The sequence below is a fragment of the Weissella muntiaci genome (genome assembly GCF_008107635.1).
Classification (GTDB): domain Bacteria; phylum Bacillota; class Bacilli; order Lactobacillales; family Lactobacillaceae; genus Weissella; species Weissella muntiaci.
On the sequence record NZ_SDGZ01000016.1, the window covers coordinates 1 to 55,330 of the forward strand.

The window sequence follows — 55,330 nt, forward strand, 5'->3', positions numbered from 1 at the left end:
GAGGATTAAGAGTTCTTTCTAGATAAACATAAACGTGTCGTGATGATGGCACTGAGGATACACCTGTTCCCATACCGAACACAGAAGTTAAGCTCAGTAGCGCCGAAAGTAGTTGGAGGATCTCTTCCTGCGAGGATAGGACGTCGCGATGCATTTGGACGTTTAGCTCAGCTGGGAGAGCACCTGCCTTACAAGCAGGGGGTCACAGGTTCGATCCCTGTAACGTCCATTGGTCGCATGGTCTAGTTGGTTAGGACGCCTGCCTGTCACGCAGGAGATCACGGGTTCGAACCCCGTTGTGACCGCTCATATATTAATATTGTGTCGCCTGATAGGGGTATAGTTTAACGGTAGAACGACGGTCTCCAAAACCGTTGGTGGGGGTTCGATTCCCTCTACCCCTGCCATGGCGGTAGTGGTGAAGTGGTTAACACATCGGTTTGTGGTACCGACACGCGTGGGTTCGATTCCCATCTACCGCCCTTGACACAATATTATTATGCCGTTGTGGCGGAATAGGCAGACGCGCTGGACTCAAAATCCAGTTCCCGCAAGGGAGTGTGGGTTCGACCCCCACCGACGGCATTATCGGGACGTAGCTCAGCTTGGTAGAGCACCTGGTTTGGGACCAGGGGGTCGCAGGTTCGAATCCTGTCGTCCCGATTAAAAAAAGCGATTATCATTTCATTATGATAATCGCTTTTTCTTTACCAAGTAGCAATAAAACAGTTATGATTAAAGTACTTAAATATATTTCGGAAAGGGACAAGCAATGGCACATACAGCGATCCATGAGGAAGCCTATCAAGCATTAATGAATAAACTGGGTGAGGCTGGACCAATTTTACGAGAGCGATCATTTAACGTACTTGAGGGATTTCAGGTTAAGGACTCTGAGGGAACAGAAGCAACCTATTCGTATTTTGATGTTGTTTATCGCGCTGATGAAAGTTATTGGTCTCCTTTGGGTGATGAGGATCGGCTGACCTTATATGATGTGACTGATTATCAAGTCAAAGATCAAACGACGGGTCATTGGCTTGCAATGCCTGAATGGTTTAATAATACAAAGTGAAAAAGAGCGACTATGTTTTAAAATCATAGTCGCTCTTTTTATTTATGTTTAAACTTCTTAATGCATAGATAGCACATCGCCCCGAATGTAGCAATCCCAGAAATAAGGATTCCAAAGATTAAGTAAGGGGTGTGGTACGTGATTACAACGGTCCGTTGATGGGCCGGAATTTTTAGGCCAATGAAGGCGTTGTTAACTTTAATAATGGAAGCATCATCGCTGCGCCAGCCGGCACTGAACGGAATCGAGCTAGCAAGGACACGCTCATGATCAGCTGCATTCTTTAATGTTATCGTGATCCGATCCTTAGAAATCTTGAATTTGGGTTTAGAAGATTGCGCAGCAGTGGCGACAGTTCTAAACCGATGATCAGTTGGCGTCGCTACGATTTTGGCTGTAAATCGGTAATTACCAGGTTTGTCAAAACTAAGTGGAATAAACTGATCTTTTTGATAATTACGAGCAGCCCCTAAGTTCAAGACAATGGTCGTGCGTGGATTATAGAATGATAGATTATTTTTCCCTGTCTGAGTGAACTTAGCAGAAGTTCCAAGATAATCAGCAGTAAGTGTGTAGCCACTGATTTGTGTATCTAAATTAGTAAGATTATTTTTGATCCAGTTCCAAGTATACGCACTTTGATTATTTCGATAGCTAGTGGGTTGAGACGGATTAGCCTTTGTTAAGGCGGCGTTGAATTGATTGGTTGCCAACGCGGTCTTAAAGCGGCCGCTGAATCCAAATGGAGTGCCCTCTAGGTTTGAAATCACTAGTTGCAGATTAGTACCAGCCAATTTCGAATTCTTTTTTAAGAAGATTCCATTTGGTAAAAGAGTAGGTTCACTAGACCAGTTAATTTGGCTCGTACTTTGATAATGTACTTGATCGTTGTATGAGATCTTAGCGGTTGTTAACGTTTTAGCAAAACTAGATCGATCCGCCTTAATAGGCGAATTCAAGACAGTTGTATCAGCCAGTGTAGCTGCCTTGGTCGTGCTATCAAGAGCGTTAAACGCTTTGGTCGAGATTTGATGTTTTGTTTCATAGAAGAGCGGGTATGCCGTCTCTGAAACTTGGCGAGTTTGCCGATTAACTGGGGCGAGGTTATCTGCTGAGAAATTAGCTAACTTGTGGTCTGAGTTCAGATAGACTTGATTTACTCCTAGAATATTTAGTAGATTACTATCTAAATTAGCGTTACTGACAACGTCATTTGGATTGCTGTTAGCTACTCCTAATTGATTCATCAATAGGCCAAGTGACCCATTTTGTAGTGACCAATAACTCTCGATATTTTGGATTGCGCTTAGGCTTGCAAGATTGCTGGCTGGAGAAATTCCATTGACATCATTTAGAGGGTTAGCAACGTAGCTACGTTGATTAGTTTGATAATTAGTGTAGTTGGCTTGCTGTTTAGTTAATTGATTAACAGCTGCTTTGGTAATCATCTTGCTTTGACTTGGATCAGAATTATCCTGATGGTTTAGGTTCATTGTTAAAATGGCGTTGGCAACAACTAAGAATGTAATCAAATGATACCAGCGTTGCTGATTATGAAGCGTCATAATACTTATGATTAACAGTGCAATTACCAGACCAAAGGAGCTTTGTAGACTAAATTTGGAAATGTAGAATAAGCTAAGGCACGCGATCAGCGAAAAAATGATGCTATAACGAATGTCCCGACGATCGATTATCTGGCGATGATCGATTAGGTAACTTAATGCTAGCCCGAGGGGGAAATTGAGTAAAAATGACCAGCGATTTGATGGAGAAGAGCCACCGTTCATGATCGCCGCAAAGATTGGAAAGACGAACATGGCAACTAGAAGAAGAACTAATAATTGGCGCTTATGCCCATCAAATCTGTGATGGTTAAATACAACGATTAGGGCGAATATACTTAGAATACTGAAGCCACCTGTGAACCAAAAAGTTGGTGTAGCTAGGTTACCGATTAACGTACCAGGTAAAGCCAGATAATAACTGAAAGGGTACAATAGGAGTCCGTTTGCAATCGACTTACCAGAACGTGCAGAGTTTGCGAGGCTCACGATTCCAGGCAGAAAGAGCCAAGCGCTCAATGCAAGTCCCCAGAGAACGGCAACTGCTAATTTAAAGAACCGTTTTACTGAGCGGAACGCTGGATTTTGAATCCATAAGACGGCCCAGTAGACTAGCGCGGCAATTGTTAACATGAATGCAAAATAGAAGTTGTTAAATAGGGTCCAAGCGGTCATCAAAACCAATAAAGAATAGCGTTGCTTTGTTACTGCACGATTAACTGCCACAATTAAAATTGGTAAAATGATTAGCGGATTTAAAAAGAATGGATGCTCAAATGCAGCGAATGCAGTATAACCAAAGAAGGTATAACTCACTGCCCCCAGCGATTTTGCAAGTGGACTGAATGTACCCAGTTTTGTGCTGGCCCAAATAAAGCTAATTCCTGCAAGATAGAGTCGAACAATGATCATAAGGCTGTAGAAAATCGGCACTGCACTGACCGGAAGGAAAGCGACCGGATAGGTAAAGATATCGCCAATCGTATAGTATGAAAATGTTTGAAGGTAATCAGCGCCCAAACCGATTTGCCAACTCCACTGAGCAGGTAAAGTGTGATTAAAGATGAGTTGTCGAAGTGTTTCGCGCCAGCTGAGCAAAGCTGGGTAGTGTTGGGTAATTCCATCAGCATTCCAAATTAAAGTTGAACCTGTAAAAAAATATGCTGAGAAGACGAATAAGATGATTATTAGAAAAAGAATGGTGAACTGTAGATATGTATTTCGCGATAGCGTGCTATTTTTTTGCATTGTTAAAGCTCCTAATTTCCTAAGTAAAAGTATAACAGACTTGAATATTCGCAAGATTAAAAAAAGTCAGATTAATAATTCAGTGTGGTTGTTTCAAAACAAATTGAATAGTTTGTGAAAAGAATAAGAACGATGGGTACACATTTTATATAGGAAGAAATAAAAAATTTAATAAAATATTTAGATTAATCAATCTCACCTATACAAATTCAATGGTGAAACGAAATGAAAGTACTCTTTTTAGGATTTCAGAACAATCTAGTGAAATATACCAATGTTACAATTGAATTTCATGAAAACGTTTACTTATAGAAATATTTAAGGTATTATATTTATGGCTCATAAAATAAATGATATGTGAAGAGTGTTAGTATTTATGATCGAAATTGCTTGATGAAAGATAATTTTTGTTTCAGACAATTTATTTTGAGATATGGATATATTTTCATGAAAATTATTGGTATGAGCGGTGCATTTTTACTATTTTTTTCATAAAAGGAGGTAGAGAAGTTGAGTTTTGGAATTATTATTGCGAGCCACGGTGAGTTCGCTAAAGGCATCCATCAATCAGGTTCAATGATTTTTGGTGATCAGGAAAAAGTTGAAATTGTGACTTTCATGCCTAATGAAGGACCAGCTGAGCTACATGCCAAGTTTGAGGATGCAATTGCTAAGTTTGATGCTGAGGATGAAGTTTTGGTCCTTGCTGATTTGTGGAGTGGGTCACCATTCAATCAAGCCAGTGCAGTATTGAATGAGAATCCTGATCGCAAGATTGCGATTATCACGGGACTTAATTTGCCAATGTTGATTCAAGCTTATACTGAACGGATGATGGATGCAGCAGCTGGTGTAGAACAAGTTGCCGCTAATATCATCAAAGAAGCTAAGGGTGGAATTCGCGTTTTGCCTGAGACTTTGGAACCAGCTGACGAAGCTACTAGTGTAACAATCGATGATGGACCTAGTGAAGCGATCCCAGAGGGAACTGTTATTGGTGATGGTAAGATTAAGATCAATCTTGTCCGTGTTGACACACGTCTCTTACATGGGCAAGTTGCAACAGCATGGACACCTGATTCAAAGGCCGATCGAATCATTGTTGTTTCTGACAATGTGGCCAAGGATGAGATGCGTAAGACGTTGATCGAACAAGCTGCACCATCTGGTGTTAAGGCCAATGTTGTTCCAATCAAGAAGATGATTGAAGTAGCAAAGGATCCACGTTTTGGAAATACTCACGCTTTCTTGCTGTTTGAAACACCTGAGGATGCTTTGGCAGCCGTCGAAGGTGGTGTTCCAATTGAGACAATCAATGTTGGATCAATGGCCCACAGTAAGGGTAAGACAATGGTCAATAATGTTTTGTCGATGGACAAGACTGATGTTGAGACATTTGAAAAGCTACGTGATTTGGGCATTAAGTTTGACGTCCGTAAAGTGCCAAACGACTCAAAGGCTGATCTATTCGGTTTGATCAAAAAAGCTAACGTACAATAGTAAAGGAGAACTTCTAAAATGAGTGCTATCTCAGTGTTTTTCGTCCTCGTCTTCGCGTTCTTAGCCGGACTTGAAGGTATCTTGGACCAATGGCAACTTCACCAACCAATCATCGCCAGTTCTTTGATTGGACTTGCAACCGGGCATTTGGCCGCAGGAGTTATCCTTGGTGGAAGTCTACAAATGATTGCCCTTGGTTGGGCAAATGTCGGAGCCGCAGTTGCTCCCGATGCCGCGCTGGCTTCAGTTGCCTCAGCCATCTTGATGGTTCAGTCAGGTAACTTCTCGCTAAGCCATATTACAGGAATTATTATTCCAGCTGCCATTCTTTTGGCAACTGCCGGACTTGTTTTGACGACATTGGTTCGTTTCTTGTCCGTTGGTATTGTTCACTTGGCTGATGCGCAGGCCGAAAAGGGTTCATATAACGGTGTGGCTTTCTGGCATATTGTTGCCCTAGTTATGCAAGGGTTGCGTATTGCAATCCCAGCCGGATTATTGCTAATCGTGCCTCAACAAGTTGTTATGAACGCCTTGAACTCAATTCCAGCAGTTATCACTGGTGGTTTGGCAGTTGGTGGTGGAATGGTCGTTGTTGTTGGTTACGGAATGGTTATCAACTTGATGGCGACCCGCGAATTGTGGCCTTTCTTCTTCCTTGGTTTCGCAATTGCACCAATCTCTGAATTGACTTTGATTGCAATCGGAATTATCGGAGTTGTGATTGCTTTGGTTTACTTGGCATTGCAAAATAACAATTCAGGTTCATCAAATGGTGGCGGTGGTAAGTCAGCCGGCGATCCAATTGGTGATATCCTAAACGAATACTAGGAAGGAGTTTAACTAAAATGGAAAATACTACTAATAAAGTTACCCTTTCTAAGGGGACCCGTTTTAAGGTTATGATGAGCTCAATGTTCTTGCAAGGTTCATGGAACTATGAGCGTATGCAAAACGTTGGTTGGGCATTCTCATTGATGCCTGCTTTGAAGAAGTTGTACAAGCCTGGTTCTGAAGAGGCAAAACTAGCTTTGCAACGTCACATGGAGTTCTTTAACACACATCCATACTTGGCGTCACCAATCCTTGGAGTTACTTTGGCGCTTGAAGAAGAGCGTGCAAATGGTACTCAAATCGATAATGCTGCCATTCAAGGTGTGAAGGTCGGAATGATGGGACCACTTGCTGGTATCGGAGATCCCGTCTTCTGGTTCACAATTCGTCCGATTATTGGAGCCATTGCAGCTTCACTTGCAACTGGTGGATCAATTATCGCCCCATTAGTATTCTTTATTGCTTGGAATGCAATCCGTATCTCGTTCTTGTGGTATTCACAAGAATTTGGTTACAAGCAAGGAACTGCAATTACAAGCGACCTTGGTGGTGGAATGTTGCAACAAGTTACGAAGGGTGCCTCAATTCTAGGTATGTTCGTGCTAGGGGCCTTGATTCAACGTTGGGTTTCGATTAGCTGGACTGGTCCAAATGCAGTTGTTTCAAAGATTCCATTGTCTAAGGGAGCATATCTTGACTGGAACAGCCTACCATCAGGAACAAAGGGTGTTCAATCAGCAATTACAACTTTGTTCTCACAAGACTCTACTGGTGCCATTAAACAATCTGGTGTTTTCATGTCATCAACAAAGGTGACTTACCTACAAGATAACTTGAATACTTTGCTACCAGGTCTTTCAGCCTTGTTGCTAACATTCCTTGTTATCTGGTTGTTGCGTAAGTTCAAGAGCCGTAACACGCCATTGATTATCATCATTGGAATGTTCATTCTTGGAATTTTGCTTCACTGGGCAGGTTTGATGTAAGCTTAATTATTTTCAATAATTATCATAATGGCCACCAAATTGATATTAGATTTGGTGGCTTTTTGGTAAAATAAGATTAGACAAGAATGATATAGAGTAGAGGTACGCAAATGGTAGAGTCGATCAATACACGTGCAGATTTTACAACTGAAACAGTCGCTTATCTCGGCTTTCCAAAGTATGGGCAATTGATGATGGGCGATAAGGGGATGGAATTTTTCTCTGATCGGAATGTTGCTGATAATATGACCTTTCCGTGGAATTCGATTTTAAGAGTTGAGGGTGATATTTCGCGTTCGGGAAAGGTCCGACGTCAATTTTACATCGTTTTGCAAAATCAGGTTAAAATTCGTTTTTCATCAAAAAATGCAGGAAAGATATTAAGCCTATTCCGTAACCAACTGGGTGATGAACGGGTGGTACGCGCACCATCATTCCTTGGTACGTTTACAAGTGCTTTTAAGCGAAAGTAGAATAAAATAACTGTGTTAATTAAGCTGGGATTCTAAGAATCCCGGCTTTTTTGTAGTAATAACCTAATTAAGTTAGTAATAACTTAACACCAACTAAAAGATGTGGTATCGTATGAATTGACTAAAATAAATGGAGTATGGGAAATGGCAAAGCGACGTAAACAGCGTAAACGTGGAAAGCAGGCGTCTTATGCTAGTACAATCACGTTTTTGGTATTAGTGGCAGTGATTGCATGGTTCTTTCAGGACAATCAACCAGGCGATTCAAAAAAAGCTACTACACAACAGAGTGCAACTACTAGTGTTGGTAGCAGTAGTTCAACCGTGAGTACAGAGAGTAACAGTGTGGTAAACACTGGGGCCGTAGATTATGGGCATGTTGATGATGTTCATCCAAATGAGTCACTTGCGGGTTCCGTCTTAACGGATACAGTCAAGGCTAACCTAGCGGCTAACGCAGTCCATTTCAACGGAACGGGCGCCTTCATTTTGAATAATGATGATAGTGACTTGGATCCAAATGTCTCGTCAGCAATGTATGTAAATTTAAGCCCGGTTGATAATCTGCAACGGCCGGGTGTTGCAAATGCTTTGCTGACTAAATCAGCTCGGCAGTACAAAAATCGGGTGACAACCGGTAATGCCAGTAAAATTGAGCCAGTTGGCTGGCAACAATTAAAAATTGGCGGGCGTTATCAGTATTTATACAATCGAGGTCATTCAATCGGCTATGCAATTGCTGGAAGTGTATCTGGTTTTGATGCTTCAGAAGCTAATATCCAAAACATCACGACCCAGACAGCTTGGGCAAACCAAGCTTCGAATGGCGATGTGAACAATACGGGCCAAAATTACTATGAAGGACTGGTACGAAAGGCTTTAGACCAAAATAAACGATTACGTTATCAAGTTACACCAGTCTATGACGGTGATGATCTAGTGCCGGCTGGTAGTCATATCCAGGCGAAGTCAACGGATGGCACTTTGAATTTTAATGTTTTTGTGCCAAATGTCCAACCTGGAGTTGCCATTGACTACACAAATGGGAGCGCCAAAGTGGTAAATTAGCTTGCAGACGCGTCGCTATCGGTGCTATAATTATACAGTTGATGCGCCCGTAGTGTAATGGATATCACGTTAGATTCCGGTTCTGGAGATGAGGGTTCGATTCCCCCCGGGCGCATATCTGTAACCTCGTAATTACCTTTGAAATAGGTGTTACGAGGTTTTATTTTGAGTTTGTAATATTGAATCCGCGGCTTCTTTGTTATTTACGGAATAACTTAACAATCCGGAGAAAGTTAATTGTTAAGTTTAACGAAAAAAACAGTGATTATCAAAGCGATAATCACTGTTTTTTATTTAATAATACCCTTACGTTGATAGTAAGTAATTGTTTCCTCAGCGAAATCTTGAGGGTAACCGAAATATTCAGCCAACATCCAAGCGGCAAAGGGTTGATCATCAAAGCGCCGAGCAACTCGGAGAATTTCCTGTTCGGAAGTCATATAGCCAATGACGTCTTCGCGGGCATTAATTTCATCATTTTGAGCTGTCTGTCCGCTGTAATCTAGATGATCACCAAAGTCGGAGATAGCATGAAAGTATTCTTCAACAAGGGTAGTAGCTTTATTGAAAGTGTCTAGTGAACGCTCGATGAAGATAAAGACACGTCCATCCTTAATAAAAGTAACTCCTTCTAAACTGGAGTTTTTATATAGGTCGACGTTATCAATGATGACCGGATTAAGATGGCGCTCGGTCAAATCATCTTCGACACGAATGAGTAAATCATCATATTGATCGTTATGCATTAATATCCTCGTAGTTAGCAATTAAGCCTTCGACATAGGCTTTAGCGCGGTCGATGACCCGGCGACGGTCTTCATCAGGAAGTGAGGAAATATCAATTCCCCAGTGCGCGGCCATCAGGATTGGTTCATCAGATGCAGATGCTGAGATCGTCTGAGGGTCCTCGACAAGGTCTGCTTTCTGAACGCCAAAATATTCAGCCATATGCTCGATTTTGGCAATTCGAGGATAAGTTTTACCATTTGACCAATCAGAAACGGTTGCAGTTGAAACTCCTAGAATCTCAGCAAGTTGAGCGGCTGTAATTCCTTGTTTTTTTATCAAGCGCTTGATGTTACGCCCCATTGTTATTTTTCCTTCTGAAGTCGACATAGTCTCCACCACTTTCATTATTTCGTACATTTCTCCTTTATTGTAAAGGCTTGCCTAATATTTTTCAAGATAAACCTAATAATTTGTTGAAATTAGTTTATAATTAATTTATACTAGTTTTTGTTAGAAGAAATGCGATATATAAATTACTTAAACTTAACGGAGGAAGATAACATGTCAAATTTTGATCAATTATTTGTTTTAGGGTCGGTGGCATTCACATTTATTGCTTGGATGGCTGTTATAGGACTGGTATCCTTCCTACTGCTATTGACACCTCAGAATATTCGACGTTTTTCACGTGGTACAGCACGAATTATACGTTATTTAATTATGCGGGCAGTAGGGATTGGCTCGGACTCCGCTTTAAGTTTCGTATTACATAAGTAAACTTCATAAATTAGACACAAAGTCTCCTATTTTAGCTAATGATTGCCGAGTATCATGGTGTAGAATTAGAAAATTTAGCAGGGGAATTAGAAATATAATGGCAGATAATATTCGTGCGATGATCCAACCAGTGGGGATCACTACTTTTAAGGATGTTGCCTTCTTATCATACCGAATGAAAAAGGAAATTATGGAGTTGGGGGAAATGATCCAAAATTTACCGCCCACCCTCAAAAACCTCGTTGTACCGTTATCGGATGTATATGAAAAGGCAATGGACCAATTGACACCACCTGACGATTCAGCTTCTGTGGAAGTCTTTGGTAATTGGTATATTGATGCTGTATTAGCAGAAAAAAGGGCTTACTTTGATACGCTAGCTTTGCTCATTCATAATAAAGCACTACAGCATCAATTAAAGGTAATGTTGAAACTAGATAAACTTTTACAAGTTGAGGAAACTTATAAATTCACTGATGCTGGTTCGTGCTACGATTTTGCCGCAATTAGTGCAGCAATTTCGAGTGTTGAGTAGGTATTTATGTCTTAGGTAACAGTTAAGCTAAATCAGTGTATAATAGTAAGTGTCAAAAGAGTGTTGAGAATGTTTTTGACGGTTGATTTAGTCGTCTGATTACCCGTGACTATTGGTAGGGCTTTATTTGCGCAATGTTAAACAAAGTCGTATAATATTAAGGGTAAATTGTTTATAGAATATCTGGGAGGAATCTTAATAATGACTGTTAAGGTTGGTATCAACGGTTTTGGCCGTATTGGTCGTTTGGCTTTCCGTCGCATTTTGGAGTTGCAAGACTCTGCAAGTGACATCGAAGTTGTTGCGATTAACGATTTGACGAACCCTTCAATGTTGGCATACTTGTTGAAGTATGATTCAACTCATGGGACGTTGAAGAACGAAGTTTCTGCTGATGAGACTGGAATCATCGTCGATGGCAAGCACTATACTGTTTACGCTGAGCGTAATGCAGCAGATTTGAAGTGGGTTGCTAATGATGGTGTTGAAGTTGTTTTGGAATCTACTGGATTCTACACTTCAGCCGAAAAGTCACAAGCACACATTGATGCCGGGGCCAAGAAGGTTTTGATCTCAGCACCAGCTGGTAAGATCCCAACGGTTGTTTACGGTGTTAACCAAGACACTTTGTCATCTGATGATAACATTGTTTCTGCTGGTTCTTGCACGACGCAATCATTGGCTCCATTGGCTAACGCCTTGGACAAGGAATTTGGAATTGAAGTTGGTTTGATGACAACTGTTCACGCCTTCACTTCAACTCAAATGATCTTGGATGGACCACGCGGTTCTAAGATGCGTTCTAACCGTACTGCATCTGCAAATACTATTCCTCACTCAACTGGTGCAGCGAAGGCTATCGGTATGGTAGTTCCTTCAGTTGAAGGTAAGTTGGATGGTCACGCCCAACGTGTTGGTGTTGTTGACGGTTCAATTACTGAATTAACAACTGTATTGGCAAAGAAGGTTACTGCTGAAGAAGTTAACGATGCTGTTAAGAAGTATGTTAACGATTCATTTGGTTGGAATGCTGATGAAATTGTTTCATCAGACATTATCGGAGACACACACGGTGCTGTCTACGACCCAACTTTGACTAAGGTTATCACTGTTGGTGACAATCAATTAGTTCAAACTGCTGCTTGGTATGATAACGAGTACGGTTTCACTTCAAACATGATCCGTACTTTGTTGCACTTGGCAACTTTGTAATCGGTTAGCACTATCAAGATAGTCTAATAGATGACACAAACAGGTGGTCGGTGTAAAAACCTGCCACCTGTTTTGTTTTTAACAATACATTTGAAAAGGAGCTTCATACATGGCTAAGCTAACAGTAGAAGATTTGGAATTAAAGGGTAAGAAAGTTTTGATGCGAGTTGACTTCAATGTTCCTTTGAAAGAAGAGAACGGTGAAGTTGAAGTATCAAATGACAACCGGATTGTGGCAGCATTGCCAACAATCAAGTATGTCTTGGAGCAAGGTGGTCGTGCCATTTTGTTCTCACACTTGGGTCGGATCAAGAGCGAAGATGACAAGGCTGGTTTGTCAATGAAGCCTGTTGCGCAACGCTTGGCTGATTTGCTTGGTCAACCTGTGACTTTTGTTCCTGCAATTGAAGGACCAGAACTTGAGGAAGCAATTGCTGGTCTTGAAGACGGTCAAGTTTTGATCTTCGAAAACACGCGTTTTGCCGACGTTGTTAACGGTGAAGAAGTTAAGCGCGAGTCAAAGAATGATCCAGCTTTGGGTGCTTACTGGGCTTCATTGGGTGATGTCTTTGTAAATGATGCCTTTGGAACTGCTCACCGTGCCCACGCATCAAATGCTGGAATCGCTGCTAACATCAGCCAAACTGCTGCTGGATTCTTGATGGAGAAGGAAATCAAGTTCCTTGGTGGAGCTGTTGAAGCACCAGAGCGTCCATTCGTAGCAATTATTGGTGGAGCAAAGGTTTCTGATAAGATTACGATTATTGAGAATCTTTTGAAGAAGGCTGATAAGGTTATCGTTGGTGGCGGAATGGCCTACACTTTCGATGTTGCCAACGGTCAAAGTATTGGAAACTCATTGTTCGAGGCTGATAAGGTTGAATTGGCTAAGCAATTGATTGAAGAAGCTGGTGATAAGCTGGTCTTGCCTGTTGATGCTTTAGCTGCTGATAAGTTTGCCAATGATGCTGACACATATGTTGCCGAAGACGGTATCAAGGACGGTTACATGGGTCTTGATATTGGACCTAAGTCAATCGAGTTGTTCAAGTCAATTTTAGCTGACGCAAAGACGGTTGTTTGGAATGGCCCAATGGGTGTATTCGAAATGGAGAACTTTGCCAAGGGAACTTTGGCAATTGGTGAAGAGCTTGTTAAGGTTACCGAAGAGAACGGTGCAACAACGATTGTTGGTGGTGGTGATTCAACTGCTGCTGTACAACAACTTGGGGTTGCTGATCGTTTGAGCCACATCTCAACTGGTGGTGGTGCTTCATTGGAGTATCTTGAAGGTAAGACTTTGCCAGGAATCGCTGCGATTTCTGAAAAGTAAGAATGCTAGTTATTAAAAGACCTGCTTCGATCTTGAAACAGGTCTTTTTTTGTACATATAATAAATATTGATAAAGTATGGATTCCTTTCTTTGTTTTAAGGTTCGAGTTTTAAGCTAACAAAAAAACAAAGTGAGGTTGATCTTATGAAGAAGATGATTGCATTGATGATTTCAATAACAGTTGCCGTAGCGGCAATCTTAGATGGGTATTTTTTGTTTTTTCATACTAGCAAGGCGGATACGACGGGATCAACAACTTCAAGTTCAACTGACAACACAGTTAGTACCACTAGTGCAAAGTAGTAGCACTAGTGGTGAAACGTTGAAAGACGGAACGTATACTGGGAGTGATAGCTCCTATGAGTTCGGCGATATTCAAGTTCAAATTGTCGTTGCCAATGGCAAAATTTCAAAAGTTACGGCGATTAAATATCCAACGGATAATCAGAAGACACAGAGCATTAATGAAAACGCCATTCCAACCTACGAAGCTAGTGCTGTGAAGAGTCAGTCAGCAAGTTTTTCAAATATCTCTGGGGCGACCAAGACTTGGGAAGCCTTTACGGAATCACTTAAAACAGCAATTAATGATGCGGGGTGAATAATATGATTGAGCAAATAAGTCAGCGTGGACGGTTTACGCTTTTAAAGAGTAGCCAGGGGAAGTTTAATGTTCCTTTCACAACCGAATTTGTATTTGATAGTACGATCTTTCCATTAAGCGAAGCGCAAATGTTGATGGAACGGACTCAGACCAAAATTGGTCGATATCTTGATAATGTTGATCAAATTTTTTCACCATTCAGGGAAGACTCGTTCTTGACTGCCTTTAATCAAGGACGGGTAAGTTTGGAAGAAGCGCCAGAGACATTTATGATAGTGTGGGCCTTAGCTTGCCAAGCGGAAGAAAGCTCAAATGGTTTGTTTAAGGCCTGGCAGGGGTCCGATTTTGATCCAATTGGGATTGTCAAAGGGTGGGCGATCGAGCGAATGGTTCTGGATATATTAAAACCCTTGCTTGGACAGCATCAACTAAGTGCAGTTGGAATTAATGGTGGTGGCGATATGCAACTGTTAACAGATTCAGCAGTTAAGGATTGGATATGGGATGTTGGTGTTCAAGATCCTTCAGATCCAAATAAAGTTGTCGCAAGTTATACATTTAGAAACGGTGCATTGGCAACCTCTGGCATTGAGGCGCGTGGTGAACATATTCGATATCAAAGTGGCAGAATCCATCCACATTTGGCAACAGTCTTAACAGAAAGTCTAACGATTGCTGATATCTGGGCAACCGCTTTGGTTGCAGGTGATTTTACTCGACTGAATTTTGACAATGTGCCTGGGACTGGTTTGGTGCTAGGACCGCAAAACGCTAAACGGCGCTTCATAACAGGTGAAGAGGTAATTTAAAATGCTCAAAACGCATCGCTATTGGTTAGGCTTATTTTGGTTAGTTACGATTTTGGTATTGCCACTGCCGTTAATTCAGACAATGACGGATAATTTGGCTACAATATATAGTTCTGAAAGCCTCGCAATTAATCTCGGAATTATCGCTTATGTCTGGATGTTATTTGAACTGCTAATTGCAACACGTCCAGCTTGGATTGAACGAGTCATTGGCTTGCCTGAAATGTATTTTGTGCATGGCATTATTGGAATTGCTGCAATTGTACTGGCGTATGTTCATAAAATTATGAGTAGCTCAAATGGTTGGGTGGCATGGTTTGGTAATATAGCACTTGATATTTTGATTGCGGTAGCCATCTATTCGATTTTTTTCCTCGGTGGCTGGTTAACGGATCGTGTTAGATGGGCTAAGTTGCTAAAGGATCGATTAGAAAAGGTCTTTCGCCATGAGGTTTCGGTTTGGCTGCATCGCTTGAATGTTGTTGCAACAGGATTTGTTTTTATACACGTGATTCTAATCAACTATATTAGTTCAATATTACCCTTTATGATCTTATTCTACCTATATACGTTAATCGCATTTGGTAGCTATTTTTGGACGAAGTATCGGAATGTATTTCGGGGGATCCATGGGCGTGTTGTACTGAATGAAACTTTAAGTTCAACAACACAAAAGATTTCAATTGAACTAAGGCGCTCGCATAAATTGAAATACCAGTCTGGCGATTATATTTTCATCAGTCTTCCAAAGCGAAGTGGGATGCATGAACCACATCCCTTTAGTATTTTAAACGTGGCCAATCAAAGCGGGTTAATTGAATTAATGATTCGAAAAGATGGTGATTGGACCAGTAAGGTTCCGACGCTAAAAATTGGAGAAACCGTTAAGATAATCGGTTTGGCAGGAACACTGAGAAATATGGTGGAAAACGAGAGTGCTGGAAAGCCATTAGTTTTGTTAGCTGGTGGATCGGGGATTCCGCCGATGATGAGCTTAGCAACCGAGTACTTACACCAAGGACGTCAAATTTACTTGTTATGGACAGTTCATCATGAATCAGATTTGGTGTTTAGGGATGAACTGGCACAGTTAAAGTTGGAATGCCCAGAAAGTTTTACTTATCAAACTCAAGTCGGTCGTTTTACGGTGCGTGAGTTAGAAAGGCTTTTGGTGAACGTGGATAACAATAAGTATTATTTACTAAGTGGCCCGAACGTAATGATGATCAGTAATCGAAGGGAGTTAAGACAGTTGGGAGTTGCTAAGGAAAACATCTATTTTGAGAAATTCAGCTTTTGATAGGTATGGTAATTCCTTGTATATTTATGTTTTAAGCGTTAAATTAGTATATGCAGTGACTAAGACTAGTAAGTTAGTCTTAGTCTTTTTATTTGTTATTAATTCAGCAATTATTTTTGGGGGAATGATTATGAGAATCACGGCAGATTTGTCGGAAGAATTGGTGGAAAAATTAGGGGTGACTACTGGAGAGTTTGAGACAAATGCTCGTTTCGAGAATAATGCATTAATCTTCTCGGGAGCAGAGCGTGTCAATGAAGAAAAGCAGCAAAGATCTATTCGTTTTGCAATTGGCAGTGCAATTATTGCGGCAATTATTTCTTTGATAATTTTCAGTACAAATAATCTGAACCTAATTAAAATGACGGGCGGCTATTCTATTACACAGCTTGCAATCTACATTGGTGTAAGTTTGTCCTTCATTGGTTTTGGTTATTATGCAATCCAAGCTAAGCGTAAGGGACAACTAAATGTTCATTGGCTTAACATAGTGACCTTGACCTTGGCATATACGGTAATTAGTTTTATCGGCTTATCGCTCCTAATGTGGGCGGTAACCTCGGCTTTTGCAGGAGCACGTCTGGATATTTACACTGCTTCAGTGATCGTTGGATTGTTTGTAGCGGTGGCAACTTTTGGTATTATTACGGTCGCTCAGACGATTTCTTTCTCGCAGATCATCACAGCATTGATTGCTACTTTAGTTTGTGGAATCATGTTCACGATGATAACCAATGGAAGCGCGGGTTGGTGGGAACATAACTTCTCCTACTTAGGGACAAAAGGCGTGGGTGACAGTTGGATTTTTAACTTCACCTTGATTTTCTCAGCACTAATTATGCTGGCTTTGATTGATTATATCTTTAGTGAGTTAGACGCTAGTTTTTCTAAACAACGGCGCCTATTCTTTCTAAGAATCCTCTTCTCACTAACAGCGATTACCCTTGGTGGAGTGGGTGCAATTCCAAATTATCAAGGCTGGATGCATGTTGTCCACGATAATTTGGCGCAGATGTTGGGGTTGTGGATTTTGATTATGATCGTTTGTATTCGTTGGTTAATTCCAACGCTGACGCGTGAATTTTTGCTGACCTCCTATTTATTAGGTGGCGGCTTGATTTTGTCAGAATTTTTGTTTCAGGGAATTCATTATCTATCGTTAACGGCTTTTGAACTGGTCTCTTTTGGAATTGCTTTTTCTTGGATTATTTTGTTGTTGCAAAATCTACAGGGGATGTTTATTAAACGTCAAGGACAGGTGATTTTGAAAATTGTTGATAGTTCTTCAGACAATCAGTAGTGTACTTGGGATTTTTGATTGGGGATGCTATTAATAGGAGCTGTCAACCTGTATAATGATTAGGACAGACTTTATGAAGAGGAGCGCATAGATGGACAATTTAGAAACAATGAAAGCGCGACAAAGCCATATTCGCAATTTCAGCATTGTTGCGCATATCGATCATGGTAAGTCGACCATTTCCGATCGGATTTTAGAAGCAACCCATACGGTGACCGAACGTGAGATGCAAGACCAACTCCTTGACACGATGGAATTAGAACGTGAGCGTGGGATTACAATTAAGATGAATGCTGTTGAGGTACATTATCAGGCGAATGATGGAGAAACGTATATCTTTCATTTAGTTGATACACCTGGACACGTCGATTTTTCTTATGAAGTATCACGTTCTTTGGCAGCGGCCGACGGAGCAATCTTAGTGGTAGATGCTGCGCAAGGTGTTGAAGCTCAAACTTTAGCTAATGTTTATTTAGCAATTGAGAATGATCTAGAAGTGCTTCCAGTTATCAATAAAATTGATTTACCGGCCGCAGATCCTGAAGCGGTTCGGACTGAGATTGAAGATGTGATTGGGATTGACGCTAGCGAAGCAGTAATGGCATCTGCTAAAAAGGGAATTGGAATTCCAGAACTGCTCGAGCAGATTGTTGCGAAGATTCCTGCGCCAGAAGGTGACCTTGAGGCACCGTTGCAAGCATTAATCTTTGACTCGGCCTATGACTCATATCGAGGTGTTATCCTGACAGTCCGGGTTAAGCATGGAATTGTTAAACCAGGGGATAAAATTCGTTTTATGAACTCTGGAGCAGAGTATGAAGTTACAGAAGTTGGGGTGAATTCACCACATGCCATTAAGCGGGATTATTTGATGGCAGGTGATATTGGCTATATTGCAGCTTCGATTAAGAATATTCGTGATGCGCGTCCGGGTGACACAATTACCAATGTGCAACGTCCGGCGGCAGAACCGCTGCCAGGTTATCAACCAATGACCCCGATGGTGTATTCTGGATTATATCCAACTGATAATTCAAAGTATAACGATTTACGCGAGGCGCTTGAAAAGCTGCAGTTAAACGATGCTAGTCTTGAGTTTGAACCGGAAACGTCGCAAGCATTGGGCTTTGGGTTCCGAACTGGTTTCTTAGGCTTGTTGCACATGGATGTTATCCAAGAGCGGCTTGAGCGTGAGTTTGATATGGAACTGATTACTACGGCGCCGTCAGTTACCTATCATGCATATCAAGCAGAGGATGAAATGATTGAGGTTGCTAACCCATCAGAAATGCCGGATGCAGGTCAAATCAAGTGGATTGAAGAACCATATGTGCACGCGCAAATTATTGTACCCAATGATTATGTTGGGGCGGTTATGGAGCTGGCACAGCGCAAACGTGGCGAATTTGATACGATGGATTATTTGGATGCCAACCGAGTCAACGTAAAATATCATATGCCATTGTCTGAAATTATCTTTGATTTCTTCGATAAGCTAAAATCGTCTACTCGCGGTTATGCCTCATTGGACTATGAAGTTGAAGGCTATCGTAAGTCGGACTTGATTAAGATTGATGTCTTATTAAACGGGGACAAGGTTGATGCGTTGAGCTTTATCGTGCATAAAGACTTTGCACAGGAACGTGGAAGAATTATCACGGCGAAGCTTAAACAAATTATTCCACGGCGAAACTTTGAAATTCCGGTGCAGGCAGCGATTGGTGCAAAGATTATCGCACGTTCAACAATCAAAGCCTTTCGTAAAGATGTTACATCAAAGATTCACACCGGTGATCCAGATCGACGTGCTAAATTGCTGGATAAGCAAAAGCGTGGTAAGAAGCGGATGAAGTCGGTTGGGACGGTTGATGTACCACAAGAGGCCTTCATGGCGGTCTTGCGGGCCGAGGATGATACTGAATTTGCTAAAGGCGCAAATCATTAATTACAGACTATTAAAAAAAGCCTTAATATGGTAACATAATAAGGTTAAATAAACTGACTCTGGTCCACAGAGGCCAGGGCGCTAAGGAGATCTAAAATGCAAAAAGATATGCATCCTGATTACCACCAAGTGGTATTCGTTGATTCAACAACTGGTTTTAAGTTCTTGTCAGGTTCAACTCGTACTTCAAACGAGACAGTTGAATTTGAAGGTGAGACTTATCCAATGATCCGTGTTGAAATCACTTCAGACTCACACCCATTCTACACTGGTAAGCAAAAGTTTACTCAAGCAGATGGTGCGGTTGACAAGTTTAACAAGAAGTATGGTTTAAAGTAAACCTAATTCTATCAAAACCCTTATGTATTGGCGATTACGTTGATATATAAGGGTTTTTGTTTGTTTTTATACCACCTAATGCGACTATAAAATAACTAGTTAAACTTAATATATTTGCACCGATTTGCACCAGAAAAAAAGTTTTGCACCAAATTTGCACCAGTTTGCACCGCTATATATCAACGTTTATCAAACAAATTGATTGCCTTATTTGCCTCAGATTCACGTGTTTGTTGTAATAAATGGAAATAAGTGTTCTGAGTAATTGTGATATTTGAATGACCTAATCTTTCACTTACATAAGCAACGTCTATGTTGTGGTTAATTAGATAGCTTGCATGAGTGTGCCTTAGTCCGTGTAGAGTGATTTGTTTTGCGTCGATCTTTGTCAATAACTTTTTTAATCTACGCAGAATATTAGACTGGTCTGTTGTTTCGCCAAAGAAATGTTCATCAAGGTTGGGGTAGTTAGCTTCGATTCTTTGCAATTGCGTAAACCATCGCTCAGGCATTGAGATGGTCCGGATAGAAGAACGAGTCTTTGGTTGTGTATATTGATGGGGTGCAATATTTGTTTTTGTCTTATTAATACGCAAGGTCTTATCAGCTTTATTGATGTCTTTAAATGTCAGTGCAAGGATTTCGCCAGCTCGTGCGCCAGATAAGGCAAGGGTATAGATGACAAAGTGATAGAGATCGGGTATATCTTCGGTTTCAATGAAGTTTAAAAGGTTGTTTAAATCTTCTTCTTCTAAGAATTTCAGACTAGCATTCTTGCTTGAAGCGCCATTTATCTTAATCTTGTATGTTGGATCGGTACGGATTAGTCCGGTATTAAACGCTTCTTTTAGCGGCATACCGATTCTAAGTGCAACTTGCTTGGTTGTACTTGCCTTGTGGTTAAATCCGTATTCATCAATGACTTGCTGAAGTCTGTTACGATCCATTTGTTCTAATGTAATGCCCTCTAGGTGCTCATGTACATATTGCTGGGTCCATTTATGATTAACAATAGTTTGAGGCTTTAGACCATAGCTTAGGTGCGTTGCAAGCCACTTGTCATAATAGTCAACAAACAACATTTCTGAAGCGTCAGGAGTGTATCCATCTGCTAGTTTAGTAACCATTTGAGCTTCATATTGTTGTGCACTCTTTTTGGTAAGGAAGCCACGCTTAACTTTCCTTTTGTATTTTGAACCAACCTTATAACTGATTATTGCTGTGTAGGTTTTACCTTCTTGTTTAATTGACATATAAATTAAAACTTAACCTTTCTATTATAAAATTGAGTAGTTTAAAGACATGCTCAGGTCTGCTATACTAATAAACAGAAATGAGCAGTAATGTTTGTTTTTAAAGAGGGGATCCACATCACTTAGCTTGCCGGCGGGGGATGTGGATTTTTTATTTCTCGATGCTCATATTAAAGCCTTTCATAATATTGATTCTCATCGAATTATGTATGACTATTTGAGTTGTCAAGAAGTATGAAAGTAAGCTATCAAATGTTGTTGTTGCAAAGGTTATATGATAGCTGTTAATGCTGCGGCAAATCCAAAGATGATACCAGGAACGTTAGCAATGATAATAGCTCGATCTCTTGTTTTACCATCAAGTCCAAAGAGACCGTGAATAGTCCAAAAAATACAGTTTATCATAGCGACTAGAGGTTGAATTGGGTTGCTTGGTTCACCATTAAGGTTAGAAATAATTTGTGGGATGTATGAGACATACATAAGTACTGACATAATAGAAGCGATACTAGCGATAATTCTTAATGATTTTTTTGTATCCATTTTTCTCCTTAGATTTGAAGCTTTTAACGTGGATCATGTTTGCACGTGATTACAGTGTTAAATTAACTTTTTAATTGATATATGGTTTTGCTTTTGCATAATTAGTTCGCGAGTTATTTCTTTTTTTAAAGCCTCAGAGTAATTGAATCTAACTGATCCAATCTCTATGTACGAAGAGCGGCTGCTCATGTAAAAAAGTATGATTGAGATGATAAAAAGCAAGATCATTAAATAGGCCGACGATAGGGTGAGAAGGGGGTAAGTTGCCATACTTTCATATATTAGAATCGATGACATGCCTGAAATATCAGCAATGACTATACAAATATAACCGTAGATGCTCCATTTGCTCATGATAAATTCCTCATATTTTGGGTGGGGGTAAGCTTTTAACGTGGATTATGTTTGCACGTGAAGCGCATAGTTAATTAAATGATCTCATCATCAGTCATGTGTTTCTGTTTCCTTTTTTGATGGAAATTAAATAACAGTTTCTCTTCAGATCGAATTTCTTTGTCCAATTGTAAAATTCTGAATAAAAAGCATATAAAACTGGCAATTAAAAAAATAGAACTAATAATAAACGTCTGAGCAATCGTTTTAGTCCAAAGAGTTTCTCCTGAAAGGATTATAGTAGCGGTACCAAAGATATCGGCAATTGTAGCATTAGCCCAACCGCAATAAGTTAAAAGTGTCATAACTGATTCTCCTTTTTAATAGGGGGGATCGTAGTTTAAAGAATTTACTTTATGTTGTGACCTTGCTTCTTTTCGGAATAACAATAATCGAGATATTCCTGTTCAAAGTACCCAATACGTAACTGTTTAAATCTTAGATGGGCAAAGAAGGTGCCTACACCGCATATGTCAGCCAAAATAAAGCAAGTCCAGCTTGAAGTTATAGTCCAAACAAATCTCCGATGATCGTCTATTCTTGTTAACATTTCTTCCTCCTAATATTATAACTTAGAATCCTGTCCTTCTGAGTCTGTGTAGTCAATGTAGTAATGTACATTGTTGAAAACAAATAGAAATCCAGCAAGTATCAGTAAGATAATCATTATGCCTATTAATAATATTGGTGTATCTACACTTTTGCTGAAGTCAGGTGTAAAGAGTGAAAGTAACCCAGAAATATTGGCAAGGACTACGAGAATGTAGCCTGCTATACTCCATTTGCTCATGATTAAATGCCTCGAAAAAATTAGAATAAAAGCTTTTAACGTGAATCATGTTTGCACGTATATGTATTCCACGCCATAGGGCGAGGGAATGTGTTTTTTATAAATAGAAAGAAATATTACACAATGAGTTGCCCATTACTTTGAACCTCTGAGCGGCTGAGGAGTTCCCAAACCAAATAAAGCATTATAATAATGAACCAATATGGATTAAATAAGGCTTTAGGTACAAAATGGAAAGATTCCCAGAGTAAGAAATTTAGGGAAACAAAAAGAATAAAATATTTTTTTATAGGCATAATCGAAAATGCTAAAAATGAGAAAACAGCTGCCAACGAAAAATAGTTTTCATGCTGTCCTGGTAAAAAGAACCAAAATATTATTGGAGATATTATAGTTAGATCTATGGCCGATAAAGTGAGGTTCTTTATTGAGTTGGTTTGGAATAAGAGAAAAATCGTAAGAAAGATAAGTATTATCATCAATAAGAAACTGATTGTCTGAAAATTGCTGACATTATCTGGTACAATCGCAGGAAAATTAACAAAGGGTTGTTTGCCATCAACAATACTTAGAAAGCCATTACCGGCACCAATTGTACTAGATGTTCTTTGTAATAATGTTCCAAAGGAGCTTTCCCAAAGGCTAAGTCCTGCAAAATATCCTGGTAGAGACGCGAATACAAGACCGATAAACGAGAATAATGGTGATAGTTTATCAATGATCGAACTCTTCTTGAATGTATAGAGGTAGTAGAAAATGTATAGAGGTGCGATATATAAAGCCATTGCTTTAAAGTATATCGCTACTCCAAATAGGAACCATGACAGGATATGTTTCTCCTTAAGAAACAATAATAAGGATAGTAGAATAAGTGAAATGTATGAACTATCAGGCAAGTTAGTTTTTAGAATATCTCCCAGAAAAGGAGGAGTGAACATTATTAGACTTGCAGCAAGTGTTGCATTCCAGTTGGAATCATTTTTCTGAAAGTGTTTGACAATTAAGTATGCAAAAAGTGAAGAAGATAGTGTAAATATTGCACCAAGATATTTTATAGATGCAGCTACACTAAGAATGTGAGGGAAAAGACCTACTTTAGAGAATAAAACTATTATGAAATACCATATTGAAGTATAGTCAGCATAGTGTCTGTGTCCATCTAATATTGAATATAATTGTGAATTAATGCTGGCAATTCCATGGAATCCATGCACGTTCAGATAGTTCCACCAAGAAACTTGATATAAGTTTATATCGTTCGTAAAATGCTTTGGATAAAGATCTAGTTGAGAAAAAAATAGAATTAACCAAATAGTCAAAAATATGAGATATAGCATTAATTTATTGCTTAGCCGATGTTTGATTGGAGATTGAAACATACCCAGTAGTACCCACTCTTAAGCTTTTAACGTGAATCATGTTTGCACGTATGTATCCGCCAAGCGGCGGGAATTTTAATAATTATAAGAATTAAAGATCATAGAAAAAATTGCGCCCATGAAAAGGAAGTAAAGAATGATACCAACAATCATAACGATAAATTGAACCAATCCAGCACGACCCCAAGTGGCTTGTACTTTGTTGAAAGTCTCAACGTCTTGATAATCGCCTTTTTGCCAAGCCCATTCATTACCCTTAGCACCAACAATAAAAATCCAGACGATATTAAAAATTGGGATTAGTGTCAAAAGAGGTAGGTAGGTTTTATTTCCAATACCCCAAATCCAGTTGAACATAAAAGCTCCCCAATTCCACCCCTTAACTTCTGCAGGAACCACCTTACCATTTTCTTCAATCATAATAACTCTCCTAATGATGAACCCACTCATCATATATCTAAGCTTTTAGCGTGGATCATGTTTGCACGTATATGTATCCCGCACCCCAAGGTGAGGGGGATGTGAATTTCTTTGGTTAATGCGAGACTTCCCAATGGTAACCGGGAGGCAACGTACCACCTGGAGCGATGATGTGACTATGCCCTTTACGAGTAGCCCAAGTATATCCATCCTCTATTGCCCAATGGCTACCAGTAGCAACTCCACCGCCACCGTTACCAGTGGAATTGTTGGCTTGTGTTTGGGCAGTCTGACTGGCAGCGACTTGAGCCGCCTGAGCTGCTTGTTCTGAACTTTGCGATGCTGAAATTCTTGCACTTTCCGCTATGGAGCTCGAAACTGACATTGAGCTAGACAATGATTCTGACGCCATACGGCTGCTAGCTTCTGCCTCGGAAGAAGCTTTTTCAGAAGCTTCTTTTTCTGCAGAAATCGATGAGGCTCTTGATTCACTTTCTGCGCGCTTAGAGGTAGATTTATCATTTTTCGATGAAGATATGTACGAGGTTGGTTCTTCCTTGCTCTCAGGATGCTGTGCTGCATATCCAGTTGATCCCATGACTATAAGTACTATGGAAGTAATCAACATCCATTGAGGTTTTAGCTTGTTTTTATTTTTCAAGACTAACGAATTTATAAAAAGGTATATAGTTAATACAAGTGACAGGATACCCAAAGTAATGCTGGTTCTTGCAAACGTAAAACTAGCTATCAAGCCTATAATTCCAACGAATATCCAGAACCATCGGTTATTATTATTTTGATTGTTATTATTAGAGTAATAACCCGATTGCGGATTACTTGAACGACTAGAACTGGTAGGTGTGGAATTTGAAGAATCTTTAACATAAGATATTCCCGACCCTGGAATAGACGCTGTGGTTCTAGTGCCACCATTCGCTTTCTTTGTGTATCGGAATCCTTTTCCTCCGATACTCCATCCAACACCCGATTTGCTAAGATTTATTCGGGCGCCCCCGCCCAAATTGATACTTTTCCTATACCTAAGACCCATTAAATTACTCCTAAGCTTTTAACGTGGATCATGTTTGCACGTATATGTATCCCACGCCATAGGGCGAGGGGATGTGGATTTTTAGTTTACTAATGTTGAGTAGTTCATTGGATTCAAGAGGACATCGTCTTTTAAAGAGCCATCTTTATTTACATTTTTAAAAATATTAAGGTTACCTTTGTAATCGGGTAAAACTACATTCATACCAAAATTAGCAATATCTTTTTGTTTTACTTTTTCTGCTGATAATTGATTGTTTGATATCTGAACAACTATGTTGCCGTCATCAACGGTAAAACCATGTACAACAGTTTCCTTTACGACGTAGTTAGTGGAATAGTAGTCTTTTCCTTCTTCGCTATATAATTTAGCTTGTTCCTCGGTATAACTATTTTTATACCAGTTATTTAATGAACGTAACTCTTGTTCGCGACGATCATTAAGGCTTTTATAAACCTCGTTATTAGTCTTTAGTATAATGGTAGTTATTTTATTTTTTTTATTTAAAGTAAACGTTGATGAAATCACTTGTTTATTATTAAGGTCAGTGTTATTTGAAATTTCTTTATCAGAATTATCAACGACACTAATTTGAGCTTTTCTCAATTTCCAAGTTTTTTTGATAGATTTTTTTGCGGTAGACACTGATTTATCTGTCAAGTTTAGTTTATCAATCTTTTTTTGATAACTTTTGGTGGCAGACTTTGAATTAGCACTAACAGATGTGGACAGGTTATTAATTAATAATCCACTTACAATTATTCCCATTGCAAAAAAAATTAATGTATATTTTTTCACTGATAATTACTCCTAAGCTTTTAACGTGAATCATGTTTGCACGTATTCGTTAAGTAATTATTATGTTGTTTAACATATTTATAAAAGTGTTCAATAAATCACAAATATAGTTAAATTAAATAGACTCGATAGCCTCTTTGACCATGTATTCAAAATGAGAGGGGAGACCAAATTCATCCATAAAGTTAATGTAGTTACGATACTCAAGAGGAACTTCTTGATAGATATACTTGGCTATTAATTTTACGGCATTGAAATGTGCATCTCGTTCTTCGCGGTTTTTCATATAAGGGGAAAATGCGTAAAGAAACGTTGGCTTACTCCAAAGAATATGAGAAATCTCATGAGCAAGCCTAAAATCGACACTAAACTTTGAGTCATAATTAGGATTCATGTTAATGACTTTATTTAGAACAAAGGCAACATCAGGATCTGATTTCTTTCCTTCTATATACTGCACACTAATGCCATTCCGTGTGGCAACGAAACCTAGATAATCAATTAAGTCAGTATGCATTATTCACCTCTCATTGTCTTGAGCATGGCGAGTAATGCTTTTTTATAATCCTCTGATAAAGGTTGACCATCAAACATAGCCATACCTTCCTCTGATAATGCTTTGTCTAAATCAACAATATTTTCCTCGTTCTTAGCCGGACGGGGATTTTTTTCGTCTGTATTTCCAAGTAGGTAGTCAACTGAGACGTTCAAAACGTCTGCTACTGCCTTTAATGATACGTGGCTAGGAGTTACGCTCTTCCAGTTATATATAGCGTTATTCGATAGTCCGGCTTTCTTAGCGGTAGTTTGAAGATTGTAACCCCGTTCTTTAGCTGTATCTCTGGTTCTCTCAAATAATGTCATTTTAAATTCCTTAGAATAATTAATAGTAAATTTTACAATCGTTGTTATTTTTTGTTGACTATTTTTACAATGATTGTTATAGTTGATTCATCAGGTAATAGTTGCAACAAAAAAACAGGCAATATCTAATGTAACTTTGGCGAGAGACGTTAATATGGCGGGTTTGTTTGTGCTATTTAGCATGTTTTTATTTTACAATCATTGTAAAAATAATGCAAGAATTACCTGAAAAATTACATTAAGAAAGGAGAAAATAAAAAGCCAATTGGTATCCACTCCAACTGACTTTTAAATGCAGAGATGCAAAATACTTCGCATTTCTAATTCAACTTATAAAGTTAATTATAACTAGTTGTATTTTTAATGCAATTTCTAAAAAAAGACGCCCCGAATGACGTCTTCCTGATGATGGTATTTAGGTTGTTATATAAATTTCGGTTATATCTCTATCTGTTAAGTGCAATCATCAAACACTGCCCCGAATAGAAAACTAACGTCTGTAGGGAATGATTAATCGTACGTACGAATTGTGTCTCAAGTAACAAGTTACTGATTATCAAACATTACATTTAAAAACCTACTCTGTTAATTCAACAACGGGCGAATTACAAAACGGCTTTCATGATAGAAGGCCTCCTATAACTCTTGGTTTGGTGTGTTGGAACACCAATAAAATTATAACAAAAATTACAATAAGAAAGGAGACGATTATATGCCAATGGTAGAAGCTAAGAAAGCAATGAACGAAGCAATTGAAGCATTTGGTAGTTACTTACGACTAAATGGCTACGGTCGTTCTAGTGAAGGACGCAAGCGACTTGTTAAAGAGATCGGTGTTTCTGAACAAACATTTTCAAATCTCATTAATGGAAATACACATGGTCGTGCTGCATTTGATCGATTGAATAAAGTTTTTAATTACGTAGGTTATTCTGGTGACAACTGGATTGTTTATTAGGAGGTTGAGGTTATGACTAAAAAAATGACGGATATTGTTGATCGTGGGTTTCCTGTTATGACAGTTGCAGAAGTGGCAGTTCATATTCTTGGGGTTAGCCCTGATACGTTTACAAATAATTATCGTTATACACCACTGTTCATGCGTGAGGTTCCTGATATTGGTATTAAGAAATCTCAATTCAGGCGTAGCGATGCAGAACGATATTTCAAACTTAACAAGAGGTGATCTTATGTTAATAACGAATACATTTATGGCCCTAGCTGTAGTGGTAGTAATTGGAATCTCAGGCTTAGCTTTTCTATACGTGGAGAATCATAAGCCAGTCTATTACGTTGAAGAACAAAAAAGCACACAAGTGGCGGCAACCACGAGTGCGCAAAGTAAATAACCGTTGAATGAAATCTACCCTTTAAGTTTATCACGGAGGGCAGATTGTCACAAAGTAAAAAATTAGGAGTATGAAATGAAGAACGATAAAGAATTGCTTGGTAAATTACGCCATGAGCACATGGAACTATATAGCACCATTTCAAATGCCAAAGTTGCCCTGGCAACAATTCCATTTAAAACGACTGCAGAACGTGACGCTTTGGAACAGCAAGTAGCAGTAATGGAGATGTATGCTGATCAATTGGTTAATCGAGCCAAGCTTGTTGCAAAACGTTTATATTCGGAGGATTAACAATGGCTAAAACTGACATTGAATACAAGTCTGAGAAAGTTTATGACTCTGTCGCTGGTATTGGTTCAATGCACTTAAGAGGTTATGACATCAACCAGGTAAACAATGAATTACAGGGAATTGTAGATTTCACGTTGCAACTTATTGCAAATAATCGGAAGGAACAATATTGATGAAAACCTATAAAGCGGGTGAGATACCTAAGATTGGAGACCTGTATTTCATCTATGGAGACGGTGGTACAGGTAAGACATCATTGGTCAGGCAGTTTGAAGGCAAGAAATTGCTGTTTAGTTTTGACGGATCAACTAACGCACTAGCTGATACAGATGATGTTGACGTGTTTGCTTTTGAAGACAACGATGCACCACAGATGCAGAAACTAGTTATGGCATGGCTTCAGAAAATGATTTATACATCTGAGGGCGAACTGATGGGAAATCATCAAGTGATCATGCTTGATAACATAACCGCTTTGCAAAATTGGGTGTTGGAAAACATTGATGGAGCAAGTAAGGATGGACGACAAAATTATCAGAAGCTACAACTCTGGTTTAGAAATCTTGGTATGTGGCTACGAGCAACGGGGCTAACCGTAATTGCGACAGCACACCAAGTGGACAATGGAGCTGGCGGGCTTACCGAAGAGGGACGATTTCAAGCTGACATGAATGAGAAAACGTTCAATGCGTTTACAGCGCCCTTTGACATTGTTGGACGGATCTACAAAAAGGATGGTCAACGGTGGATAGATTTAGATACTGAGAGTGGGAATCACTCGAAGAACCGTCTTGACGATCGAACTTTGATTCGAGCAGATGAACTTATTACTAACACACAAGAAAATGGAGATAAATAATTATGGCTTTTACTTTTGACTCAGCAGATATCGCAATGGCATCTAAGGGACTTGGTTATGCTGGAAAATATAACGTGATGATTTCAGATATTCGTGACGCTAAGCAAACTCGAAACGGTTGGGACATGCGGACAGTGCAATTTGAAGTTCAAGATGGAACAGAAAAGGGTGCAACAATTATGCACAACTTCATGGATGACTTTGGAAAAAGTGATCGTCCGTTCCGTTATCGTGAAATTAACGCCATGCTGACCGCAACCGGTGGAAATTTTGCTGGAGTAACAGTTGATATTTCTAACAACGATTTCATGGAGAAATTGAAGCAAGCAAAGTTTGCAGTTGAAGTTAATGAGTTTGAGAAGTCGACTGACAATGAAGGTAAGTTACACTACAACCCACGAATTGCAGGGTTTGGAAAAGTGATGCCAGCTTCAGAACCTGACTTGAATTCACCTCGACCATCAGTAGCACCGCAAGCAGGAAATGATCCATTCAATGGTGCACAACCTATTTCTGACAAAGAAATTAACGACATCTTCGGGCCAACTACAGGCGATCCATTTGGCAACAACTAATTATGTATGCATTCAAAAAGAGTGGCGTGCACGGTTCGTATGACCTAATAGAAGAGTTAGATGTGATTGAGTATCTGGAATCATTGACCTATGAACATGAGAAAGTTGAAGATGTTGAATACTTTAAAAAGTACCAAGCGCAATATTTCACACCTAGCACATTGAAAAATGGCTTAGAACGTAATCGCGAGAACATCGTAGATGTTCAAGGAATCGTTTTTGATTTAGATGTTGTTTCAGACTTTCAGGAGTTACAGTTAGCATTTTATGAAGCGCTGACGATTAGCAAGGTTGAAATGTATTTGTGGCTAACACCATCAGGAATTTGGAACGGAGGGCATTTAAATGCTTCACGATTGTTTATTCCACTGGCTGAGCCGATTCATCCAAGTGTTCTATCAGATGCAGTTGATGAATTGATTCTATTATTTGCTAGGCTGAATCAGCAAATGAAGCATGAATTTAATCTATTGAGCTATGGCATCGATATAACCGCCTCTAAGACCGTTTCACGATTAATGGGACTTCCGATCCAACAAAAGGGTTCGATTGTACCATGGGACGTTGAGGATCGATTCAGATACAAAGTTAAAGCAGAGTATCACGAGAGTTCATTCGTTTTGGTAACAGGTGTACAAAATGGATTTATTACGTTTGATGAGGCTAACGAGGAGAATCTAACAAGTTTCATCTCGTCTTATGTATCAAAACATCAAGTTGGATTTTATAAAGGCGTTCGAGATAACAACTTAATCAAGGTAATCGGAGCAGTTAAGACTGCATTCAATGGAATAGATGAAAATGATTTGTTGAAAGCTTTTTATAATGCAGGCATTGCTCAGCAACTTGATAATCCAGAGAAAGATATTTTAAGTAAGACAAAGCGATTATTGAAGGGAGCGTAATTAATGGCAGATGAACTTGAATTGCGTTCAGTACAAGATTTTCGCAAGGTTAGAATTCCACATAATGATGATGATTTAGAAACAATGTCATTGGAATTTACCTATAGTCTACCTTGGCTTGATTTTGAAATTAAGAATAAAGGCAAAACAATCAAGTACACAATCAGTTCAGTAATTGATTTTGCGGAGTGGCTAATCAAGTATGACAACCTCGCGGTTAAAGATGATTGGGGATACGTGTGGAATGGATCATACTGGGCGCAAATTCCGGTTAAACAAGTTTTCAACATGATTGATGTAACAATTATCAATATTACTGATCGTCTGAAGATATCGAACAACAAGAAGCGAGAGTTACAGCGTGATGTTAAAACTTACATTCAAAGTTTCTCAGCTGGTTTTGATAATTCTGTGAAAGAGAATTACATCGCTTTTAAAGGTTGGACATTGAACATTAAACAGAATAATTTCTTTAAGCCCAAGAAAGAACTGAATGTAATCGGTGGATTTGATTTTGAACCGGACGCCAACAAGACACCTGACACTTGGGTTGCTTATACCAAATACATGTTTGGTGAAAATGCTAAATTCGTTTGGGCTTGGCTTGGGTATGCCTTTCAAGCAAATATGGAATGGAAGCAAGGTGCATTGTTTTTACTTGATCCAATTGGAGGAACGGGTAAAACATACTTCATAACTAAGATTACTGAGGCAATGTTTGGAACGAAACGAGTGGGTGCATTCAAACTCAAAAACTTGCAAGGTAACAACGCGAGGTTTGAGACTGCTAAGTTCGTTGATAAGGCTGTCATGATTGACGATGACGCCACCCGAGTTCGATTCAAAGAGGATGATGTGCTTAAATCTGTTACTGGTGGCGGACTTTCGCCGATTGAACGAAAGGGCGTTGATGGGGCGGAGTTTAAGATTACAGCCAAGATGATTATCAACGTCAATGAAATGCCAATCTTCAACAATGCCGGAGCAATTAAAAGGCGATTGCATATCGTCAAAACGATTGCACCAGCGGCAGATGGTAATGCGACTGAAATCAACAAGAGAAACACGTTATTTCCTGAAAACATGCTTCAAGAAGAAATTCCACGATTGGCGACTTATGCCATAGAACAATATCAAGAGGCTGTAAAAACAAACTGGCAGATCGAGAACAACATAGTTGATGATATGGTGGCGGTTGATCCATTTATAGCTTGGCATGACACGCTAAAACCTGGTGAGTATTCAGCTAAACATTTGTACGATACTTACGTTGAGTTCTATGATGTGATGTATGATTTTGGGCCGGATGATAAGCCTATGAGTGAGACAGCATTTGGTAGAAAAATGACGCAATGGCATAGTAAAAAAAGAAGCGGTTCTGGTAATCGGTATATGGTCGATTGAGTGAAGGGTATGTGTATGGATTTGTGTAAGGTAAGTGTATAGTTGTTTGCCTATGTATCAAGGGTTTGTGTATCTTATGTATAGTTTTTACTTCTTTATCTTCAACATTATTAAAAAGTAAAAAAGTAATATAAGTATAAATAGAAATGGATTACTCTACACAATGCCATAAATCTTATATTGCCAAGGGTTAAACCGGTTTTTACCATACACTATACCCTGCACACCATACATTGATAATTTGTGAGATTTTATGGATAACAACGTGATAAAAGGCTTGGTAAATTTCCTAAAACAAGAATTTACACGATTAAATAATAAGTTAGATGTGAGTAATACATTCAAACCGTTTTATGGCAAAAAGGTTTTCTCAGGTTTGATTGCATTAGATGTTGATTTTGGTAGTGGTAACGATTTGAATCACAACACTAAAACTGGTGTCGTTTATCGAGGTAAGAAATACCACACCTATAAAGACGCTTTAATTGAAGCGTTAGATGATATTCAAGAAAAGATTAAAGCAACGTTTGATCCAGAAGATGAGTTAATGGTTAGCATCGTTTTTTATCAGACTAACTTGAAGCAGAATAAGCGGTCAACAAAAGATTTGGATAACATGGAAAAGCCAACATTAGACGCTATGCAAGTTGTGTTTGGTTTTGATGATGCACAGATAGTTGAGAAGCATAGTTACAAGCGTACAAATTTTCAACGTGCTATCAGTATAGAGATTTGGAAGTAGGTAGTTAATGACTGAAGAACAGCAAGAAGAAGCTTTGTCTGAACTATATGCCGAGGTTGATACGCTTCAAATTGACATCAAAGGGCTTGATCCTGAAAGGGTCGAGAGGATTAAATCAATGGCCGAGAAGCTAATTGATAAAGCAGATGAAGTTATCAGCTTGAAGGAGCATATCAAACTACGAGGATATACAGAATGAATGAGTTTAATGAACGATTAAAGGGTGAAGCTAAAGCTCGTGGGTATCTTAATTGGAAAGCGTTTAAGAAAGCTGATCCAGATTTAGCGGATAAAGTTCGTATCGAGATCATAAAGGATGAGCAAGAAGTTAGTTTATGGTAAGAAGGGTTATTTAACAGGTGTTTATATAGCTCAAGGTTAGGTTTAAATAATTAAACAGCAGTGTTAATTAAGCAATAATATAAAACAGCCGAGGGTGAAAAGACTGTGAGCCTGTTTTGAAATGGAGTTAATGAGAATAAGGGAGCTAAGACAGAAGCGTAGTATGACACTTCAGGACTTGGCATTCGAAGTTACCGATCGACTCAATAAAGAGGTTTCGTCAGTTTCCATAACGTATTATGAGTCCGGTAAACGTGATCCTAAGATAGAAACATTGATAGCAATTGCTGATGTATTTGGGGTTACAACTGATTATTTATTAGGTAAATCAAATTTTGTACGAAGTAAGGATATAAGTATGGAGATAAGAATTGTCCAAAGCGGGAATGGATATGTTTTGATTAACGGCAAGAATGAAGTTTATACAGTTGTTGGATCATGGCGTAAGACCAATCAGGATGGCGTGCTTACTTTCTCAACTCGTAAACAGGCTGAGAGCGCTAGAAAGCGATTGATGGCCAATGAGTAAATATGAATATATTGTCCGAAAATTAGACGGTAAGTATTGGCGACAAGTCTATGAGCCAAGTGGTAAGCGAATAATGACTTGGACTGATGATTCAACTATTGCATGGAGTACCAGAAACAAAGCTTTAAAGCGTGATTTTGTTAGAGAGTTATTTAAAGAAGGAGTATTGAACTTGGAAGATGCAAGGTACAACGGACTTGATGAAGTATATTACGAAGATGTAGATAGGAAAGATTTCTAATGTGGATATTGGTACTGCCATTGATATGGTTGTTTGAAATAGTTTGGGTATTGGTCAGCTATTGGCGGTTTGGTAAGCAGTGGAATGAGGTGGTAGAAGATGACCACGACTAAACAGAAGCGAGCGATCTCGATTGATATGGTTATGTGCGAGATCAACAGGCAACGTGAACAAGGAAAGAAAGTAGACGTGGCAGATTATGTTTTTAGAGTTGTAAAGATGGAGGCAGAGTAATGATGACGTTACCGGAGATTGATGAAAAGGAAACAATTGCGACTGTCAGGCAATACTTCGATGTAAGGGTTTCGAGGCTAGAGAATATCGCTAGGACGTCTATTAAATCAGTAACAATGGACGGTGTCCATTCTCAACATGGTGTAGGTTCTGATGATAATGGAATGGTTGCAAGAGTCGACGCTAAGGATGAATTGCGTATGGTTGCTGAATTAATTGAAAACTTGGGTGGTAATGAAGCAAAGTTCATGAAGTATAGGTACATTGAAAAGCTAACTTGGAATCAGATATATGAAAAAAGCGGATATTCGAGTTCAAGAGGCTATCAAATAATTCAAGAAGCCTTTGTTAAATTTGCAGAGCGAGCCGGTGATGAATTTGGGCTTGTTGTGTACAAATAAAAAAGCGCCAACCGAAGTCAGCGCCATGTGTAATAAATCTAGTAACTTTATTTTATCATGGAGGGCGTAGGTTGTGGCTGATAAAGTAGACAAATTGTTGCAAGGGTACTTTAGGGGTGACTTAGACAAGAAGATTGAATTGCGTAAGATGATGTTAGCTGCTCGCCATGATATTGATGAGAATATCGGCGGAGGTCGAGCACAGAACAAACAATCAAACGTAGTTGAATCTATGATGATCAGTCATGAGATTGATCCCGCAATAATTTCACTAGAGCATAAGAAGTTTGTAATCAAAACTTGGCTTGAAGGTTTGGATACGGAACGGATCGAGATGTTGCGATTGCATTATGGTGAACGTGAATCATGGACATACATTGCTAATGAGCTACATGTGAGTGAAGTGACGCTGCATAAATGGAAGAATGAGTTCAAAGAATCAGTTGATGCTTTTGCAGACTTGAAAAGGGATTAATTTTTAATTAATTTTGTACTTAGTTTTAGGGCTAAATAATGGGTTAAATTTGTAGTATCGAATAATTAACAAAAGCGGAGCTGATGGGAACATCGGCTCTTTTATGCATAGGACGTGTGTTTAGAAAAATATGTAGAGTAAGTGTATAATGAATCAAACGGTTAGTATTATTTGAGGGGAGGGGAAATTATGAAGAAAAGAAATTTGAGAATTACACAGATGATTAGTGTTGTTTTAGCGGTTATTTTTACTACGTTAATATTTGTATTAGAGTTTGTACCTAATTTATCGATTACAAAAACGATACTATTATTTGGATCAATTTTTTCGATAGTTACGACGGCTTTAAGCGAGTGGCTCCTTCTCATAAAACCTAACTCCTCCAAGAGTAAAATAACGATTTGGTCCATGGTGATAGGTATTTTCGTCATCATGTGTGTCTATATATCCAAATTGCTGTATAGTCCCCTCTATGATTGGATTACTTTATTTTCTGCAAAAGGCGGATTTTGGGCGATAAGTACTGCATTACTATTCATAATTTTGTTAGGAAATCAATATGAAGACGAGCAAGAATCTAACCAGTTACTTTCTGATCGGGAGCATAATCTAATCGAGCAGGAAAATGCTTTGCTACAACAACAACTCGATAATTTAAATAAAGATAGCGAAAGTAAAAAGACTTTGTTAAAATATGTTCAAGATCAATTAGATAAAAATGATAATGAAAATTGAATAAGGGACAAATCATGATTGAAAAAAATGAAAACTTTATTGCAAAAATGGATTTAAAAATTCAAGGGAACAGGTCAGGCAATGATTATTATAGTAATTGGGAAATTAATAGGATATCAAATTCTTTAAATAATCTTTACTATAAAAATGAATTATTAGCGGAGCTGGATAAGCAATTTGAAAGCGAAATCAGTAAATCTAATATCCTTTGCCTAGATGGAAGCTTGCAGTATAGTAATTCATATAAAAAACTCAATGATGGAGTTCTAGATATGAGAATTTCCAAGGATATCAATACATTCTATTATCTCGGAGTACCAATTTCATTTGGCAAAAATAAGAAGTTTGACTTAATTCAACTTGGATTTTCAATATATAGAGAGTATTTTGTGGTTTTTAACAGTAAGACTCATTCGATAGATGTGAACCACCCAGATACAAAAAATATCGTTCCCAAAATTTATAACTTTATAGAAACATCACTTAAAAATACTACGAGTAAACCCTCAAGTGAACTTTTACAGTTAATAAATGAGGATGTAGATTATGTGAATGATTTAAAAAATAAAAAAGTGAAATACGTTGCAGAATTTGAAAATATTCGTAATACGGTCTTGAAAAATATTAGTCAGTATTTAATAGAATTTGATAATGTATATTTCGAAAGAAATTTATCGCAACGAAAGGTTTTGAAAAGAGGGTTTCTTAATAAATTTAATACAATAGATAGACCAATCGTAGCGGTAATTCAGGATGATAATAGAATAAAAATACTCGGAACTAATATGTTTATTAGAAATAAGTTTTCTAAGAAAAATCCTCAATTTTTTGAGACTAAGCAAATAAGTCAAAATAGTCCATTAATATTCATTGTTGGTGTTTCGATTTGCCTTGGTGGTGGAATAATTCGGACTATGAAGAAAATTAACAAAAACAAAGCTGCTGATTTAGAAAATTTTAAAATAAAAGAAGCTGATAATTTGAAAAATAAAGATATAAAGGAGCAAATAGAAAAGGCAGAAGAAGAGATAGCTGAATTAGACGAGCAAATGAATGAAATTGCAAAGCAAATTACGGGCGGCGATGATAGGAATAAAAAAACAGCCGATGAGGAAATTTCGGTAATTAGTAAAGATAGTAATCCTGAGTTGAAAAGCATTCAGGAAGATATTGATTTAGGTATTCGTAGTTTGATATTAGAAGACATGGTTGTTAAGGATATTAAAAGACGTAGAATCTAGTAGGTTATGTTAAAGGTTAGATAATCAAGTTAAGGTAGCAATCATTTGATTGTTACCTTTTTATTTTGGAATAAAATTTGTTGATTTGTTAGATAACAATGGGAGTTATTGGGTTGTATATTTATATTGTTCAAAAGGATAAGACGCAGGAACAACGTTAAATCTAATTTGTTCGATAAATTTTTTATAAGGAGGTCAAGCATGAGTCAAGAAGATAATGCGAAAATTATTTTTGATTATTTGGTTGGTACTGATGGCTGGAGTAAGGAAGCCGCCGCTGGAATTCTAGGGAATATGCAGTCTGAAAGTGGAATTGTCCCAGATATCTGGGAATCTGGTCAGATTGGTAACATGAATGTTGGTTATGGTTTGGTTCAATGGACGCCAGCATCAAAGTACATTACTTGGGCGCAAAACCAAGGATTAAACTATAAAGATATTTATAGTCAACTAAAGCGAATTCAGTGGGAAGTAAATAATAATCAACAATGGATCAACGCTAATATGTCATTTAAGCAGTTTACGCAACGGGCAGTAAGCCCAGAAGATAGCGCATTCTTGTTTATTAGGTATTATGAGCGACCACTAAATCCAAATCAACCTGCTCGACAAACACAAGCACGTTATTGGTACGAAAAATTTAAGAATGATGTTATTTCACAAAAGAAAAATGAGGTATATAAGATGTTTTTATTTAAAGCAGATATTGCAACAGTATATGGTGATCAAAACGCTGTATATTTGTTAGCTGATGGGGTTATTATTTCGATTGATCCCGGTAATGCGTTTAACGACATGAAGGCCGCTGGAATTCCATTTGCGGTTCTTACTAAGATGAACACAGAAGCTTTGATTGCCGGTCATGGTGGAGTAAAGTAATAAAGTTAAGTTTGGGCAATGGCTTAAGGCTGTTGCCTTTTTATTTTGCAATGAAAGGTGGTGGGAGTTGTGTAGTTATGAAAAGAGATAGAGAGTATGGCTTAGTATCTGGTGACGAAGAATTGAAGATACTAAGATGTCTGGATAGATCATATCCAAAGATGAATAGAATTATACATATTAAAAGGCGAAAACCACTAACTCAAGTTAAACGCTATGGGTGAGTGGTTATTTTTATACATGGGAGGTGGTGAGATGTAGTTATGAATTTAACGGAAAAACAGAAGCGATTTGCGGATGCTTACGTTGAGCTTGGGAATGCAACAAAAGCTGCCGTTGAGGCTGGTTATAGCGAAAAGACAGCTAGAGTAATTGGACAAGAGAACCTGCTAAAACCTGCTATTAAATGTTACATCGAAACTGCTATGAATAAAATCAAATCTGACCGTGTTATGAGCGCAACTGAGGCGGTTGAATTACTAACTAGTATTGCTAGGGGTGAATTGATTGAAACGGTTGTAGCAGGCGAATATACGGTAGATAAGACACCTGATGCAAAAACAAGAATGGCAGCTGCTAAGGAGATATTGAAGCGTTACCCCGCTAGTGATCGAATGCTGAATGCACAAATTAGGAAGTTAGAAGCTGATGCTGATATGGCAGAATATAATGCAAGTCTCAATAGGAGTTCAAGCGGTGTAGCAGAAGAGATAAGTTTCGAATATAACGAAGAGAGAGTTATAAATGAAGAAGATTAATATAGCTAAGTTTGTTAACCCTAGATTTAGTTTTCTATTTAAGAATTCAACACTTTACTCAGATGTTATTTTATCCGGTGGCCGTGCATCTACTAAGTCATCAGCAGTTTCTATGTGGTTACTGACATATTTTCTGACTGACGCTAATGCAAATGTTGCAGTATTTAGAAAGGTATTTGGTACTGTTCGTGGATCTGTATATCAACAAATAGTTTGGGCTATTAATCAATTAGGATTAGAAAGTCGTTTTAAACTACAGAAAAGCCCATTGCAGATTATTGATAAGTTAACTGGAACGGGGTTCTATTTCTACGGCGTGGATGATCCTATGAAACTGAAGTCGGCAAAGATAGCCAAAGGTTATGTTCGTTGGTTATGGTTTGAAGAGACGGCAGAGTTTAAGGATTGGGCCGAGATTGACACAGTCAGGCTTACTTACACTCGTGAGAAGCTGCCTAACGGATATAAGGTACAAACCATTTACTCGTTTAATCCGCCACGAAACCCATATGCATGGGTTAATGGTTGGGCCGAGGAGCAAAAGACTGTTGAGGGTTGGAAGGTAGATCACTCGACGTATCTAGATGATAAGCGGGGCTTTTTATCTCAGCAGTATCTTGATGACATTGAACGTTACAAGGCTAACGATAATGAGTATTATCGGTGGCAATTCTTGGGGGAAGCGGTTGGACTTGGTAACAATGTCTACAACATGGATATGTTTCATCCCATTACCGAGTTATTTGAAGATGACCCACTGATAACAGTTGCTTATTCATTAGATGGTGGGCACGCACAGTCAGCAACTACTGTGTTGCTATTTGGAATTACAGCAAAGAGAAAGGTTATTTTGTTAGATACCATGTATTACTCTCCTGCTGGTAAGTCTCACAAGCTGGCACCTAGTCAACTCTCTAAGAGGGTGCATGATTTTATTCAACAACAGTTGAAAGACACACGTTGGGGTAGATTACCTATTGAAAAGCGGACAATTGATTCAGCTGAAGCTGCACTGCGAAATCAGTATATTAACGACTATGACATTGCCTGGCACAGAGTAGCTAAAAAAACAAAACAGATAATGATTGATAACGTCCATTCGCTACTTGCTGAAGGGCGTTTTTATTATTTAGACGTGGAGAATAATCAGATATTCATTGAACAGCATCGTAATTATCGGTACGACGAGAAGACCTTAGATACTGATGACCCAAAGGTAATCAAAGAGGATGATCATACGGCTGACGCTTTTCAGTACATGGTATTAGATAACGCTTCATTACTTGGTTTGAAGTTATAGGAGGTGAGACTTTGAGTGCAGTAGATACGATTATGAATTGGTTTAGGAGAGGGGGAATTATGTCATCAGGCAGTTTAACAAATATTACGGATCATCCACGAATTGGGATTGATACTCGTGAGTATGATCGTATTCATGAGAACTTAAAATACTTTGAAGGACGATTCCGACCAGTAGTATATAAAAATGTTTATGGCGAGGATATCCAACGGCCTTATGTGCACTTAAACATGGCACAAGTTAGCGTTCGTCGATTATCATCAATCATTTTTAATGAACAAATGACGTTTGAAATCGCCAAGAATGAGACGGCTAATAAATACGTTCATGACGTATTAGCTAATAACGACTTCATCAAAAACTTCGAGCGTTATTTGGAATCAGCTTTAGCTCTAGGTGGTTTGGCTATGCGTCCTTATACAGATAAAGGACAGGTTAAAATCGCCTATATTCAGGCGCCTGTATTCTTTCCATTGCATTCAAATGTAAATAGCGTGTCAGAGGCAGCCATTGCTACTAAGTCAGTCACGGTGGAGGGGCAACGGAATGTCTACTGGACTCTATTAGAGTTTCATTCATGGAACGGCGATAACTACGTTATTGAGAATGAGTTATATCGTTCCAATGAAGCTAATGTGGTAGGAAAATTGGTACCCTTACAGAGTAATAAGACTTATGCAAATCTTGAATCTAGGACAATCTTTGAGGGATTATCACGGCCACAATTTGTTTACTTAAAGCCATTCGGTATGAATAACAAGGATATCTCCTCGCCTTTAGGGTTATCTATCTTTGATAATGCTCATACAACGTTGAAGCAAATTAATGATGCTTATGATCAGTTCAACTGGGAAATTAGAATGGGACGGCGCAAAGTTGCTGTTCCAAAAGACATGGTCAAGGTAAATATTGATGAGAATGGTAAATTCACAAGAACGTTTGATCCTGAAGAGGGCGTTTATATTTCTACTGGTACCACTTCCGAAGACGGCAGAATTCAAGATATGACCAGCGACATTCGTTCGGATAGCTATATTACGTCTATCAATCAATTCATTAAGACCTATGAGCTACAGACAGGGCTTTCAGCTGGTACATTCTCATTTGATGCGCAAGGTCTGAAAACTGCAACCGAGGTTGTTTCCGAGAACTCGATGACATATCAAACACGCAACTCACATCTAAATAATGTTGAACGCGCAATTCAAGAACTGATTATATCTATCTTAGAGCTAGCAAAAGCAACAGGGTTATTTGTTGGAGAAATACCTGCTCTAGATGATGTTAATTTAAACTTTGATGATGGCGTGTTTACTGATAAGGCAGCACAACTAGACTATTATTCAAAGGCAGTCGCTGCTGGTTTGCAGAGTAAGCAACGTGCCATTATGAAAATATTGAACGTTGATGAGGCGGAGGCCATGAAAGTTATTGCTGAGATTGAAGATGAATCATCTGGACCAAAGGAACCGGTAGATGATTTGGCTTATTCGGGTAAGGATGACGATAAGACTGAGGAGTAACTATGGCAAAAGTCAACGAAGATCAAATGACAATGCTGGCTTCTATGGTTGGCGATATCTATTCAAGTCTTGGACAAGAGTTATTTATGAGGTTGATCGAGCGTATTAAACAGCGTGGTGTAGCTGATTTACAAGATAATCCCTATTTGTGGCAACTCGAGAAGCTAAACGATATGCATATGCTTAATCAAGAAAATATCAAACTGATTCTTGAACGTACCGGTATCGCCAAGGAATTGCTTTATCAGATTATCGAGAATGAGGGATTAAAGGTCTATTCAAATACAGCGGAACAATTAGCTAATGATTTGAATGCCGATACCTTCTCATATAATGGAGTACAAGAAGCATTATCTTCGCTCGCTAATCAAACTTTTTTAGATATAGATAACTTGGTAAATCAAACCTTATTAACTACCAATATGAGCGACAACGCCACGATGAGACTTTATAAAAAGATGATTGAGCAATCTGTTGCTGAGGTTGTTACTGGAACCAAGACAGCAGATAGAGCAATCTCCGATGTGGTTATGAAGTGGATTGATAAGGGGATATCTTCATCATTCACGGATAAAGGTGGTCATGAATGGTCCATTGATCGGTATGCTCGGACGGTTATGGAATCGACTACTTATCGGGTTTATAACGATATGCGAATGCAGGCGGCTGATGAGTTTGGTATCTCAACCTTTCACATGAGTTCTCATGCGGCAGCTCGTCCTGCTTGTGCGCCAATTCAAGGGCATATAGTAACAAAAAATACTCAAGGCTTTGATAGTGGCGACGAAGCAATTGGCTATGTAGAGTCTATTTGGCAGCATGGTTATGGTAGTGCTTCAGGGACAATGGGAATTAATTGCCACCATGTTTTAACTCCGTTCGTAATTGGGGTTAATGAGCTACCTGATGAAGAGATACCTAACCCAAAGGATGCAATTGCTAATGGAGAGAAACAGGCTAAACAACGTTCCTATGAACGTGGCATTCGTGACGCAAAGTATAAGCTACATGCAGCCAAGTTACTAGATGATAAAGGTTTGGTTAATAAGTATCAACAATTGTTGAACTCTAGACAAGCAGGGTTACGCAAGCTTCTAGCTTCTAACGATTTTCTTAACCGAGACTATTCTCGAGAGAAGATATACCAAGCTTCCAAGATTATGAAGTCAACAAACAAATTATTACGGGAAAAAGTTGGGAAGACTGAAGCCTTATACACAGATGCCGTAAATAAGCTTGGTAGAAGTGGCTTCCTTACGCTTCAAGAATTTAAGAGGTTGGTGTATGATAATGTGTATACAAGCCGATTGCTGAAACAATATATTAAGGATCGTGAAGAGCTTCAAGTAGAAACGCTAGCTGACTTTAAATTATATTTACAAGTAGATAAACAAATGCATGATTCAATTGATGGTTTGAAAACGGTGGATGGCGTTATCATTAAGAGTCATTCGATGCATTCCATAAGCAGAGTTATCGGGGTCAGACAAAAAGGTGGAAGCAATAACCTTCGGCGTGAAGGAATTTCGATTGAAACTATTATTTATACTCTGAAATATGGTACCGTTACTACAAGTAGGCGAAGTAAGAATGTGAATGTATATGAGTCAGATCGGGGAAAAGTAACGGTTAATGTAGAAACTGGAAATCTGATTCAAGGTTCTTCCAAGGAAAGGTAAATAAGCTATGTTATCTGGAGTAATAACTGAAGATCAATACGACGTATCTACCAAAGCTTATAAAAAAAATAATGATAATCTGGGCGCCTTTGATAAAGCAACTAATGTGCAAAAAAAGGACGGCAGAGTTGAAGTTTATTTTGAAAATTATAAAGTATTTAAAGAATGGTTTGATGATTTTACTGATGCGACCGTTGCCTATGGTTTCAATAGCGAAGGTGAACCAACTAAAATTGGACTAATCATGGAGTCAGTTCATGACGATCTCTTTGATCAGATACAGAAATGACCGTTTTAGTCTTTGGCGAAGTGCTTAAGAAGTAATTCCTGTAACGTATGCGAGGTATTATCGATAACGCGTACAAATTAAAATCAAATTAATGAAGCACCTACAATGTAGTGGGTGTTTTTATTTTGGACCTGAGTAAGTCCTAAAACTGCTCTTTTTTCATACACAAAATCTGTGTGGGAGCTGACCCACTTAACAACAGCTTAGGAGGACAGTATGGATACTGAGACGCTAAAGAGTTTTGGTTTAGATGAAAATCAAATCAAGTCTGTAATGGGGGCTTATGGTAAAGAACTCAATCCTTTGAAGCAAGAAAAGGTTTCTCTTGAGCAAGAACGTGATTCATTAAAAACTCAGGTTGATGATGTAACTTCACAGCTCACAGAAGCGCAGGGAAAGGCTGAAAAAGGCAGTGAACTTGCTAAGCAATTCGAGGAGTTACAGCAAAATTTGAAGGACTCAGAAGCCAAGGCAAAAGAGCAACTCAATGCAACTAAGAAGTCGTATGAAGTTGAAGCCGCGCTTGCAGAAGTTGGGGCTCTAAACAATAAGGCTGTTATGGCATTGATTGATACCGATAAGGTTAATTTTGATGATAATGGCAAGCTTATTGGTTTGAGTGAACAACTTGAGTCAGTTAAGACAGAAAATGATTTCTTGTTTAAGTCGGATAATCCAGGCAAAACTGGTGGACCGAAGATTGTAAATGATGGTAATCCGCCAGCTGGTGGCAGCAATACCACAAAATCATTGGCAGATTATTCATATTCAGAATTAGTTGGATTAAAGACAAGTGATCCAACTGCATATCAAGCACTAACAGGAGGACAGGAATAATGGCAGTAACTAAATTAACTAACATGGTTGATCCAGAGGTAATGGGCGAGATTATCCAAGCTCAATTGCCAAAGGCGATTAAGTTTACAGGTATCGCTTCAATTGACACAACTTTGGAGGGACGCCCTGGTGACGAATTAACAGTGCCATCATATAAATATATTGGTGATGCTGTTGATGTTGCAGAAGGAGCACCGATTGATTATTCATTGCTAGAGACTGATACAACTAAGATCGGTATCAAAAAAGCTGCAAAGGGTGTGACGCTTACAGATGAGGCTGTATTGTCTGGTTTAGGTGACCCAATGGGCGAGGCGCAACGTCAGGTCCGTATGGCTTTGGCGTCAAAGATTGACAATGATGTTTTATCAGCAGCTTTGAAGGCACCACTTACTCTATCTGATGCATCAATTGATCTTGATTTAATTGATAAGATCGAAGCTACTTTCGTTGATGCACCTGACGCAATTGAAGGACAAACCACCGATCAAACTGGAGTACTATTTGTTTCTTACAAGGATGCGGCAACGCTTCGGAAGTTAGCAACAACAAGTTGGACTCGAGCAACTGAACTTGGTGATAACATTCTAGTTTCTGGTGCATTTGGAGAACTTTTGGGATGGGAAGTAGTTCGTACTCAAAAGTTGGAGCAAGGTCAATTCTTAGCAGTAAAGCCAGGTGCTTTGAAGATTTACATGAAGCGCGATTTGTTGGCTGAATCAGCCCGAGATATTGATACAAAGGCGACGAAGTTTAATGCAGATCAACACTATGGTGTCGCAATTGCAAATGAGGCTTTGATTGTTCGCTCTGCTGACAAAACTACGACACCTGGTGCCTAGTTAATTAGCTAATTGAAGGCCGCGGTTGAAAGGACCATAGACCGTGACAAGGAGGCAAGCATGGCAGCATTTAAGAAAGCCAGTAGGTACATCGTTTTGGTTGATTTTGTGGATTTTAAAACGGGGATTACTTATAAAGCAGGAGATGAATTCCCAGTAAGTACATCTATTACTCGGTTAAAGGATTTATTAGCTGATGATAACGAGGGACGTTCTGGATCATTAAAGGGTTCAGCTTTGATTGAGGCAGCTGATGAAATTTTAGCGGAAACCTCAAAAGTGACAGAATGATGACATGTTAGGAGTTTCAAATGGAGTATCTAACATTCAAAGAATATGAGGACATGCATTTATCTTCTATTACTGAAAAGAAGTTTGACGAGCTAGTTGTTAGAGCAATTGATAATATTGATGTTCAGACAAATTATTTCTATCAAAAACACGATCTAGATAATGATGTCAAAGTGCGCAAGAATGCTTTCAAAAAAGCTATTGCGGTGCAGATTGAATATCAATTTAGATATGGAATTTTGACGGTTGAAGATCGACTAAATGCTGGAGATTTGAAGTCACAAAATATTGGTAGAACATCCATGTCATTTGGGGATAGCGGAAACACATCAAGCAGAGGATCAACGTTGTCTTCTGATGCGTATGAGTTATTACTAAGTGTTGGCCTTTTATATAGTGGGGTATCAGTATGCTAGCGAATCCAAATCCATTATTTCTGACACATTCGGTAACTGTGGAGTTATATGTTGGCCCGAATGACTGGGGTGATCCAATGTATAGCGCGGGAATACGATTGAATAACGTACGATTTGAGAGAGATAAAGTATATCAAGGAACAGGAAACTCGCGACAAGTAATCGCTGAGGGTGTTGTCATGGTATACGCATTTAACCAATCGGACGTAAATATTTCAGATGATTGGCTCAAAGCTCGTGTTACAGATGAAAGTGGACAGCAGTATCTGATTAATCGAGTTATCTCTAACAACCAAGACACATCAGTGGATATTTATAGCTGGGAGTTGGAGGTCATTTAATGGCTAATGCAAAGATTGATGTTCACGTTGATTTATCAAAAATTTATAAGAAACTTAGTCCTGCTCAATTAGCTAAGGCTCAATATATTACAGCCAATCAAATGTTACTTGATATGAATAGACTGGTTCCAATGAAGTCTAAAAGACTACGCGCTTCTGGGAGTGTAACAAGGCAGGGAGATATTCAATATACTCAGGTCTATGCGCGAGCTCAATTTTATGGAACTAATGGTAAACAGATATTTCATAACTACACGACAAGCGGTACCGGCAAGCGTTGGGATTTAAAGGCTAAGGTTCTGTATGCTCCTAAGTGGGGTAGAACATTTGCAAAGGCGGTGATGAAAGGATGAATAACGATTTTATTAGTCGCTTGGCTGATGTAATCAATGATATTGAGGGGTTACCATTCACCGCGATTAAGGGCTTTTTGGATGCCAACGAAGGGATTAGTGTTTATCCTTTACCTGGCGGTCAGGTCATTAGTGAGGACATGAGTGGCGCTAGAGATGTTGAATTGCCCTTTGAGATAGCAATCAAGACACAAAAGCAAGAAATTGCTAATGATACATTATGGCGAATAAATGATGTTTTAAGCAGTTTCGATCTTAAAGTTGAAAGTGCTAATTCGTCGTATGAATTTAATGATTTAAATGTAGATAAGCCTTTTCTCCAAGATGTGGATGATAAAGGCTTTTTCATTTACTTGTTGGATGTTAAAGCAAGTATTCGTATTTAAAAAGGAGAACAGATAATTATGGCACGTAAGAAAAATGCACTACGTAAGCACTTTATTGCACCTTACAATGGTGGAACTATGCCAACCGATGCTGATGAGAAAGTATGGTTGCCATTGGCAGCAAACATTACAACGATTTCTGATGATTCTGAAGAAAAGACTGACACAGCCGGCGATTATGCTGGTGATGGCAATGAATTGGATATTCTTACCGGTCGTTCGGAGAAGTGGAGTTACGAAGGGACTTATGATCCTGCGGACCCAGCGCAACAACTGATTGCTGGAATGAAGCGTAAGACTACCGATGAAGAACGTATGTTGTGGCATAAAGTTGTTGAGAGCGATGGCTCAACTGTTGTTGGTGCTGCTAAGGCACTGGAAATTGTCGCTGGTGGCGGAGACGCGACGGAGTTTGAAGACTTTACAGGTCATTTGGACTTCGTTGGTACTCCCACGATTACCAAGGCTTCAGACACCGGAGCTGGTGCTTAATAGCTTAAAATAACAATCTTTTGCTTAATAGCTTAAAATAACAATCTTTGGAATAAGAAGGGATAAAATATCATGAATGAAAATCTGCAACAAAATCAACCGACACCAACTGTAACAATTCCGTTTGAAGTGAGTTATCTAGCGGTACGAATCGGAAGCGTGGAGATGCGTTTTATTAACACTGAAGAGAACCTGCTCAAACTGCAAAATATGTCGGAAAACCCCGAAGAGTATGTGAATAACAGAGCCTCTGATTTACTTCCAAAGTTTGATGAATTACAAGCTAAAGTAGCGAATAACAAAGGCGATGCAAAGTGGGAAGATTTGGCAGAAGTGTTACGTCTTCAAAAAGAAGCGTTAACTCGTATCATGGATGATATTTTTATTCCTGGCGATTTCGTGAAGTTGTATGAGCACTATCCAGATCTACGACAGATCTTGGCACTTATGCCAACGATGATGCAGATTATCGGCCAAGCTGTCGGTATTTCCATGGAGAATAAGGAACAAGAGTTCCAGCGTAAGATTGCCAAGTTGCAGAACCGCAAGAATAAGAAGCGACGTAACAATCGTAATTCACGGTAATTGATCATGTTTAAGCTGAATGAAGCTGAAAATAATGAACTTAATTTTGAAGGAATTTCATTAAAAATTGATTTATCTTTTGATAATGTCTTTGATGTTTTTGAATTATTTGAAAATGAAAAAGATGATGTCATACGATTATATGGAGCATTGAGGTTGCTTGTTGATAAGGATATTGAGGAAATCTTAACACCCGAAAAGGCAGGGGAACTTTTAGGAATAATAATTGACAACTATATCAATGTAAAAAAAGAAGACCCTGTTCGTCTAGACTTGAATGGTAATCCTGTAAAAAAGCGAAAAGGCACCGCCAAGGAAGAGGATGACTCTGACCCAGTAGTGTCTTTTAGTTATGATGCAGATTATATCTGGACTAGTTTCTTTACTGCATATCACATTGACCTACACCAAGAATTTGGGCGACTGTCGTATCAAAAATTCATGCTGTTATTCAGAGACCTGCCGGAAGATACCAAAATTAAACGAATTATTGAAATTAGAACTTGGCAACCTGAAAAGGGAACCAGTTCTAAAGAAAAGGAACGGATGCGCAAGTTACAGAATGAGTATCGGTTACCTGATGATATTTGAGGAAAGGAGGATAAAATATGGCTGATGGAGTAGTTACTATTGCGGTTGAATTGCAAGATGGGTCAGTTGTTAAAGGTGTTGCAGACTTAAAAGGAGCGATGCAAGGTTTTCAAGGTGCGACTGATACCTCGAGCTCGTCAATGATAAAATTTGGGACTATAACTGGAGCAGCAATGGCTGCTGTTTCAGCAGGATTTAATGTTGTTAAAGAATCTGTTTCTGATGCCGTCGCTAGATTTGATACTTTAAATCAATTTCCAAAAGTAATGAAACAAATGGGATTTTCTGCACAGGATACTGCTAAGGCTACTGAATCACTAAAAAAAGGTGTAGATGGCTTACCTACCTCATTAAGTGAAATTACGAAAAGTGCACAAAGTTTTGCAATTTTAACTGGTAGTGCTGATAAAGGTGCTAAAACTGCAGTAGCATTAAATAACGCTTTCTTGGCATCAGGAGCAAGTGCTGATGATGCCTCTCGAGGTGTTCAGCAATATTCTCAAATGCTTTCATCCGGAACGGTTGATATGGAATCTTGGCGAACTTTAACGGAAACAATGCCCTATGCCTTGAATGAGGTTGCAAAGTCATTTGGTTTTACCGGCAAATCAGCTAAAAATGATTTATATAAAGCTCTACAAGATGGAAGCATAACCATGGATCAAATGAATCAGAAATTTATGGAGCTTAATGATGGAGCAAATGGTTTTGCGGCAACTGCCAAAACTGCAACTGCAGGAATAGGAACATCATTTAAGAATTTGAAGAATGCGACTGTTAAAGGGTTGGCTGATACAATTACAGCGATTGACACAGGACTGACTAACGCAGGCTTGCCAAATATTGCGGCATTAATTGACATGCAAAAAGATAATGTGGCAGCAGCTTTTAAGACGTTCAATGCGGTTGTAGCAGTCGGTGTCCAGGGTATCGCTACCTCTATTAAGTTTTTGTATGACTTTGTCAATAACAATAAAGATTGGATAGCGCCTCTTGTTGTTGGCCTTGCAGCCGGAGCCACAGCTTTTGGGATTTTAAAGGCTGCAATGAATATATCCGGAGCAGTTACTTCTGTTATTTCTTCGATTAGTAGTATGATCGAAACAATGCAGATACTTTGGTTACTAATGTTAGATAATCCTATTGCAATAATTGTCATAGCAATTGCCGCGCTGGCAGCAGGATTAACGTATTTCTTCACACAAACTAAAACTGGCCAGGCTGCATGGTCTTCTTTTACTAGTTTCTTAGTAAGCGCATGGCAAAGTGCAAGTACGTTTATTAGTAGCGCGGTGCAAGTTATTAATTCTGCTTTCCAAAGAATGATGGATTATATTAGTCCATTGATCGGTGCTATTTCTTCATGGCTTGGGAGTCTTGCTCCGGTGGGAGGGGTATTTGCTGGTATATCTGGACCGATGGGTATAGTGATTGGTCTGATTGATAAATTCGGTCCATTGATCGTTTCGCTAGTCGCTCCAATCGGAATTGTAGGTAAATTACTATTACAATTTGCCGCGGCATTTATTCAGACTGGAAATGCCAGCGATGCTATCGGATTGATGGCATCTAACTTTGCTAGTCTTGTTACAAATGTGCTGAACGGATTAACAACGGTTATCAACGGATTAACATCAATGTTGCCATCAATAATTCAATTTGGAGTAGATATTATCACTATGCTTATCCAAGGGTTAGTTAGTGCATTACCACAAATAATTCAGGCGATGACAGGGATCATAACTCAATTAACAGGTGCGCTTACCACCGCACTACCAATTATTGTTCAGGGCGGAATACAGTTAATCAACGGGTTAATGCAGGCGATTGTTAGCGCACTGCCTGCACTTGTACAAGCCTTTACTGATGGTATACAAAGCTTAGTTACAGGTCTTACTGCTGTACTCCCCGAATTAGTTAATGGCGGTGTGCAAATAATTATGGCCTTGCTAGGTGCAATTGTGGGTGCCTTGCCAATGTTGATTGCTGCGGCAGTGCAAATAATTATGGCGCTAGTCAATGGCTTAATTGCTAATTTACCTCAAATTATTAATGCAGGTATTCAGTTGATAACAGCGCTATTGAATGCGTTTGTTACGATGTTACCTTTGCTGATTAATGCAGCTGTACAAATAATCATGGCTTTGGTTAATGGACTGATTGCAAATCTACCTCAAATTATTAATGCCGCTATTCAGTTAATAACTGCATTGGTAAACGGGTTTATTACGATGTTGCCAATGTTAATTACTGCGGCCATTCAAATAATTATGGCATTAGTAAATGGGCTTATTCAAAATCTACCGCAGATTATCAATGCTGGAGTTCAATTAATAATGGCATTAATAAACGGATTGATTCAGGTATTACCTCAGCTTGTAATGGCGGCGTTCCAGTTGATTGTCGCCTTAGTTGGTGCAATTATTCAGATGGTTCCACAGTTGTTAGCAGCTGGAGTTCAATTAATAATGGCACTGATCAGTGGTATTGGTTCATTGTTAGGAACGTTGATTCAGGCAGGAGCTAACCTAATTGTTCAAATGCTTAGTGCAATTGGTGGCTTCCTTGGAAATATGGGAAGTATGGGTTCAAACCTGATTACTAGTCTTATTGGTGGTATATCTGGATTAATTGGGAATGTTGCTTCTACTGTCGGCAAGGGTGTTTCAAATGCTGTAAATTCTGTTAAAGACTTCTTTGGTGATATGAAAGAGGCGGCGGGATATATGGTTAGTGGCTTGGTTAAAGGTATTGAGGACAAGATATCGGATGTTGTTAATGCAGCGAAAGATATGGGAAAGAAAGCAGTTGAAGGAGTAAAGAGCTTCTTGAATATTCATTCGCCTTCACGTGTTATGCGTGACGAAGTCGGACAATATATTCCACTTGGTGTCGCAGCCGGTATTGATCGCTATTCGGACAAGGCTGTTGACTCAATGAAGGCGATGTCTCGAAAGTTGACGATGGTTAAGCCAAGCGCAACGATTGACTTTGGAGCGCAAGGTGGACTTACACAGGCTCGTCAAATTATGCAAAATCAATTGTCTATTAGTGGTGATGATAGTAATAATCAAACTCCGGTCTCAAATACAGCAGAGGTAAATATTACCAACATTGTTCGAGATAACCCAAGTGAGGTTGAACAAGCACGAATTACTAGGAATGAAATGCGGAAAATGGGTTATGATTTGGCCTATTAATGGAGGAGGAGTATGGAAAAGGTAAGAGTGATATACAAGAATACTGATGGCGAAGAGCTAGTAATGGGGCGTTTTGCCCCTTTTTATATGCTCTCGTTTTCTGGATTTGGTACCCCTGAAACGACCATTACAACACAAAATTTATTCGGAGTTGACGGTGCACAAAAAGTGGCACGGCAAATTTCAGTTCGTGAGATGGAAATAATCTTATTGATCAAAGGAGAGTCATTTAATGAGTTACAGGATTTAAAACAGCGAGTTATTAAAGTTTTAAATCCTGCGTTATCCGGTACGATCATCTATGAAGTTTTGGATAAGACATTTGAAATTGATGTTGAGGTAATCAAAGGCGTTGATGAAGGAGAGGACAATACTTCATTAACTCAAAAAGGTTCTCTTCAATTTAAGGCACTTGACCCATATTGGCGTGATCGTAGTGAGTACAATAAGTTAATTCCACTTTCTCAAGTCGAGAATAAGTTTAAGTTCCCACTGCAAATTACTAAAGACTATAAATTTGCAGAGATGAAGCCAGGTGAGATTATCACTATTGAGAATGCTGGTGATGCTGCTGTTGGTGCGATTTTTACATTGAACTTTACAAAGGCCGTAAGAAATCCTCGAATTTATAATGTCCGAACACAAGAATACTTTGGATTTAATTATGTTTTTGAGGCTGGTGATGTTGTAACAATAAACACTATTAGAAATCAGAAACAGGTTTTATTTAAAGAAAATGGTAAAGATGCAATTAATGCAATGTCGATGCGAACTCCTGGATCAACTTTCTTGATTTTGAATAAGGGACAAACCTACCTTCAAATACAGGCGGACTCAGGTTTGGAAGGTATTATTGCAAATCTTGATTATAGTCCATTAGTTTTGGGGGTGTAATTTTGGAAGCGATCGAACAAATTGATATTGAGGTATTTAACAGAGTGGGTGATTCAGGATTTAATTTTGAATCAGCTGCTCTTTTTGATTCGGCAATTTCTTTAACTATTAATTGGAATTATCGAAACTTTGACGACTTTACGCTCAAAGTCCCACTTACTAAAGAAAATATTCAGCTGTTTAAAGCTGAGAACATTCTACTGTTAAAGGGACAATTCTTTTTTATTGATAGGACAATAGTTGAAAAAGACGATGATGGTTTTGCAACAGTCTCTGGTAAATCAATAGCGGCGAAACTTGATACTCGAATTATCATGAATACTTACTCTACTGATTCACGATTAGTGGAGAGGGTAGTGGCAGACCTGATTCAGCAACATGCAGTCAATCCTTCTGATGAAAAAAGAAAACTCGCATATTTAACATTAAGTGACAACATTGATGGAATTGTTGGCGAAAATATCGCTTATCAGAAAACTTACGGAGACGTGTTAGAAGAAATAACAACCCTGATGACCACTTATGACTTTGGTTTCAAGGAAGTTCCGGTTAATTATATTAATCCAGTCCAACAAATCGTTTTGTTTAAGGGCAATGATCTTTCTGACACGATTGAGTTTAGTAAAGAGTTCGATAATTTGACGAAAGAAAGTTTTGAGAACGCTGTCTATGATGAGCGAGATACAGCGTATGTTCTTGGTGAAGGCGAAGGTAATGATCGAAAAGGTGTATATATCGGCACGCAACTGTCGGGAATTGAGCGACGAGAGTTATATGTAGACGCTCGAGACTTACAACATACGGTTAAGAATGATGATGGTTCTGAGACTGAATTAAACGATGATCAATATACGAATGCTTTAATCCAACGTGGCAAGGACAAATTGGCGGAACGTATGCCTGTCCTAGAAGTGAATGGAATTGTTAATCTAAACAGTGAATTGTTTGAATTTCGAAAAGATTATAACGTCGGCGATCGTGTGAGGATAAGTTCGACTTTATTTAGCATGGCCAAGACAGCGATATTAAGTTCGGTTGAAGAAGTTTGGGACTCTGATGGTCACACAATGACGCCAACGTTCGGTAACGAGTCGCCAACTATCAAAGACATTATAAAAAGGGGTAATTAAATGGCACAATGGTTTTTTCCATTTCAAGACATAGGTGGGGACAGGACGTATAGTGACGCAGATTTCGCTTTGTTCTTTACTCATTTGTTTACGAATGGAGTCTTTATAAATGTGGGGAATGCGTTGCAAGTCAAAGCAATGGATACACCGGCAATGCGAATTAGAGTCTTATCAGGGGCGGCTAATATTAATGGTCGTCAATTTATGAACACTACCGAGGCAACACTCGACGTTCCCGTTGCATCAAATATGCAGGATCGTGTTGACTCGGTTGTCTTACAACTGGACTTATCAAATCGTTTGATTCAACTCGTTTATAAAAGTGGGACTACTTCAGTTGTAAGGGATGATTTCATTTATGAAGTTCAAATCGCAACAGTTAAAGTATTGAAGAACTCATCAACTGTAACGTCGTCTGCAATTACTGATACTCGTTCCAATAATGATGTTGGTGGTTATGCTTCACCTTTTGAAAAAGTAGATGTTAGTGGACTAGAAGATCAGTATCGCGACATGCTACAACAGGTTTACACATCAGCAGAAGAGAACTTGAATTCAATTCTTGAAGAGGCACGACAGACAGCTGCTGATGGAAAGACTGAACAAGAAAACTCGTTACAAAGTATGTATGATGCTTTTCAGAAGTGGTTTTCAGGTATTCAGGCTTCACTAGGTGATGACGTTGCCACGAATTTGCAAAATCAGATTAATGAGTTGAAGCCTAGCGTTGATACTGGTATCACGTTCAGTCATGAATTTGATGGTTATCCATTGGTTAATGCGTGGACTTGGGAATACGGTTTGGGAATGGTCGGCCTTGGCGATGAGCCGGATGGACTATTTGGAGGCTCAAATGTTGAGATTGTGAACGTCAGAGTTGTATATCTAAACCGTGAAAGTTTAAGGATATTTCTACCTGACTCACTACAAATGCTTAGCCCGAATATAGTTGATCAAGGAGACGGTAAATATCTTTTATCGCAAGGGCATCGGTCAGTTGGAATGTCTATTGAAAACAATGGATTTAAAGGATAAGTGAGGATAAATCATGGAACAAATTATTAAAGGAATGCCCGATGGAGCGGAAGCAA

General features: G+C 38.9%; 69 protein-coding genes, 7 tRNA genes, 1 rRNA gene and 1 pseudogene (1 of these 78 cut by a window edge). 65 read left to right on the forward strand and 13 right to left on the reverse strand.

Going from position 1 to position 55,330, the window contains the following annotated elements; genetic code table 11:
* The first annotated feature begins 35 nt into the window (after positions 1-35).
* From rrf to ESZ50_RS07750, 8 genes are all read left to right on the forward strand, one after another.
* A 5S ribosomal RNA gene (gene rrf / locus ESZ50_RS07715) occupies positions 36-152 on the forward strand.
* Positions 153-156: 4 nt separating this feature from the next.
* Positions 157-229: transfer RNA gene (locus ESZ50_RS07720), tRNA-Val, on the forward strand.
* Positions 230-231: 2 nt separating this feature from the next.
* Positions 232-305: transfer RNA gene (locus tag ESZ50_RS07725), tRNA-Asp, on the forward strand.
* Between the two features lie 28 nt (positions 306-333).
* A tRNA-Trp gene (locus ESZ50_RS07730) sits at positions 334-407 on the forward strand.
* Positions 408-409: 2 nt separating this feature from the next.
* A tRNA-His gene (locus ESZ50_RS07735) sits at positions 410-482 on the forward strand.
* A 19-nt stretch (positions 483-501) separates the two neighbouring features.
* Positions 502-585 (forward strand) — tRNA-Leu (locus ESZ50_RS07740).
* A 4-nt stretch (positions 586-589) separates the two neighbouring features.
* Positions 590-663: transfer RNA gene (locus ESZ50_RS07745), tRNA-Pro, on the forward strand.
* Between the two features lie 109 nt (positions 664-772).
* Positions 773-1,075, forward strand: coding sequence for a hypothetical protein (locus ESZ50_RS07750; RefSeq protein ID WP_148622999.1), 303 nt, complete (start codon positions 773-775; stop codon positions 1,073-1,075).
* A gap of 38 nt (positions 1,076-1,113) precedes the next feature.
* On the opposite strand, the gene ESZ50_RS07755 is transcribed toward ESZ50_RS07750, so the two are convergent.
* Positions 1,114-3,888 (reverse strand): YfhO family protein, encoded by a 2,775-nt coding sequence (locus ESZ50_RS07755; protein ID WP_148623000.1) that lies wholly within the window; start codon positions 3,886-3,888, stop codon positions 1,114-1,116.
* 510 nt (positions 3,889-4,398) lie between these two features.
* Here ESZ50_RS07755 and ESZ50_RS07760 point away from each other — a divergent pair.
* From ESZ50_RS07760 to ESZ50_RS07785, 6 genes are all read left to right on the forward strand, one after another.
* A complete protein-coding gene (locus tag ESZ50_RS07760) occupies positions 4,399-5,388 on the forward strand; it encodes a PTS sugar transporter subunit IIB (RefSeq protein ID WP_148623001.1) in 990 nt (329 codons plus the stop codon).
* 18 nt (positions 5,389-5,406) lie between these two features.
* Positions 5,407-6,219 (forward strand): mannose/fructose/sorbose family PTS transporter subunit IIC, encoded by an 813-nt coding sequence (locus ESZ50_RS07765; protein WP_148623002.1) that lies wholly within the window; start codon positions 5,407-5,409, stop codon positions 6,217-6,219.
* Positions 6,220-6,236: 17 nt separating this feature from the next.
* Positions 6,237-7,208, forward strand: a complete 972-nt coding sequence (locus ESZ50_RS07770) for a PTS system mannose/fructose/sorbose family transporter subunit IID (protein ID WP_148623003.1) — start codon at positions 6,237-6,239, stop codon at positions 7,206-7,208.
* A gap of 110 nt (positions 7,209-7,318) precedes the next feature.
* Positions 7,319-7,681, forward strand: a complete 363-nt coding sequence (locus tag ESZ50_RS07775) for a DUF956 family protein (RefSeq protein WP_148623004.1) — start codon at positions 7,319-7,321, stop codon at positions 7,679-7,681.
* A gap of 144 nt (positions 7,682-7,825) precedes the next feature.
* Positions 7,826-8,749: a DNA/RNA non-specific endonuclease gene (locus ESZ50_RS07780; protein WP_148623005.1), complete on the forward strand. Its 924-nt coding sequence runs from the start codon at positions 7,826-7,828 to the stop codon at positions 8,747-8,749.
* Between the two features lie 43 nt (positions 8,750-8,792).
* Positions 8,793-8,864, forward strand: a tRNA-Arg gene (locus ESZ50_RS07785).
* A gap of 175 nt (positions 8,865-9,039) precedes the next feature.
* Here ESZ50_RS07785 and ESZ50_RS07790 read toward each other — a convergent pair.
* Positions 9,040-9,495 carry a hypothetical protein gene (locus ESZ50_RS07790; protein WP_148623006.1) on the reverse strand — a complete coding sequence of 152 codons (456 nt, stop codon included), beginning with the start codon at positions 9,493-9,495 and terminating at the stop codon, positions 9,040-9,042.
* Positions 9,488-9,865: a helix-turn-helix domain-containing protein gene (locus ESZ50_RS07795; protein ID WP_148623007.1), complete on the reverse strand. Its 378-nt coding sequence runs from the start codon at positions 9,863-9,865 to the stop codon at positions 9,488-9,490. Before ESZ50_RS07795 ends, ESZ50_RS07790 begins: the two co-directional genes overlap by 8 nt.
* 174 nt (positions 9,866-10,039) lie before the next feature.
* On the opposite strand from ESZ50_RS07795, the gene ESZ50_RS07800 reads away from it, so the two are divergent.
* The 11 genes from ESZ50_RS07800 (at position 10,040) to ESZ50_RS07845 (ending at position 19,633) form a co-directional block, all read left to right on the forward strand.
* Complete coding sequence (locus tag ESZ50_RS07800) at positions 10,040-10,255, forward strand: hypothetical protein (protein ID WP_148623008.1); 216 nt, start codon at positions 10,040-10,042, stop codon at positions 10,253-10,255.
* Positions 10,256-10,352: 97 nt separating this feature from the next.
* Positions 10,353-10,790, forward strand: coding sequence for a hypothetical protein (locus tag ESZ50_RS07805; protein WP_148623009.1), 438 nt, complete (start codon positions 10,353-10,355; stop codon positions 10,788-10,790).
* A 201-nt stretch (positions 10,791-10,991) separates the two neighbouring features.
* Positions 10,992-12,002 (forward strand): type I glyceraldehyde-3-phosphate dehydrogenase, encoded by a 1,011-nt coding sequence (gap, locus tag ESZ50_RS07810; protein WP_148623010.1) that lies wholly within the window; start codon positions 10,992-10,994, stop codon positions 12,000-12,002.
* A gap of 109 nt (positions 12,003-12,111) precedes the next feature.
* The gene (locus ESZ50_RS07815) at positions 12,112-13,335 is read left to right on the forward strand and encodes a phosphoglycerate kinase (protein WP_148623011.1); all 1,224 of its coding nucleotides are present in this window, start codon (positions 12,112-12,114) and stop codon (positions 13,333-13,335) included.
* A 145-nt stretch (positions 13,336-13,480) separates the two neighbouring features.
* Positions 13,481-13,639 carry a hypothetical protein gene (locus tag ESZ50_RS11705; protein ID WP_187387582.1) on the forward strand — a complete coding sequence of 53 codons (159 nt, stop codon included), beginning with the start codon at positions 13,481-13,483 and terminating at the stop codon, positions 13,637-13,639.
* Entirely contained in the window at positions 13,629-13,937 is a 309-nt protein-coding gene (locus ESZ50_RS07820) for an FMN-binding protein (RefSeq protein WP_187387583.1), read from the forward strand. Before ESZ50_RS11705 ends, ESZ50_RS07820 begins: the two co-directional genes overlap by 11 nt.
* Positions 13,938-13,942: 5 nt before the next feature.
* Positions 13,943-14,749: an FAD:protein FMN transferase gene (locus ESZ50_RS07825; RefSeq protein ID WP_148623013.1), complete on the forward strand. Its 807-nt coding sequence runs from the start codon at positions 13,943-13,945 to the stop codon at positions 14,747-14,749.
* A 1-nt stretch (position 14,750) separates the two neighbouring features.
* Complete coding sequence (locus tag ESZ50_RS07830) at positions 14,751-16,049, forward strand: FAD-binding oxidoreductase (RefSeq protein WP_148623014.1); 1,299 nt, start codon at positions 14,751-14,753, stop codon at positions 16,047-16,049.
* A gap of 130 nt (positions 16,050-16,179) precedes the next feature.
* Positions 16,180-17,349 carry a DUF998 domain-containing protein gene (locus ESZ50_RS07835; RefSeq protein ID WP_148623015.1) on the forward strand — a complete coding sequence of 390 codons (1,170 nt, stop codon included), beginning with the start codon at positions 16,180-16,182 and terminating at the stop codon, positions 17,347-17,349.
* A 91-nt stretch (positions 17,350-17,440) separates the two neighbouring features.
* A complete protein-coding gene (lepA, locus tag ESZ50_RS07840) occupies positions 17,441-19,294 on the forward strand; it encodes a translation elongation factor 4 (protein WP_148623016.1) in 1,854 nt (617 codons plus the stop codon).
* A gap of 96 nt (positions 19,295-19,390) precedes the next feature.
* Positions 19,391-19,633 carry a type B 50S ribosomal protein L31 gene (locus ESZ50_RS07845; protein WP_148623017.1) on the forward strand — a complete coding sequence of 81 codons (243 nt, stop codon included), beginning with the start codon at positions 19,391-19,393 and terminating at the stop codon, positions 19,631-19,633.
* 179 nt (positions 19,634-19,812) lie between these two features.
* On the opposite strand, the gene ESZ50_RS07850 is transcribed toward ESZ50_RS07845, so the two are convergent.
* From ESZ50_RS07850 to ESZ50_RS07890, 10 genes and pseudogenes are all read right to left on the reverse strand, one after another.
* Complete coding sequence (locus ESZ50_RS07850; protein WP_148623018.1) at positions 19,813-20,886, reverse strand: site-specific integrase; 1,074 nt, start codon at positions 20,884-20,886, stop codon at positions 19,813-19,815.
* A 270-nt stretch (positions 20,887-21,156) separates the two neighbouring features.
* The gene (locus ESZ50_RS07855; RefSeq protein ID WP_148623019.1) at positions 21,157-21,429 is read right to left on the reverse strand and encodes a SemiSWEET family transporter; all 273 of its coding nucleotides are present in this window, start codon (positions 21,427-21,429) and stop codon (positions 21,157-21,159) included.
* Positions 21,430-21,857: 428 nt separating this feature from the next.
* Positions 21,858-22,127: a hypothetical protein gene (locus ESZ50_RS07860; RefSeq protein ID WP_148623020.1), complete on the reverse strand. Its 270-nt coding sequence runs from the start codon at positions 22,125-22,127 to the stop codon at positions 21,858-21,860.
* A gap of 601 nt (positions 22,128-22,728) precedes the next feature.
* Positions 22,729-23,826, reverse strand: coding sequence for a hypothetical protein (locus ESZ50_RS07865; RefSeq protein WP_222860800.1), 1,098 nt, complete (start codon positions 23,824-23,826; stop codon positions 22,729-22,731).
* A 240-nt stretch (positions 23,827-24,066) separates the two neighbouring features.
* On the reverse strand, positions 24,067-24,408 hold the full coding sequence (locus tag ESZ50_RS07870) for a ribonuclease G (RefSeq protein WP_148623064.1): 342 nt from the start codon (positions 24,406-24,408) through the stop codon (positions 24,067-24,069).
* A gap of 118 nt (positions 24,409-24,526) precedes the next feature.
* Entirely contained in the window at positions 24,527-25,009 is a 483-nt protein-coding gene (locus tag ESZ50_RS11835; RefSeq protein WP_246111531.1) for a hypothetical protein, read from the reverse strand.
* 300 nt (positions 25,010-25,309) lie between these two features.
* Positions 25,310-25,465, reverse strand: a pseudogene (locus tag ESZ50_RS11980) (DUF4236 domain-containing protein); the annotation flags it as partial.
* Between the two features lie 81 nt (positions 25,466-25,546).
* A complete protein-coding gene (locus ESZ50_RS07880; protein WP_148623023.1) occupies positions 25,547-26,263 on the reverse strand; it encodes a hypothetical protein in 717 nt (238 codons plus the stop codon).
* Between the two features lie 115 nt (positions 26,264-26,378).
* On the reverse strand, positions 26,379-26,780 hold the full coding sequence (locus ESZ50_RS07885) for a hypothetical protein (RefSeq protein ID WP_148623024.1): 402 nt from the start codon (positions 26,778-26,780) through the stop codon (positions 26,379-26,381).
* Complete coding sequence (locus ESZ50_RS07890) at positions 26,780-27,127, reverse strand: helix-turn-helix domain-containing protein (RefSeq protein ID WP_148623025.1); 348 nt, start codon at positions 27,125-27,127, stop codon at positions 26,780-26,782. Before ESZ50_RS07890 ends, ESZ50_RS07885 begins: the two co-directional genes overlap by 1 nt.
* 712 nt (positions 27,128-27,839) lie before the next feature.
* On the opposite strand from ESZ50_RS07890, the gene ESZ50_RS07895 reads away from it, so the two are divergent.
* The 40 genes from ESZ50_RS07895 to ESZ50_RS08070 form a co-directional block, all read left to right on the forward strand.
* Positions 27,840-28,085 carry a hypothetical protein gene (locus ESZ50_RS07895; RefSeq protein WP_148623026.1) on the forward strand — a complete coding sequence of 82 codons (246 nt, stop codon included), beginning with the start codon at positions 27,840-27,842 and terminating at the stop codon, positions 28,083-28,085.
* Between the two features lie 12 nt (positions 28,086-28,097).
* Positions 28,098-28,313 carry a hypothetical protein gene (locus ESZ50_RS07900; protein WP_148623027.1) on the forward strand — a complete coding sequence of 72 codons (216 nt, stop codon included), beginning with the start codon at positions 28,098-28,100 and terminating at the stop codon, positions 28,311-28,313.
* Between the two features lie 4 nt (positions 28,314-28,317).
* Positions 28,318-28,476, forward strand: coding sequence for a hypothetical protein (locus ESZ50_RS11710; RefSeq protein ID WP_187387585.1), 159 nt, complete (start codon positions 28,318-28,320; stop codon positions 28,474-28,476).
* Positions 28,477-28,551: 75 nt separating this feature from the next.
* Entirely contained in the window at positions 28,552-28,770 is a 219-nt protein-coding gene (locus ESZ50_RS07905; protein ID WP_148623028.1) for a crAss001_48 related protein, read from the forward strand.
* A 2-nt stretch (positions 28,771-28,772) separates the two neighbouring features.
* A complete protein-coding gene (locus ESZ50_RS11715; RefSeq protein ID WP_187387586.1) occupies positions 28,773-28,943 on the forward strand; it encodes a hypothetical protein in 171 nt (56 codons plus the stop codon).
* Positions 28,943-29,629 (forward strand): AAA family ATPase, encoded by a 687-nt coding sequence (locus tag ESZ50_RS07910; RefSeq protein WP_148623029.1) that lies wholly within the window; start codon positions 28,943-28,945, stop codon positions 29,627-29,629. Before ESZ50_RS11715 ends, ESZ50_RS07910 begins: the two co-directional genes overlap by 1 nt.
* Positions 29,630-29,631: 2 nt before the next feature.
* On the forward strand, positions 29,632-30,204 hold the full coding sequence (locus ESZ50_RS07915) for a DUF669 domain-containing protein (RefSeq protein WP_148623030.1): 573 nt from the start codon (positions 29,632-29,634) through the stop codon (positions 30,202-30,204).
* 2 nt (positions 30,205-30,206) lie between these two features.
* Positions 30,207-31,109, forward strand: coding sequence for a hypothetical protein (locus tag ESZ50_RS07920; RefSeq protein WP_148623031.1), 903 nt, complete (start codon positions 30,207-30,209; stop codon positions 31,107-31,109).
* Positions 31,110-31,112: 3 nt separating this feature from the next.
* Positions 31,113-32,513, forward strand: coding sequence for a DUF5906 domain-containing protein (locus ESZ50_RS07925; RefSeq protein WP_148623032.1), 1,401 nt, complete (start codon positions 31,113-31,115; stop codon positions 32,511-32,513).
* A 253-nt stretch (positions 32,514-32,766) separates the two neighbouring features.
* Complete coding sequence (locus ESZ50_RS07930) at positions 32,767-33,255, forward strand: RusA family crossover junction endodeoxyribonuclease (protein ID WP_148623033.1); 489 nt, start codon at positions 32,767-32,769, stop codon at positions 33,253-33,255.
* Positions 33,256-33,262: 7 nt separating this feature from the next.
* Complete coding sequence (locus ESZ50_RS07935) at positions 33,263-33,454, forward strand: hypothetical protein (protein WP_148623034.1); 192 nt, start codon at positions 33,263-33,265, stop codon at positions 33,452-33,454.
* A complete protein-coding gene (locus ESZ50_RS11720; protein ID WP_187387587.1) occupies positions 33,451-33,597 on the forward strand; it encodes a hypothetical protein in 147 nt (48 codons plus the stop codon). The genes ESZ50_RS07935 and ESZ50_RS11720 overlap by 4 nt, the downstream gene beginning before the upstream one ends.
* A 130-nt stretch (positions 33,598-33,727) precedes the next feature.
* Positions 33,728-34,126, forward strand: coding sequence for a helix-turn-helix domain-containing protein (locus ESZ50_RS07940; protein ID WP_281282886.1), 399 nt, complete (start codon positions 33,728-33,730; stop codon positions 34,124-34,126).
* Positions 34,119-34,367: a hypothetical protein gene (locus ESZ50_RS07945; protein WP_148623036.1), complete on the forward strand. Its 249-nt coding sequence runs from the start codon at positions 34,119-34,121 to the stop codon at positions 34,365-34,367. The genes ESZ50_RS07940 and ESZ50_RS07945 overlap by 8 nt, the downstream gene beginning before the upstream one ends.
* A 99-nt stretch (positions 34,368-34,466) precedes the next feature.
* Positions 34,467-34,601, forward strand: coding sequence for a hypothetical protein (locus ESZ50_RS11925; protein ID WP_281282885.1), 135 nt, complete (start codon positions 34,467-34,469; stop codon positions 34,599-34,601).
* Positions 34,601-35,002: an ArpU family phage packaging/lysis transcriptional regulator gene (locus ESZ50_RS07950; RefSeq protein ID WP_148623037.1), complete on the forward strand. Its 402-nt coding sequence runs from the start codon at positions 34,601-34,603 to the stop codon at positions 35,000-35,002. The genes ESZ50_RS11925 and ESZ50_RS07950 overlap by 1 nt, the downstream gene beginning before the upstream one ends.
* 73 nt (positions 35,003-35,075) lie before the next feature.
* Positions 35,076-35,477 carry a DUF722 domain-containing protein gene (locus ESZ50_RS07955; RefSeq protein ID WP_148623038.1) on the forward strand — a complete coding sequence of 134 codons (402 nt, stop codon included), beginning with the start codon at positions 35,076-35,078 and terminating at the stop codon, positions 35,475-35,477.
* Positions 35,478-35,666: 189 nt separating this feature from the next.
* Positions 35,667-36,212 (forward strand): hypothetical protein, encoded by a 546-nt coding sequence (locus tag ESZ50_RS07960; RefSeq protein WP_148623039.1) that lies wholly within the window; start codon positions 35,667-35,669, stop codon positions 36,210-36,212.
* Positions 36,213-36,226: 14 nt separating this feature from the next.
* Positions 36,227-37,453 (forward strand): hypothetical protein, encoded by a 1,227-nt coding sequence (locus tag ESZ50_RS07965; RefSeq protein WP_148623040.1) that lies wholly within the window; start codon positions 36,227-36,229, stop codon positions 37,451-37,453.
* Positions 37,454-37,654: 201 nt separating this feature from the next.
* A complete protein-coding gene (locus ESZ50_RS07970; protein ID WP_148623041.1) occupies positions 37,655-38,332 on the forward strand; it encodes a phage tail tip lysozyme in 678 nt (225 codons plus the stop codon).
* A gap of 263 nt (positions 38,333-38,595) precedes the next feature.
* On the forward strand, positions 38,596-39,090 hold the full coding sequence (locus ESZ50_RS07975; protein WP_148623042.1) for a terminase small subunit: 495 nt from the start codon (positions 38,596-38,598) through the stop codon (positions 39,088-39,090).
* Entirely contained in the window at positions 39,077-40,390 is a 1,314-nt protein-coding gene (locus ESZ50_RS07980; protein ID WP_148623043.1) for a PBSX family phage terminase large subunit, read from the forward strand. The genes ESZ50_RS07975 and ESZ50_RS07980 overlap by 14 nt, the downstream gene beginning before the upstream one ends.
* Positions 40,391-40,401: 11 nt before the next feature.
* Positions 40,402-41,913 carry a phage portal protein gene (locus ESZ50_RS07985; RefSeq protein ID WP_148623044.1) on the forward strand — a complete coding sequence of 504 codons (1,512 nt, stop codon included), beginning with the start codon at positions 40,402-40,404 and terminating at the stop codon, positions 41,911-41,913.
* 2 nt (positions 41,914-41,915) lie between these two features.
* On the forward strand, positions 41,916-43,592 hold the full coding sequence (locus tag ESZ50_RS07990) for a phage minor capsid protein (RefSeq protein WP_148623045.1): 1,677 nt from the start codon (positions 41,916-41,918) through the stop codon (positions 43,590-43,592).
* A 7-nt stretch (positions 43,593-43,599) separates the two neighbouring features.
* Positions 43,600-43,881 (forward strand): hypothetical protein, encoded by a 282-nt coding sequence (locus ESZ50_RS07995; RefSeq protein ID WP_148623046.1) that lies wholly within the window; start codon positions 43,600-43,602, stop codon positions 43,879-43,881.
* Between the two features lie 216 nt (positions 43,882-44,097).
* Entirely contained in the window at positions 44,098-44,718 is a 621-nt protein-coding gene (locus ESZ50_RS08000) for a phage scaffolding protein (protein ID WP_148623047.1), read from the forward strand.
* On the forward strand, positions 44,718-45,560 hold the full coding sequence (locus ESZ50_RS08005) for a N4-gp56 family major capsid protein (protein WP_148623048.1): 843 nt from the start codon (positions 44,718-44,720) through the stop codon (positions 45,558-45,560). The genes ESZ50_RS08000 and ESZ50_RS08005 overlap by 1 nt, the downstream gene beginning before the upstream one ends.
* Positions 45,561-45,620: 60 nt before the next feature.
* Complete coding sequence (locus tag ESZ50_RS08010) at positions 45,621-45,851, forward strand: hypothetical protein (RefSeq protein ID WP_148623049.1); 231 nt, start codon at positions 45,621-45,623, stop codon at positions 45,849-45,851.
* Between the two features lie 20 nt (positions 45,852-45,871).
* Positions 45,872-46,267: a head-tail connector protein gene (locus tag ESZ50_RS08015; protein WP_148623050.1), complete on the forward strand. Its 396-nt coding sequence runs from the start codon at positions 45,872-45,874 to the stop codon at positions 46,265-46,267.
* Positions 46,261-46,608, forward strand: coding sequence for a putative minor capsid protein (locus ESZ50_RS08020; RefSeq protein WP_148623051.1), 348 nt, complete (start codon positions 46,261-46,263; stop codon positions 46,606-46,608). The genes ESZ50_RS08015 and ESZ50_RS08020 overlap by 7 nt, the downstream gene beginning before the upstream one ends.
* Positions 46,608-46,961, forward strand: coding sequence for a minor capsid protein (locus tag ESZ50_RS08025; RefSeq protein ID WP_148623052.1), 354 nt, complete (start codon positions 46,608-46,610; stop codon positions 46,959-46,961). Before ESZ50_RS08020 ends, ESZ50_RS08025 begins: the two co-directional genes overlap by 1 nt.
* A complete protein-coding gene (locus ESZ50_RS08030) occupies positions 46,958-47,347 on the forward strand; it encodes a minor capsid protein (protein ID WP_148623053.1) in 390 nt (129 codons plus the stop codon). The genes ESZ50_RS08025 and ESZ50_RS08030 overlap by 4 nt, the downstream gene beginning before the upstream one ends.
* An 18-nt stretch (positions 47,348-47,365) precedes the next feature.
* On the forward strand, positions 47,366-47,839 hold the full coding sequence (locus tag ESZ50_RS08035) for a phage tail tube protein (protein ID WP_148623054.1): 474 nt from the start codon (positions 47,366-47,368) through the stop codon (positions 47,837-47,839).
* 72 nt (positions 47,840-47,911) lie between these two features.
* On the forward strand, positions 47,912-48,424 hold the full coding sequence (locus tag ESZ50_RS08040) for a hypothetical protein (RefSeq protein WP_148623055.1): 513 nt from the start codon (positions 47,912-47,914) through the stop codon (positions 48,422-48,424).
* A gap of 6 nt (positions 48,425-48,430) precedes the next feature.
* Positions 48,431-49,015 carry a Gp15 family bacteriophage protein gene (locus ESZ50_RS08045; RefSeq protein ID WP_148623056.1) on the forward strand — a complete coding sequence of 195 codons (585 nt, stop codon included), beginning with the start codon at positions 48,431-48,433 and terminating at the stop codon, positions 49,013-49,015.
* A 17-nt stretch (positions 49,016-49,032) separates the two neighbouring features.
* Complete coding sequence (locus tag ESZ50_RS08050) at positions 49,033-52,215, forward strand: tape measure protein (protein WP_148623057.1); 3,183 nt, start codon at positions 49,033-49,035, stop codon at positions 52,213-52,215.
* A gap of 12 nt (positions 52,216-52,227) precedes the next feature.
* Positions 52,228-53,109, forward strand: coding sequence for a phage distal tail protein (locus ESZ50_RS08055; protein WP_148623058.1), 882 nt, complete (start codon positions 52,228-52,230; stop codon positions 53,107-53,109).
* A 2-nt stretch (positions 53,110-53,111) separates the two neighbouring features.
* Positions 53,112-54,239 (forward strand): siphovirus ReqiPepy6 Gp37-like family protein, encoded by a 1,128-nt coding sequence (locus ESZ50_RS08060; RefSeq protein ID WP_187387589.1) that lies wholly within the window; start codon positions 53,112-53,114, stop codon positions 54,237-54,239.
* A complete protein-coding gene (locus ESZ50_RS08065; protein ID WP_148623060.1) occupies positions 54,240-55,274 on the forward strand; it encodes a hypothetical protein in 1,035 nt (344 codons plus the stop codon).
* Positions 55,275-55,287: 13 nt separating this feature from the next.
* A protein-coding gene (locus tag ESZ50_RS08070) for a hypothetical protein (RefSeq protein WP_148623061.1) crosses the window boundary here: on the forward strand, positions 55,288-55,330 show its start. Its footprint extends 875 nt past the window's final position; only the first 43 of its 918 coding nucleotides appear in the window; its start codon is at positions 55,288-55,290; its stop codon lies off the right edge, out of view.

Bases quoted from the DNA above. Each gene is read 5' to 3' on its own strand.
- ESZ50_RS07750 (WP_148622999.1), top strand. From the start codon at position 773: ATGGCACATACAGCGATCCATGAGGAAGCCTATCAAGCATTAATGAAT.
- ESZ50_RS07755 (WP_148623000.1), bottom strand. From the start codon at position 3,888: ATGCAAAAAAATAGCACGCTATCGCGAAATACATATCTACAGTTCACC.
- ESZ50_RS07765 (WP_148623002.1), top strand. From the start codon at position 5,407: ATGAGTGCTATCTCAGTGTTTTTCGTCCTCGTCTTCGCGTTCTTAGCC.
- ESZ50_RS07770 (WP_148623003.1), top strand. From the start codon at position 6,237: ATGGAAAATACTACTAATAAAGTTACCCTTTCTAAGGGGACCCGTTTT.
- ESZ50_RS07775 (WP_148623004.1), top strand. From the start codon at position 7,319: ATGGTAGAGTCGATCAATACACGTGCAGATTTTACAACTGAAACAGTC.
- ESZ50_RS07780 (WP_148623005.1), top strand. From the start codon at position 7,826: ATGGCAAAGCGACGTAAACAGCGTAAACGTGGAAAGCAGGCGTCTTAT.
- ESZ50_RS07790 (WP_148623006.1), bottom strand. From the start codon at position 9,495: ATGCATAACGATCAATATGATGATTTACTCATTCGTGTCGAAGATGAT.
- ESZ50_RS07795 (WP_148623007.1), bottom strand. From the start codon at position 9,865: ATGTCGACTTCAGAAGGAAAAATAACAATGGGGCGTAACATCAAGCGC.
- ESZ50_RS07800 (WP_148623008.1), top strand. From the start codon at position 10,040: ATGTCAAATTTTGATCAATTATTTGTTTTAGGGTCGGTGGCATTCACA.
- ESZ50_RS07805 (WP_148623009.1), top strand. From the start codon at position 10,353: ATGGCAGATAATATTCGTGCGATGATCCAACCAGTGGGGATCACTACT.
- gap (WP_148623010.1), top strand. From the start codon at position 10,992: ATGACTGTTAAGGTTGGTATCAACGGTTTTGGCCGTATTGGTCGTTTG.
- ESZ50_RS07815 (WP_148623011.1), top strand. From the start codon at position 12,112: ATGGCTAAGCTAACAGTAGAAGATTTGGAATTAAAGGGTAAGAAAGTT.
- ESZ50_RS11705 (WP_187387582.1), top strand. From the start codon at position 13,481: ATGAAGAAGATGATTGCATTGATGATTTCAATAACAGTTGCCGTAGCG.
- ESZ50_RS07825 (WP_148623013.1), top strand. From the start codon at position 13,943: ATGATTGAGCAAATAAGTCAGCGTGGACGGTTTACGCTTTTAAAGAGT.
- ESZ50_RS07830 (WP_148623014.1), top strand. From the start codon at position 14,751: ATGCTCAAAACGCATCGCTATTGGTTAGGCTTATTTTGGTTAGTTACG.
- ESZ50_RS07835 (WP_148623015.1), top strand. From the start codon at position 16,180: ATGAGAATCACGGCAGATTTGTCGGAAGAATTGGTGGAAAAATTAGGG.
- lepA (WP_148623016.1), top strand. From the start codon at position 17,441: ATGGACAATTTAGAAACAATGAAAGCGCGACAAAGCCATATTCGCAAT.
- ESZ50_RS07845 (WP_148623017.1), top strand. From the start codon at position 19,391: ATGCAAAAAGATATGCATCCTGATTACCACCAAGTGGTATTCGTTGAT.
- ESZ50_RS07850 (WP_148623018.1), bottom strand. From the start codon at position 20,886: ATGTCAATTAAACAAGAAGGTAAAACCTACACAGCAATAATCAGTTAT.
- ESZ50_RS07855 (WP_148623019.1), bottom strand. From the start codon at position 21,429: ATGGATACAAAAAAATCATTAAGAATTATCGCTAGTATCGCTTCTATT.
- ESZ50_RS07860 (WP_148623020.1), bottom strand. From the start codon at position 22,127: ATGACACTTTTAACTTATTGCGGTTGGGCTAATGCTACAATTGCCGAT.
- ESZ50_RS11835 (WP_246111531.1), bottom strand. From the start codon at position 25,009: ATGGGATCAACTGGATATGCAGCACAGCATCCTGAGAGCAAGGAAGAA.
- ESZ50_RS07885 (WP_148623024.1), bottom strand. From the start codon at position 26,780: ATGCATACTGACTTAATTGATTATCTAGGTTTCGTTGCCACACGGAAT.
- ESZ50_RS07890 (WP_148623025.1), bottom strand. From the start codon at position 27,127: ATGACATTATTTGAGAGAACCAGAGATACAGCTAAAGAACGGGGTTAC.
- ESZ50_RS07895 (WP_148623026.1), top strand. From the start codon at position 27,840: ATGCCAATGGTAGAAGCTAAGAAAGCAATGAACGAAGCAATTGAAGCA.
- ESZ50_RS07900 (WP_148623027.1), top strand. From the start codon at position 28,098: ATGACTAAAAAAATGACGGATATTGTTGATCGTGGGTTTCCTGTTATG.
- ESZ50_RS11710 (WP_187387585.1), top strand. From the start codon at position 28,318: ATGTTAATAACGAATACATTTATGGCCCTAGCTGTAGTGGTAGTAATT.
- ESZ50_RS07905 (WP_148623028.1), top strand. From the start codon at position 28,552: ATGAAGAACGATAAAGAATTGCTTGGTAAATTACGCCATGAGCACATG.
- ESZ50_RS11715 (WP_187387586.1), top strand. From the start codon at position 28,773: ATGGCTAAAACTGACATTGAATACAAGTCTGAGAAAGTTTATGACTCT.
- ESZ50_RS07910 (WP_148623029.1), top strand. From the start codon at position 28,943: ATGAAAACCTATAAAGCGGGTGAGATACCTAAGATTGGAGACCTGTAT.
- ESZ50_RS07915 (WP_148623030.1), top strand. From the start codon at position 29,632: ATGGCTTTTACTTTTGACTCAGCAGATATCGCAATGGCATCTAAGGGA.
- ESZ50_RS07920 (WP_148623031.1), top strand. From the start codon at position 30,207: ATGTATGCATTCAAAAAGAGTGGCGTGCACGGTTCGTATGACCTAATA.
- ESZ50_RS07925 (WP_148623032.1), top strand. From the start codon at position 31,113: ATGGCAGATGAACTTGAATTGCGTTCAGTACAAGATTTTCGCAAGGTT.
- ESZ50_RS07930 (WP_148623033.1), top strand. From the start codon at position 32,767: ATGGATAACAACGTGATAAAAGGCTTGGTAAATTTCCTAAAACAAGAA.
- ESZ50_RS07935 (WP_148623034.1), top strand. From the start codon at position 33,263: ATGACTGAAGAACAGCAAGAAGAAGCTTTGTCTGAACTATATGCCGAG.
- ESZ50_RS11720 (WP_187387587.1), top strand. From the start codon at position 33,451: ATGAATGAGTTTAATGAACGATTAAAGGGTGAAGCTAAAGCTCGTGGG.
- ESZ50_RS07940 (WP_281282886.1), top strand. From the start codon at position 33,728: ATGAGAATAAGGGAGCTAAGACAGAAGCGTAGTATGACACTTCAGGAC.
- ESZ50_RS07945 (WP_148623036.1), top strand. From the start codon at position 34,119: ATGAGTAAATATGAATATATTGTCCGAAAATTAGACGGTAAGTATTGG.
- ESZ50_RS11925 (WP_281282885.1), top strand. From the start codon at position 34,467: ATGACCACGACTAAACAGAAGCGAGCGATCTCGATTGATATGGTTATG.
- ESZ50_RS07950 (WP_148623037.1), top strand. From the start codon at position 34,601: ATGATGACGTTACCGGAGATTGATGAAAAGGAAACAATTGCGACTGTC.
- ESZ50_RS07960 (WP_148623039.1), top strand. From the start codon at position 35,667: ATGAAGAAAAGAAATTTGAGAATTACACAGATGATTAGTGTTGTTTTA.
- ESZ50_RS07965 (WP_148623040.1), top strand. From the start codon at position 36,227: ATGATTGAAAAAAATGAAAACTTTATTGCAAAAATGGATTTAAAAATT.
- ESZ50_RS07970 (WP_148623041.1), top strand. From the start codon at position 37,655: ATGAGTCAAGAAGATAATGCGAAAATTATTTTTGATTATTTGGTTGGT.
- ESZ50_RS07975 (WP_148623042.1), top strand. From the start codon at position 38,596: ATGAATTTAACGGAAAAACAGAAGCGATTTGCGGATGCTTACGTTGAG.
- ESZ50_RS07980 (WP_148623043.1), top strand. From the start codon at position 39,077: ATGAAGAAGATTAATATAGCTAAGTTTGTTAACCCTAGATTTAGTTTT.
- ESZ50_RS07990 (WP_148623045.1), top strand. From the start codon at position 41,916: ATGGCAAAAGTCAACGAAGATCAAATGACAATGCTGGCTTCTATGGTT.
- ESZ50_RS07995 (WP_148623046.1), top strand. From the start codon at position 43,600: ATGTTATCTGGAGTAATAACTGAAGATCAATACGACGTATCTACCAAA.
- ESZ50_RS08000 (WP_148623047.1), top strand. From the start codon at position 44,098: ATGGATACTGAGACGCTAAAGAGTTTTGGTTTAGATGAAAATCAAATC.
- ESZ50_RS08005 (WP_148623048.1), top strand. From the start codon at position 44,718: ATGGCAGTAACTAAATTAACTAACATGGTTGATCCAGAGGTAATGGGC.
- ESZ50_RS08010 (WP_148623049.1), top strand. From the start codon at position 45,621: ATGGCAGCATTTAAGAAAGCCAGTAGGTACATCGTTTTGGTTGATTTT.
- ESZ50_RS08015 (WP_148623050.1), top strand. From the start codon at position 45,872: ATGGAGTATCTAACATTCAAAGAATATGAGGACATGCATTTATCTTCT.
- ESZ50_RS08020 (WP_148623051.1), top strand. From the start codon at position 46,261: ATGCTAGCGAATCCAAATCCATTATTTCTGACACATTCGGTAACTGTG.
- ESZ50_RS08025 (WP_148623052.1), top strand. From the start codon at position 46,608: ATGGCTAATGCAAAGATTGATGTTCACGTTGATTTATCAAAAATTTAT.
- ESZ50_RS08030 (WP_148623053.1), top strand. From the start codon at position 46,958: ATGAATAACGATTTTATTAGTCGCTTGGCTGATGTAATCAATGATATT.
- ESZ50_RS08035 (WP_148623054.1), top strand. From the start codon at position 47,366: ATGGCACGTAAGAAAAATGCACTACGTAAGCACTTTATTGCACCTTAC.
- ESZ50_RS08040 (WP_148623055.1), top strand. From the start codon at position 47,912: ATGAATGAAAATCTGCAACAAAATCAACCGACACCAACTGTAACAATT.
- ESZ50_RS08045 (WP_148623056.1), top strand. From the start codon at position 48,431: ATGTTTAAGCTGAATGAAGCTGAAAATAATGAACTTAATTTTGAAGGA.
- ESZ50_RS08050 (WP_148623057.1), top strand. From the start codon at position 49,033: ATGGCTGATGGAGTAGTTACTATTGCGGTTGAATTGCAAGATGGGTCA.
- ESZ50_RS08055 (WP_148623058.1), top strand. From the start codon at position 52,228: ATGGAAAAGGTAAGAGTGATATACAAGAATACTGATGGCGAAGAGCTA.
- ESZ50_RS08065 (WP_148623060.1), top strand. From the start codon at position 54,240: ATGGCACAATGGTTTTTTCCATTTCAAGACATAGGTGGGGACAGGACG.